The following is a 57193-nucleotide window of genomic DNA, read 5'->3' as shown; positions in this document are numbered from 1 at the left end:
ATCATCAGCAGTTCGATGAGCGTGCGAGTGGACAGGGTATGCGTGGCATGCTGACTCGCGGCAGCGCGCCGGCTGAGTGGTGTGGGACTGGGCGGCAGGTACTCGAATGCGCGTTGCACGTGAGCTTCCTCGAACTCACGTCGTAGCACCGACGCCTCAGCCGTGGCACCGGGAAGATGGTAGTGCAGCAGGCGTGACTCGTCGGGATGCGACTCGACCCATTTCCACACGGCGAGTATCACCGCCTCGAGCGACGGATCGTCGTCGCCCTCCTGGGCACGAACCTGGGCTACGACGGCGTCGACCATGTCGAGCACCTGCCGCATGGCCAGCTCGAACAGCTCGTCCTTGCCCGCGAAGTGGTAGTAGACGGCCGATGGAACGACGTCCGCTTCGATCGCGACGTCCTGAATACTCGCGTCCGAGAAGCTCTTTGCTGCGAAGACTTTGATTGCCGCCGACACGATCTCGTGCCGCCTCGATGGCCTGTGCGGTGATTTCTTGCCCATGCCGACGCCCGCCCCCTTCTCGCTCACCTGGAAGTCTCACCTCTCGTTCGCCGAAGCACTAGTGTTGCATGACCCCGTTACAGAGGAGATCGAATGTCGGCAACAGTCAAGCGGCCCGCTCACCGTCCGTCGCGGCGGGGCGTCATAGTCTCCACCGCTTTCGAACTGTTCGCCGCCCGACCCGCTGATTCGATCACTGTCGCCGACATCGCGGCCGCCGCCGACATGACATCTGCGGCCATCTACTACCACTACCCTTCGCGTGAGGAAATTCTCCTGGAGGGCCTGCGGGAGTTCGCCGCCGACTACGTGAACGAAGTGGAACGCATCGCAACGGAGGTCGTGATTCCCGAGCGGCAAATGGGAGCACTCGTCGCGCCGTTCGTGAAGTGGCTCGGCGACAACCGAACAGCCGCAACGGTGTATTTCGTCGCCTCCCGCGGCGCCAGCCAGCAAGTGGAGGCGATTCGGCGCGAGAACGCGCTCGTTCTGATTCCCGCCCTGGCGGCAGCCGCGAAGAAGGTCAGAGGGAAAGTGCCGGCTGCAGAAGCAGGAGTCATCGCGGTGGCGACGATCTCCGAGATCGAGATTTTCGCGTCGGCGTTCCTGTCCGACGACCGATCCTTCACGACGCTGGGGCGTCGCCGTTTCATCGAAGAGGGCGCGCGTCTGGCGGACCGCATCGCCGGAACAACGAAGCCGACGGACTGACGTCTAGGCCAGGACCACACTTTCGCGGGATTCTCGCCACCCGTACCTGCGATATTCGGTCGGCGTCATGCCCTGGGTCTCGTGGAACACCTTCGTGAAGCCCGACGAGTGCGCATACCCGAGCAGGCGTGCGATCTCGCCGGCGGTGCGGCCCTCACCGAGATATCGGCGCGCCAGAGTCATTCGAACGTGCGACCGCCAACGCGGAAAAGTCTGCCCGACGGTCTGCACGAAACAGTCATGTAATGCCCGTGCGTCGATGCCGGCATCCTGTGCCCACTCGCACAGGTGCTTGTCTTCGGACGGTTTCTCGTGCACGGAGGCGACGGTTCGTGTTCACCACGCCTCGAATCCGGTCCTGCGCGGCGCCCACGAGCGCGGGCTCTGCGGATCTGCACGCGAGATCGATCAGTCTGTGCTCGTCGTGCATGACGGGACGAACCCGGCTGTAGTTGGCCACGACTGTGTGGAGAAGGTAGCTCTCGGATTCGAGGGGAAAGTGCACAACAGCGTCGAATCGACGCCCTGCGTCCGGCACTCGGCTGTCCCTCGACCCGAGCGGAAGCACGAGCGAACCGGGTTCGGTGTCGATTCGGTTGCGCACACCTGCCGGCAGGACAATCGCGTCTCCTCGGCGCAGCGTGACCACCCTCCCCCCGACCGTGAAGCGCGCCCTCCCCCGGTACACCCAGACGAGAACGTGAAAGTCGTTGACCCGCGGCCACGTCTCACCGCCGGGTACGTCAGGGGCCGGAGACATGGTGACGTCGGTAGCGAGCGACGTCGAGCACAACTTTCCGTCCGTGGCCCGAGACCGGACGAACACGCTCGGAGCGAGACCGGTGTGACGCCGAAACGCCCGGGTGAACCCTCCAGCCGTCGCGAAGCCCACCCGATTCGCTACCCACCCGATGTCGCGCCCCGACGCGAGATGCTCGACCGACACGGCAATACGTGCCGCGGCTCGCCAGTGCGACAAGGACAACCCGGTTTCGTCGACGAATTGTCGTTGCAGCGTCCTGGTTCCGACGTGAACGGAGCGAGCCAGCTCGGCGAGGTCCGCGTCGTGTTCCGGTGAGTCGACGAATCGTTTCGCGACGGCGAATGCCTCAGCCGACGTCGGCATCGGTGGCGCGCCGACAGTGTTGGCGGCTTCGTGAGCGGAAGCGGCGCCCGAGAGAAGTTCCGTGAGGCCGTCGGGTGTCGTTCTCACACCTCGCATGTATCCGAGAGATCTCGCGAACCTGTGAACCAACCAGTCATGCCACGTCTCTCGGACACTCAGTCGAACCACGTTCTCGATGGCAGGCACCTCGTCACGCGGTACGGCAATCGGAAAGACGATCGAGTGTGCCCCCACGTCGAGCTTGAATCTGTGTCCAGGGGGGACCAGAACCGCCTCGGCCGCAGCGAGAGTCAGAACACGCCCTCCGACGTGCACGTCGGCCTCGCCCGACAGAACCCAGAAGAGAACGGCCTCGCGCGCAGTCGTGAAGACGTGGGTGACGACAGGCGGTATCGAGGCGTCGACGCGGATCACCGGGTAGTTCGTCAATGCCGCTCCTGTTGCTCCGGTGTCCGCCGAGTGCAAGAAATTGGCACTTCGCGGCGACTCGACCCGTGCGACCAAGGATAGCCTTACTCGCCTTGCTCTACGTCACCGACCCCACTGATCGAAAGAAGAACAATGTCGCGCTCACGCGCCCTACGCCATGGATCGACGGTGGCAGCCGTCGCGCTCGCCGCGATCATCGTGCTCACATCGTGTTCCGGCGGCACCCCCGATTCCGTTCCGGTCGGTCTGCCCGCGTCCATGCCTCCCGCCGAGGGACACACCCAGTACCCAGTCACTTTGGAATCCCCCTGGGGATCAACGATTCTCGAACACCGGCCCACCCGCATCGCTGCGGTCGTCCCGAATGCGATCGACGCGGAGCTACTACTCGCCCTCGGCGTGACCCCGGTCTTGGCGTCGTCGATGATCAGCGACTCGTCGGCATATCTCGACGCGTACGGCGCCACTGACCTGACGACATACCCTTTCACCGTCGGCGGTAGCCTCCCCGTCGAGGCCGTGGCTGCCTCCGAACCCGATCTGATCGTGACCGTGGGATGGAACGCGGGGCTGGGTGGCGCCGACTTGGCCGGCTACTACAACCAACTCTCGGAGATCGCACCCGTTCTCACGAACGCTGAAGCGTCGTCATCGGTGATGATTCCGTGGCAGGAATCCATCGTGGACCTCGGAGAGGCGTTGGATCTACCCGGTGCCGCCGCCGCGGTGATCGACGAGCACGAAGCACGCTTCGAGACCGTGCGCGAGCAGAATCCGCAGTTCGCGGGACGGACTGCGACGTGGGCAATCTGGTACGGCACAGGAACCGGTCTGCAGTACTTCTCGCAACCGGAGTCTGCGCCCGAATCCTTCTTGCTCGAGCTCGGTTTCGCACCCAATCCGCTGGCCAAGCCTTTCGAGGCAGTCCGACAAGTCAGCGACGAACTGATGAGCTCGATCGACGCGGACGTCTTGATCCTCGGCCGCAGCAGCGCGAGTTCTGACGCCGAATACCAGCAGTTGGTCGAGAGTCCGCTGTTCAACACGCTGCAGTCGGTGTCGACTGGTCACTTCGCCCAGGTACCACCGCTCACTCCGGACGGTGGCGATGTGTTGTGGGCAGTGACGAGCGGCGGACCCATCGGGAACGCATGGGCCGCAGACCACATACTCCCGCTGGTGTCCGCCGCAGTCTGACTCGAAATCTTCTATCGGCCTGACGCGGAGGCCGTCTCCTCACCGCTCCGCGTCAGGTCGACCACCGCGTCGGGTCGCCATATACGGCTGCTTCCGTGCGTTACGACAACGAGACTGCACCTTTTTGCGATCAACGCATCTGCCACTGCGGCCTCTGTCGCGCCGTCCAGCGCGGACGTCGCCTCGTCGAGGACGAGCACGTCGGCATCCGCGAGCAACGCTCGCGCGATGTCGACACGCTGTCGCTCCCCACCCGACAACGCGCCGCCTGCGTTCCCGACGAATTGATGAATTCCGTTGTCACACCGGTCTATCACGTCCGACAACATCGCCATTCGTGCTGCGCGTTCCACTTCGGCATCCGACGCCTCGGGTCGAGCGAGACGAATGTTCGACGCCAACGTCCCGGTGAACACCACCGTGTTCTGCGACACGTAGGCGAACGACTGAGCAAGAGTGTGAAAAGCCATGTCCCCTAGATGCACGCCTCCGAGTGTGATCGAACCGGACCGCGGATCGTCGAAGCGCATCATCAGACCGAGCAGCGTGCTCTTGCCCGTTCCAGAACGGCCGCGCACCACGACACGAGTCCCCTCCGGTACCGACATGGTCACCGGATTCGTACCGGGTGCCACCGTCACGTTCACGATGTCCAACGAGTGACCGGTCGGACGCGGGTGGTCTGCCACGACCGGTTCCGGAAGCGAAGGTGCCGAGACCACCGATCGATAGTCAGCAACGGTGCTGCGTAGGTCACTTGTTCCGACACCCGCCGCCGCCAGTGAGTCGATCGGTGCGGACGCGCGGAGGGTCAACAGTATCGCTGCAAGAGATCCGACGGCCCCGGCGTCGACGACGACGAGGTACATCGCGACGCCGATCGTAGGCAACGCGGTAGCGAGCGCGGACACGAACGAGGCTCGTGCGGCTGCGGTCGTTGTCGCGTTCGTCGCGGTCTCCTGTTCGAGCCAGGACTGCTCGAGGCCGGCGACGGCACCCGTCGGGCCCGCAGTGGAGCGCAGAATCTCGAGATGATCGATCAGGGTCAGCACGGAAGCAGCGGCCGTGGAGTGCGCTCGATGCCGAACTGCATCGACGGCAGCGAGCCATCGCTGCGCAAACGCCTGCACCACGAACGCGACAGCCAACAAGCTGACGACGAACACCGCTGTCGTCCACCCGAGGACCACGCCGACGCCGAGCATCAGCAACGGTGGAACCAGCGGCGCGACGATGTAGGTCTGCATCTGATGTGCAGGGACGGCCATCAAAGTCGGGATAGATCGACTGGCGACCGTCGACACGAGCGCTCGGTTGCCGTCGGTGAACCAGGACAACTTCGCCCTGGCCAGAGCGGTACCCACACGGCTGTAGAGGTCGCCGGCGAGGCGCGCCCCGGTCAGATAACCCGCACGGGTCATGGCGATGGTGAGTGCGGTCGACGCCATTGCCGAGATGATCACCGTCCGAGGAGACCAGTCATGCACGATGGCCGCGGCCAGAAGGGAGTAGGCAGCGGCCTCGCCCACTGCGACGAGAATCCAGCCTCCACCGGCAGCGAGGAGGCGCCGTCTGATCGTCGGCGACGAGTCGGTTCTCATTCGGACACCACCTGTCGAGCACCGAGGTCGACGCGATCGTCGGCATGGTCGGCCAAGGCGAGGTCGTGCGTGACCAACACTATTGTTTTCCCTTCTCGGTGAGCCAGATTCCGAATGCTCGCGAACACCGCCCTGGCGGTCACCCCGTCGAGCGCACTGGTCGGTTCGTCCAACAGAATGACCTGGGCGCTGGTCAGGAACGCGTGTGCGAGACGAAGACGTTGCCGTTCACCGCCGGACAGTTCGTGCGCCGCGGTGTCGAGATCGACGTTCAACTGGGCGGACGCCAGAGCCCCGAGCAAGCACCCGTCCGGAGCGTCGGGGGCGGTCAGCCGCAGATCGGTGCGCACCGAGGTCTGCAGGACATCCGTGCCCTGCGGAACGTAGAAGACAGATCGGTGTCGGAACTGTTGAATCAACTTCCACACGTCGACTCCTCCAACAGTGACCGAGCCTGCATCCTGGACGTCGAACCCAGCGAGAACACGGAGCAGAGTCGATTTTCCCGAGCCGCTCGGACCGACTACGGCAGTCACAGCGGACTGCTCGAACGTGTGCGTCAGGCCGCCGAGGACGGCACGCTCCCCCGAGTTCACCGTGATTCCCTGCGCCCGTAGGGCTCCGCCGGTTCGCTGGTCGTCCCAGGTTGCACCGGATGGCAACGGGGTCTCGTCGAGGAGGTCTGCGAGCCGTCCACCGGCGGCTCGGCCGGCCCAGATGTAATCCAATCCGTGTTCGAGTCGCAGTGCCGGCGTCACGGCGGCAAGCCCGAAGAGGAGCAGCGCGGCCAACACTTCGGTGCCGCTGCCGAACCCGACTGCGTAGGCAACGGCATATGTCACTGTGGCCTGCAGGAGCGCTGACGCGAGCGCGGCCGGCGTCGCGACCTTGGACACCCATCCGACCATCCCGCGGGTGAATTGAACTGTAGCGACAGCGTATTCGGCGGCAGCACCGCCGCTGGCACCGTAGATGCGGTGCACGGAGATGCCGCGGGCGTAGTCGTCGACTGCGGTGGTTATCTGCGCCATGACACGCCCCTGCTCGGCGCTGTGGCGGTGGCCGAGCTTCGCGACCACGGTCGAATAGAAAAGCGCCGCAGCGACTCCGGGCAACAGCACCAGAACCGCTGTCGGCCCGGCGATGGATACGAGCGCGAAAACGGAGGCGACTGGAACCACGATCAGCGTCACTGTTTCGGACGGCGCATGCGCAACGAGGTGATGCAGTGCAGTGACATCGTCGGACACCAGTCGGCGGAGGCGATCTCCGTCGTATCGCGCAAGCGTTCGTGACGGTAACCGAACGAGATGCCGAGCGAGCCGTCGTCGCAAGGTTGCTGCGAATCTTGCCTCGGCGCAGTGCGAGAACCACGACGACGCTGCAGACAATCCCGCACCCGTCACGAGGAATGCGGCGACTACAGAGGCGCTCCACTGCGTCGGATTTCGGAGCAGCCAGACCATGCTCGTCAACGCAGCAACGGTCGCCAGACCCGCCGCGGCTGCACAGCCGACACCGAGCGTCGAATAGAGTGCCGACCGTCGCAACACCGATCCGACGGCTGGCGGAAGAAACCATTTCATGCACCAGAACGTTAGGAACTCGGACTGTCTCGTGGTTACCCGCGGAGGCCGACTGTTTGCACTGACCTTGCTGCTATCGCGACGAGCTTGCGTCGCCGAACCCAGACGATCGACGAATTGTGTGGTGGGCGCAGAGGGGTTCGAACCCCCGACCGCTGGTGTGTAAAACCAGAGCTCTACCGCTGAGCTATACGCCCGGATTCCGATGACCGAGCCACCGGAACACGGAGAAAAACTTATCCTGTCCGCCGGGAATCTACAATTCCGCAGGTCAGCCCACGTGAGTGGAAATGTCGGCTATCGCCTACATTTCCACTCACGTACGGACTGTGCCGAGGGCTGTCTCCCAAGCGGTCTGGTCACGCGCTTCGCCGGGCTCTTTCATCTCGGCGAAGCGAATGATGCCGTCGGTGTCGATGACGAAGGTTCCGCGGTTGGCGAAGCCTGCTTTGTCGTTGAACACCCCGTAGGCCTGTGCGACGGAACCGTGTGGCCAGAAGTCGGACAGCAGGGGAAATGTGTACCCCTGTTCTGCTGCCCAGATCTTGTGCGTCGGCGGTGGACCGACCGAGATGGCAAGGATCGCGGTGTCGTCGTTCTCGAACTTGGGCAGTTCGTCGCGAACCTTGCACAGCTCGCCCTGGCACGTGCCGGTGAAGGCGAGTGGATAGAACACGAGCAGCACGTTCTTGTCGCCTCGGTACGAGGACAACGTGACGTCCTGATTGTTCTGATCCTTGAGGGTGAAGTCCGGCGCCTCCGCGCCCACCTCGAGTGGCATGGAATCAAACTTCCTTGTCGACGGATCGTTAGCGCTTGACCGCGCGAGTCTTCGGCTGCACCAACCTGCTGCCGATCCAGTCACCGAGGTTGGCGGCCGACGTCTGAGTCAGTCCCGCCGTGGGGGCGGACTCGGCGATCTCGCTGGGCTCGACGTGGCCGGGGAGGCCGGTCTTGGGGCTGAGGACCCAGACGAATCCGTCGTCGGACAACGGACCGATGGCGTCCATCAGTGCATCGACCAGATCACCGTCGCCGTCGCGCCACCACAGCAGCACCACGTCGATGACTTCGTCGGAGTCCTCGTCGAGGGTTTCACCGCCGATGGTGTCCTCTACGTCGGCCCGCAGATCGTCGTCTGTGTCCTCGTCCCAGCCCAGCTCCTGAACGACCAAGTCGCGGGTGATTCCAAGTTTCTGAGCGTAGTTCTGAGCGTCCGCCGCGGCGACCACGGTGGTGACCTCCTTGCATAGTGGGTGAAGTAGTGCAAGCGAACAGTGTTTCTCCCGTTCGCGCAAGCTGACCGCGCCGAAATTGCGTACATAAATTTCTACTGGTGGGTATTGGGACTCCGTACTACGCCGGTGAAACATATGTAGGAGGATTGAGCAGAGTCACCGAGAAACCGAGAAGTAGCTCGCCGTCACAGAGCGCGAGTTGCATGGACCGGCCGCCGCACCGAGCGACCGCCACATGGAGGAGTACACACGTTGTCCGAGTTGAACCAGGACGATCGGCAGAGCACACAATCTGCAGGCAAGACGAGCGGGCCCACCGGCTCGGAGGGTCGGGTACGCGTCATCCGGGAGGGTGTCGCCTCGTATCTGCCCGACATCGACAATGACGAGACCAACGAATGGATCGAATCGTTCGACGGCCTCCTCGAACGGTCGGGACCGAACCGCGCGCGCTACCTGATGCTGCGGCTGCTCGAACGCGCAGGAGAACGCCGTGTTGCACTGCCGTCCTTGACTTCGACCGACTACGTCAACACCATCCCCACTGAGAACGAGCCATGGTTCCCCGGCGACGAAGAGGTCGAGCGCCGCTACCGCGCGTGGATCCGCTGGAACGCCGCGATCATGGTGCACCGCGCTCAGCGCCCCGGCGTCGGCGTCGGCGGCCACATCTCGACCTACGCGTCCTCGGCCGCCCTGTACGAGGTCGGCTTCAACCACTTCTTCCGCGGCAAGGACCACCCCGGCGGCGGCGACCACATCTTCATCCAGGGCCACGCCTCCCCCGGCATCTACGCCCGTGCGTTCCTCGAAGGTCGCATTCCGGCCGAGCGGATGGACGGATTTCGTCAGGAAGCAAGCCACGAGACGCAGGGCGGCGGCTTGCCGTCCTACCCGCATCCGCGTCTGATGCAGGACTTCTGGGAGTTCCCGACGGTGTCGATGGGCCTCGGTCCGATGAACGCCATCTACCAGGCGCGTTTCAACCACTACTTGAACGACCGCGGCATCAAGGACACCTCGGACCAGCACGTCTGGGCATTCCTGGGCGACGGCGAGATGGACGAGCCGGAATCGCGCGGCCTCGCTCACGTCGCCGCGACCGAGGGCTTGGACAACCTCACGTTCGTGGTCAACTGCAACCTGCAGCGCCTCGACGGCCCGGTCCGCGGTAACGGCAAGATCATCCAGGAACTGGAGTCGTTCTTCCGCGGCGCAGGCTGGAACGTCATCAAGGTCGTCTGGGGCCGCGAGTGGGATGCACTGCTGCACGCTGACCGCGACGGCGCCCTGGTCAACCTGATGAACACGACGCCGGACGGCGACTTCCAGACGTACAAGGCCAACGACGGTGGCTACGTGCGCGATCACTTCTTCGGCCGCGACCCGCGGACCAAGGAGCTCGTCAAGGACTTGTCCGACGGCGACATCTGGAACCTCAAGCGCGGTGGTCACGACTATCGCAAGGTCCACGCTGCGTACGCCGCTGCGATGGCACACAAGGGCCAGCCGACGGTCATCCTGGCGCACACCATCAAGGGCTACACGCTCGGCAAGCACTTCGAGGGTCGTAACGCCACGCACCAGATGAAGAAGCTGACGCTCGACGACCTCAAGACCTTCCGCGATCTGCAGCACATCCCGATCTCCGACGAGGAGCTCGAGAAGGATCCCTACATGCCGCCGTACTACCACCCCGGTGCGGATGCTCCCGAGATCCAGTACATGCTCGATCGCCGCAACAAGCTCGGCGGGTTCGTCCCGGAGCGTCGGGTCAGCCCCAAGCCGCTTCCGCAGCCGGGCGATGCCACCTACAAGACGCTGCTCAAGGGCTCCGGCAAGCAGGAAGTCGCCACCACGATGGCGCTCGTGCGCGTCATGAAGGAGCTACTGCGTGACAAGGAGATCGGCCACCGCATCGTGCCGATCATCCCGGACGAGGCGCGCACGTTCGGTATGGACTCCTGGTTCCCGTCGCTGAAGATCTACAACCGCAACGGCCAGCTGTACACGTCGGTCGACTCGGAACTGATGCTCGCCTACAAGGAGAGCTCGGTCGGTCAGATCCTGCACGAGGGCATCAACGAGGCCGGCTCGACGTCGTCGTTCACGGCAGTCGGAACGTCGTACGCGACGCACGGCGAGGTCATGATCCCGCTGTACATCTTCTACTCGATGTTCGGCTTCCAGCGGACCGGTGACGGCCTGTGGGCGGCGGCGGACCAGATGGCACGCGGCTTCGTCCTCGGCGCCACTGCAGGACGTACGACGCTCACCGGTGAGGGTCTGCAGCACGCGGACGGTCACTCGCTGCTGTTGGCTTCGACCAACCCGGCCGCGGTCGCCTACGATCCGGCGTTCTCCTTCGAGATCGCGCACATCGTCAAGGACGGTCTGCGACGGATGTACGGCGGCACCGAAGGTGTGGACGGCTTCGGCGGCGAGAACATCTTCTACTACATCACTCTGTACAACGAGCCGTACGTGCAGCCGGCCGAGCCGGAGAACCTCGACGTCGAGGGCCTCTTGAAGGGCATCTACCGGTTCGAGGCTCCGCAGGACGGCGACGGACCCGAGGCACAGCTCCTCGCGTCGGGCGTGGGTCTCGTGTCGGCGCGCAAGGCTCGTGAGCTTCTGCTCGACGAGTGGGGCGTCCGGTCGGCGGTCTGGTCGGTGACGTCGTGGGGCGAGCTCCGCCGCGACGGTGTCGAAGCCGAGCAGGAAGCACTTCGCAATCCCGGTGCGGACAAGCGCGTCCCGTTCGTGACGACAGCTCTGCAGAATGCTGCCGGACCGGTCGTCGCGGCGTCGGATTGGATGCGGGCCGTTCCGGATCAGATCCGCCAGTGGGTTCCGGGCGACTACGTCACCCTGGGCACCGACGGATTCGGATTTTCGGACACGCGTCCCGCGGCTCGACGGGTGTTCAACGTCGACGCCGAGTCCATCGTCGTTGCGACGTTGTCCGCCCTCGCGGCCTCGGGTGAGATCGACAAGTCCAAGGCTGTCGAGGCTGCAGAGAAGTACAAGATCGACGACGTGACGGCGGCTCCCACGTCGTTCGCGGACACCGGCTCGGCGTAACGACCGACCGGAGACCACCAGTGCGCCCGTCCATTCGTACCGCTTCCCCGCGGACGAGTGGACGGGCGTAGGTTTTTCCTGTGGTCGCAGACAGAACGCCGACCGGCGCCGGTGACACACCGCCCGGAGTCGGCGACAGAACGGCATCCGCCGCCGGGGAGGAATACATCACCGACAACGAGGTGCATCTGCCGGTGACGGCGTTGACGTCGGCCCGCCAGAAGCGCGACCCCCTTCCCGACGCGTTGCTGCGGCGCGTGAAGCAGTTCTCGGGACGGCTTTCCACCGAGGCCGTGACCGCGATGCAGGATCAGCTGCCGTTCTTCGGCGGTCTCGACGCTGCCCAGCGTGCGAGTGTGCAGCTGCTGATTCAGACGGCGGTGGACAACTTCCTGGAGTGGCTGAAGAATCCGCAGAGCGACATCCGCTTCAGTCTCGACGCGTTCCAGGTCATCCCGCAGGATCTGGCCCGACGGTTGACGCTTCGCCAGACGGTGGACATGGTGCGGGTCGCGATGGAGTTCTTCGAGCAGTGGCTTCCTGCGTTGGCTCGAAACGATCAGCAGCTCGTCGCGCTGACGGAGGCTGTCCTGCGGTACGGACGCGAGCTCGGTTTCGCCGCGGCGTCGGTGTATGCGAGCGCCGCCGAGTCCAGAGGCGCATGGGACACGCGCTTGGAAGCCCTCGTCGTCGACGCCGTGGTGCGGGGCGACACGGGCTCGGACATGCTCTCGCGTGCCGCGACGCTCAACTGGGACGCGACTGCTCCGGCGACGGTCCTGGTCGGTACTCCACCGGACGATCAAGGGGTGTCGGTCGTCGGCACCGTTCACGCCGTCGCGCAGAAGCACGGTCGTGCGGCGTTGGCGGTGGTGCAGGGCACTCGGTTGGTGATGGTGGTCAGCGGCCAGCTCGTGGACGACTCCGCGAGCGCGGCGTTTCTGGCGGACATGTTGGAGAACTTCTCCGACGGCCCGGTCGTCATCGGGCCCACGACGAGGACTCTGGGCGCCGCGCATTCCAGCGCGGTGGAGGCGTTCGCCGGCATGCAGGCGGTTGCGGGGTGGCGCGGTGCGCCCCGTCCGGTGCACGCGGGCGAGCTTCTGCCGGAGCGCGCACTGTTGGGTGACTCGGCTGCCATCAGCGCGCTGAACGACCTCATCGTGCACCCGCTGTCGAGCGCGGGCCCTGGCCTTGCCGACACATTGGACGCCTACCTCGACAGCGGGGGCGCTGTCGAGACTTGTGCACGTTTGCTGTTTGTTCATCCAAATACGGTGCGGTATCGCTTGAAGAAAATCACAGAAGTCACGGGCCGCGATCCCACGACTCCGAGGGATGCGTACGTGCTTCGAGTCGCGGCAACGGTGGGCAGACTGACTCAAACCCATCACGAACCGCACTATCCAGCCCCACAAATCCCACACGTCACATTCGGGGAAATCGTCACGTAACGCGAACACGGACCGTGGCGATGTCGCGACTCCGGCCGAGCATTTGTTGGGACCCTACAAATTGGGCGGTAAGAGTTCATCGAGAGCGACATCTCCCAAACGGGTAGTCACGGTGTTCTCTTAACGATGTGATTGCGTTGCTTGCGCCCGGTCAGGGCTCCCAGACACCCGGCATGCTTCTGCCATGGCTCGAACTACCCGGGGCCGCCGACCGCGTGGCCTTGTGGTCCAAGGCGTCCGGACTCGACCTGGCACGGCTCGGTACCACCGCGACGGCCGAGGAGATCACCGATACGTCGGTGACCCAGCCGCTCGTCGTCGCGGCTGCTCTTCTCGCGTTCGAGGAGATCGCCGGCCAGGACCTGCTCCCGCAGGACGCGCTCATCGCCGGACACTCCGTGGGTGAGCTCGCAGCCGCCGCCGTCGCCGGCGTCATCTCCGCCGACGAAGCCGTCACCCTCGCTGCCGTGCGTGGGTCCGAGATGGCCAAGGCGTGCGCTCTGGAGCCGACGGGCATGTCCGCTGTGCTCGGTGGAGACGAGGCCGCTGTGCTCGCTCGCCTGGAGGAGCTGGGACTCGAACCCGCCAACATCAATGCTGCCGGGCAGATCGTTGCAGCCGGGTTGCACAGCGCGCTGGAGGAATTGGCTGCCAATCCGCCGGAGAAGGCACGGGTCCGCTCGCTCCCCGTGGCCGGTGCTTTCCACACCCGCTTCATGGCGCCCGCGCAGGAAGCGGTCGCCGCTGCTGCTGCCGCGATCACCCCGTCCGACCCGGTCCGCACCCTGCTGTCGAATTCCGACGGCAAGGCGGTCACCAACGGTGCGGACGCACTCACCAAGCTCGCAGCACAGGTCACCAAGCCTGTGCGGTGGGACCTCTGCACCGCAACGATGCGTGACGCCGCCGTCACGGCTGTGGCAGAGTTGCCGCCGGCCGGAACGCTCGTCGGTATCGCCAAGCGCGAACTGAAGGGCACACCGAACCTGGGCCTCAAGACACCCGAGGACATCGCCAAACTGGCGGACCTGATCTGACCGCACCCGCGGCCGCCGATGACAGGCAGCCTCGCCGCGCACTCGCTCGATGAACGCACGAGTGCGCACCCATGACTTCGGTATGCCGATTCACGGCGTGCCGACCCGAAAAAGATAGACACCAACAAGAAGGGAGCCACTCAAGTGGCCAGCCAGGAAGACCTCATCGCCGGACTTGCAGAGATCATCGAGGAGGTCACGGGTATCGAGCCCTCCGAGGTGACCATCGACAAGTCCTTCGTGGACGACCTCGACATCGACTCCCTGTCCATGGTCGAGATCGCAGTGCAGACCGAGGACAAGTACGGCGTGAAGATCCCCGACGAGGACCTCGCCGGTCTTCGCACCGTCGGTGACGCAGTGTCGTACATCCAGAAGCTCGAAGCGGAGAACCCGGAAGCCGCAGAGGCAATCAAGGCCAAGCTCGACGACTCCGCGAGCGAGTGAGTCGGACCGTGACCAACCCATCCACCAACAACGGACGCTTCCCGAGTGTCGTCGTCACCAGCCTCGCTGCGACCACGTCCATCGCCGGTGATGTGGACGCAACGTGGAAGGGTCTACTGAACGGCGAGAGCGGAATCGGAGTGCTCGAAGACGATTTCGTCGCCGAGTACGACCTTCCCGTTCGCATCGGCGGACACCTCGCGGTGAACCCGGCGACGCTTCTGAGCCGAGTCGAATGCCGCAGGCTGAGCTACGTGGAGCAGTTGTCCACGGTTCTCGGTCGCGAGGTGTGGAAGAACGCCGGCAGCCCCGAGGTCGATCCGCTCCGTCTCGGAGTGTCGATCGGCACCGGTCTGGGCGGCGGTGACTCCCTCATCGACGCAAACGACAAGATGAAGTCGGGCGGCTACCGCAAGGTCTCTCCCCTCGCGGTTCAGATGGTCATGCCGAACGGACCCGCAGCGGTCGTCGGCCTGGAGCTGAAGGCACAGGCAGGCGTCATCACGCCTGTGTCGGCATGCTCCTCCGGATCGGAAGCCATCGCGCATGCGTGGCGGATGATCGTCATGGGTGACGCCGACATGGTGGTCACCGGTGGCGTCGAGGGATACATCGACGCGGTGCCGATCGCGAGTTTCTCCATGATGCGAGCGATGAGCACCAACAACGACAACCCCAAGGGCGCGTCGCGACCGTTCGACAAGGATCGCGACGGATTCGTCTTCGGCGAGGCAGGCGCACTCATGGTCATCGAGACCGAGGAGCACGCCAAGGCTCGTGGAGCGACGATTCACGCCCGGCTGCTCGGCGCAGGCATCACTTCGGACGGTTTCCACCTCGTGGCACCCGACCCGGAGGGCAAGGGTGCTGCTCGTGCCATGCAGCGGGCAATCGAGAACGCTGGTCTGCAGAAGTCCGACATCAAGCACGTGAACGCGCACGCAACGGCAACACCTATCGGTGACACCGCCGAAGCGCTCGCGATCAACAAGGCAGTCGGTACCCATGCAGCGGTGTACGCGCCGAAGTCCGCTCTCGGACACTCGATCGGCGCTGTCGGCGCCCTCGAATCGGTGCTGACCGTTCTCTCGGTCCGCGAGGGAATCATTCCTCCCACGCTGAACCTGGATAACCAGGATCCAGAAATCGATCTCGACGTGGTCAAGGGTGAAGCCCGCAGCGTCGAAATCGATTACGCGATCAACAACTCGTTCGGATTCGGTGGGCACAACGTCGCGCTCGCCTTCGGTCGGGCCTGAACCGGCTCGACACCGTCGTAGCACCCGGGCGGGAGCGGACTCTCGCTCCCGTCCGGGGATCGCCCCTTCGACCGTGCGAGGGGCATGTAGAAGGAGAACGCGATGACCATCCTGTCCCCCGCCACTCGCTCAGGTCAGTCCACCGACCCCCGCGATCCTGTTACCCGCCTCGAGAAGCTGTTCGACGCCGGGACGATGACTCCTCTGCACGATCGTGACAAGTCGGGTCTTCTCGCCGCTGCAGGCGATATCGACGGCGTCCACACGATCGCCTACTGCTCCGACGCCACGGTCATGGGTGGCGCTATGGGTGTCGACGGTTGCGCACACATCGTCGACGCCATCGACGTCGCCATCGAACGCCGCGCGCCGATCGTCGGAATCTGGCATTCCGGCGGTGCCCGCCTTGCCGAGGGCGTCGAAGCGCTGCACGCCGTCGGCCTCGTGTTCGAGGCGATGGTCCGCGCTTCCGGCCTCGTCCCACAGATTTCCGTCGTTCTCGGTTTCGCAGCCGGTGGCGCCGCGTACGGTCCAGCGTTGACCGACGTCGTCATCATGGCTCCCGAGGGACGCGTGTTCGTCACCGGTCCCGACGTCGTTCGCAGCGTCACCGGCGAGCAGGTCGACATGGCTTCGCTCGGCGGCCCGGATACCCACTTCAAGAAGTCGGGCGTGTGCCACATCGTCGCCGACGACGAACTGGATGCACTGACCCGCGCACGCCGGCTCGTATCGATGTTCAGTGAGCAGGGCACCTTCGACATCGCGGCAGCCGAACACGGTGACACCGATCTTCGCGCACTGATGCCCGAGTCGAATCGTCGTGCCTACGACGTACATCCGATCATCGACGAGCTTCTGGACAACGTCGAGGGTGAGTCGACCTTCGAGGAATTTCAAGGCGGATGGGCCCGCAGCATCGTCGTCGGCCTCGGTCGTCTCAGTGGACGTACCGTCGGCGTGATCGCCAACAACCCGATCCGGCTGGGCGGGTGCCTCAACTCCGAAAGCGCCGAGAAGGCAGCACGTTTCGTTCGCTTGTGCGACGCCTTCGGCATCCCGCTCGTCGTGATCGTCGACGTTCCCGGTTACCTGCCGGGTGTGAGCATGGAATGGGAAGGCGTCGTACGCCGGGGCGCGAAGCTTCTCCATGCCTTCGCCGAAGCGAAGGTCGCTCGGGTGACGCTGGTGACCCGCAAGATCTACGGCGGGGCCTACATCGCCATGAACGCACGAGCATTGGGTGCGACGGCGGTCTACGCGTGGCCCGGATCGGAGGTCGCGGTCATGGGCGCCAAGGCGGCCGTGGGCATTCTGCACAAGAAGGCGCTCGCGGCTGCGCCCGACACCGAGCGTGACGCGCTGCACGACCGTTTGACGGTCGAACACGAGGCCATTGCCGGCGGTGTCGATCGAGCGGTAGCCATCGGCGTCGTGGACGAGGTCATCGATCCCGCGAAGACACGCTCCATCGTCGCGAAGGCTCTGTCCTCGGCACCGGCACTACGCGGAGATCACAAGAACATTCCGCTCTGATCAGGGCGAACAGCACTGTGCCCCGGCAACTTCGGTCGCCGGGGCACAGTCTTTCGTTCGACCGACTCGGTCAGCCCTCGAGCCACTTGTGCGACTGCGCGATTCGCATGACGACCTGACGGACGTCGAGGATCTGTTCGGCAGTCAGTCCGCGGTTCGCACGCAACAGACCTTCGGTCAGTTCGGCCGAGAACTCCTGCAGCGACAGAACGTCGCACACGACGTCGTCGTACTCCGTCGTTTCCGCATTGGGGACAACCGCAGGAACCGCTGCACGAGTTACCGGCTTCGGCGAATCGATGATCTGAACCTGGGCGGCCTTCAGGCCGCGGTCGCCTTCCTCGACGACGTACTCGACGCGCACGCCGGGCGCCAGCAGGCGCTTGTCGAAATCCAGATCGTTGACGTGGATGAACACATCCTCGCCGCCCTCGTCCGGAGCAACGAATCCGTAACCCTTGAATTCGTCGAATCGGATGACCTTACCGGTCGACAACATCCCAACCACCCTGTCTCACTACTCAGCCACACGTACCAACCCACATGCCCACCTCGGACACGGTCGTCACGTTACCGGACGTGCGACGGCCGGTGCGGTGAGTCGGTCAGCCGGCGTTACGGCTCAACCAGGTCACTTCGGCGCCTGCGCCGCCCGTTCGATAGGGCTCGAGGGCCTCGTCCCAGCTGCTGCCGAGGGCGTGTTCGATTTCGGCAGCAAGGTTGCCGGAATTGCCGTCGATCATCGACTTGAGCCTCATCTCGCCGAGGATGACGTCGCCGTTGGCGCTCGTCGTCCCACGCCACAGCCCCAGTCCGGGAACGTGGGCGAATCGTTCACCGTCGACGCCGTCGCTCGGGTCCTCGGTCACCTCGAAGCGCAGCATCTGCCACGCACGAAGAATCCCCGCGAGTGAGGCGGCGGTACCGACCGGGCCGACCCAGTTGCTCGTCGCGCGCAGCTGTCCGTCCGAGGACGGCTGCGCGGACCACTTCAGGTTGGCCCTGCAGTTGAGGGCGTCGGACAGTGCCCATTCCACGTGCGGGCACAACGCGGCAGGCGACGAGTGGATGTACACGACACCCGACGTCGCATCCGCGAATTGGTTGGACTCGCGCATTAGAAACACCTCCAGCTTCGACGAGGGACGTCTTCCCCAACGACCTCGATCTGCTGCGATGTGTCTCGTACACGCGTGTGCATGTACCAGTGTGCCCCGAGTTACCCCTGTTGCGCCAGTGCACCGGCGTGTCGCGATGGACTAGCGGGGGTTGTTGTGCAGAATCTCGTCCGACAACTCCGGCCAGAGCGGCTTGGCCCACTCCCCGAACGCAAGGTCGGTGAGTACCACCGTTGCCAGACCTGCATCCGGGTCCACCCACAGGAACGTTCCGGACTGACCGAAGTGTCCGAACGTTCGTGGCGAGTTCGCAGCCCCGGTCCAGTGCGGCGTTTTGCCGTCCCGTAGCTCGAATCCGAGTCCCCAGTCGTTGGGTTTCTGATTGCCGTATCCCGGCAGGACTCCAGACAGCCCGTCGAACTGGACAGACGTTGCGGCGTCGAGCGTGCCCTCGGACACGAGCGTCGGCGCGAGCAGTTCGGTAGCGAACGCCTCGAGATCGTGCGCCGACGACCGAGCGCCGTGCCCGGGCGATCCCGGCAGCGTCGAATCGGTCATCCCCAGGGGCTGGAACACCGCCTCGTCCAGGTAGTCCGTGAACGCGATCGACGTCTCGGCCGCAATGGTGTCCGCGAGAACCTCGAAGCCCGCGCTGGAGTAGATCCGCTTGGTCCCCGGATCCGCTTGCACCTTCTCCTCGGCGAACGCGAGGCCGGAGGTGTGCGCGAGTAGATGGCGCACCGTCGAGCCAGTGGGACCGGCAGGCAAATCCAGCGAGATGGCCTCTTCTTCGAGGGCGATCAATGCCGCGTACGCCACCAGGAGCTTCGTCACCGACGCCAACTCGTAGACCCGGTTCTGGTCGCCGTAGTGTTCCCGAGGCCCTGCCGTGGACACCACCGTCGCCGACGCATTGTCCACTGGCCACCCTGCAATCAAGTCCAGACTCTGCACGGGGGCAACTCTAGTGTGCAGCCGGCCCGTCCCTGACTGCGCTCTCAGTACTGCGTGCAGGTGTCGAACACGGTGCGAACGAATCCCGAGCCCGGACCGCCGAAGAATGCGTTGACGCGATCGACCACGGCCGGCTGCGACGAGAGGAAGATCTGACGCTGCCACGGCGGCGCGGCCAGGAACGCGGCGAAGGACGACGAGAGCGGCGACGAAGCCAGGGCTGCGCCTTCTTCCGGGCTCACTGCGTACGTCGCGGCCACGATCTGCGAGAACGAGCACGGCGAGTTGACGATGGTGTCGGAGGGAGCAGCACTGGCCACCGAACCGAACACCAGCGATCCTGCGGCGACGGCGCCCAGGACTGCTGTACCTCTGATCGTTGCTGTGCGAAAGTCCATGAGGGTCCCCAGACGTGTAGTGCATGTGGTGGTCGACAGATCCGCCGACAGGACGAACGATACCGCCCGGTGGGGTATCGCGTTCAGGTTAAGCTCGGCCGGGGCAGGCTGACTGTTCTGGGCCTGACCGGGACGATGGGAGAACGAGATGACGGTCGAGTTCGGGACGTGCAATCTGTGCGAGGCGATGTGCGGTCTCGAGTTCACGGTCGAAGACAACGCCGTCACCTCGATTCGCGGTGACAAGAAGGACCCGTTGTCCCGCGGTCATATCTGCCCGAAGGCATTGTCGCTGATCGACCTGCATGCCGATCCCGACCGGTTGATCAAGCCGGTACGCCGCACCGATTCGGGGTGGCAGGAAATCGAATGGGACGAGGCCTACCGCATCGTCGTCGACGGCCTGGTGTCCACGCGCCGGGATCACGGCGCCAACGCGGTCGGGATCTACCAGGGCAATCCGAACGTGCACAGTCTCGGCGCGATGACCCACGGTATTCCGTTCACGTCGATGCTGCGGACCCGCAACAGGTACTCGGCGACGTCGCTGGATCAGCTCCCCCACCAATTGGTCAATCACCTCATGTACGGGCATCAACTCGTACTCCCCATCCCGGACATCGACCGGACGGATTTCTTTCTGGTTCTCGGGGGCAACCCGATGGCGTCGAACGGATCGATGATGACCGTTCCGGATTTCGCGCAGCGTGTTCGAGACTTGAAAGCCCGCGGGGGGACACTCGTCGTGGTCGATCCGCGTCGAACCGAAACTGCTGACGTCGCCGACGAGCATCATTTCGTACGTCCCGGCACCGACGCGTTGTTACTGCTCGCACTCGTCAACGTCGTTCTCGAGACAGGCGCGACCCGCGTTGCCGACTACGTCGACGGGGTGTCCGAGATCGCTTCTCTCGTACGAGATTTCACACCGGAAGCCGTCGCTCCCGTCGTCGGCATGGCGGCTGAGGCCATCAACGATCTGGCAAACCGTTTCGCCGGCGCCGAGTCTGCCGTCGCATACGGACGGATGGGCGTGTCCACGCAGAAGTTCGGGACCGTGTGTCAGTGGGCAATTCAGGTCCTCAACATCGTCACCGGCAACCTGGACCGCGTGGGCGGGGCGCTTCTGACGGATCCCGCAATCGATCTGGTGGAGCGAAAGATCGTGGGGCGCGGCCACTTCGACAAGTGGCGCTCACGGGTGCGTGACCTGCCCGAATTCGCAGGTGAGTTCCCCAGTTCCACACTTGTCGACGAGATGACGACTCCCGGAGACGGCCGTATCCGTGCAATGGCGGTGTTCTCCGGCAACCCGGTGCTGTCGATGCCCGGTGGCGACACTCTCGACCGGGCCTTCGCCGATCTGGACTTCATGGTGTCGTTCGATTTCTACATCAACGAGACCTCGCGTCACGCCGACGTGATCCTTCCTCCGACGATGTCGTTGGAACGCGATCACTACGATCTGATCTTCTCCACCTTCGCGGTACGCAACACGGCCAAGTTCATGCCCGCGGTGTTGCCGAAGAAACCCGGCGCGAAGGCGGACTGGGAGATTTTCCGCGACCTGGGCATCCGGTATCAAGCGGCGCTGGCACAGTCTCCGGTGGATCGTGTTCGACGACGCCTGTCTCCGAAATCGATTGTGGCCGAAGCACGTCTACGCCTCTCGCCGCGTCGAACGGTGGATGTACTGCTGCGCAGCGGAAGGAAGGGACTGTCGGTCCGGGCCTTGTCCAAGTCCCCTCACGGCACCGACCTCGGCCCGTTGAGGCCCGGGCTCCCGGCCAAACTGCGTACCCGCGACAAGCGCATTCAGCTGGTTCAGGATGTCGTCGTGGGCGATCTGCCTGCCGTGCACGACATGTTGACGACGGCGTCCGTGCCCGCGGACGGTCAGTTGCTCATGATCGGCCGACGGCACCTACGTAGCAACAATTCTTGGATGCACAACACCGCTCGACTGACGAAGGGCAAGCCACGGCACCAGCTGCTCGCCCATCCCGACGACCTGCACGCACGAGGGATCGACGACGGGGCGCTCGTGTCGGTCACATCCGCAGCAGGCTCGGTCAGCATCGAAGTGCTCGCATCGGATCGCATGATGCCCGGAGTGGTCAGCATGCCCCACGGCTTCGGCCACCAGCGCGCAGGAGTCGAACTGTCCGTGGCATCGACCGTGAAGGGTCCGAGCGTCAACGACATCACCGACCCCCAGCAGGTCGACGCGGTCTCGGCCAACGCAGTTCTGAACGGTATCCCGGTCACCATCGCAGCTGTGTGATTGTTGTAGCATTCGTAACCGCTCGCCTCGCGCGAGATGGGGCGGTAGCTCAGTCGGTTAGAGCCGTGGACTCATAATCCATTGGTCGCGGGTTCGAGCCCCGCCCGCCCCACACAATCACTTCACGGCACCACGGTCACCGGCCATCGCCCGGCTTTGACCAATCGCACGGCGACGGATCCGAACATTCGATGGCCTGCGTGCTCGGAGGCGCCGACGACGATGGCGTCGGCGCGTAATTCGTCGGCGACGGAGACGAGGCCGTTGAAGGGGTCACCGGTCGCGGTGCGGAACTCCCACCGGATCGAATCGGAGTCGCGGCTCGATTTCTGTATGTAGGCGAGAAGTTCGTCGGCGATCTCCTTCCCGGTTTCGACAAGGGAGATTCCCGCTTGACCCCATGCGGCGGTTGCGAGGGGTTGGACGTAGACCAGAACGAGCAGCGAGCCTTGCCTGCGCGAAAGTCCGGCGGCGTAGGCCGCGGCGCGCCAGGCTGAATCGGAGCCGTCGATCCCGGCAAGGATGACCTTGGGTCCGTCCACTCCGTACTCGAAGACAGAGGAATCGGGGGTATGTGCTGAGTCGTCCACTACTGCAGATTACTCAGCCTCACGATTTGTTCGGACACTCCTGCCGGCTCCGCTACCGGCCGCGGAAATCTTGATACCGACTCCGCGATCGACCTGCGTATCTACGCTGGGTGCGGGTCGGTCCTTCCACGAGAGGTGAACCACATGTCCGTGCTTTCTCGCTGTGCCGCGGTAGGCGTGTCCTGTGTCGCGTTCGCCGGCCTCTCCCCTGCTCTGGCCGGTGCGACACCTCCCTCAGGGGTCACGGCGGAAACTTTGGCTCATGTCTCGTTCCCGCTGATAGCCGGCAGCGCAGAGCTCGCAGGCACGGACTTCACGGCACGCAGAATAATCATCGCACCGGGCGGAACGACCGGATGGCATTATCACGACGGTCCGGTGTATGCGTACGTCGAATCCGGCGTTCTGACAAGGACTTTGCACGACTGCACGAGGGTGTCGACGCCAGCGGGGCAAGTTGTTGCCGAAGAGGTCGACGCAAGCCATGTCCACCAGGGCGCCAACCTTGGCGCCGTCCCGGTGGTTCTGTACGCTGCCTACATCGAGCCTCCGGGCAAACCGTTTGCCGAGGATGCGCCGGCGCCCCTGTGCGCCGGGTGATCGATCGACTCTGACCACTCGGTATCCTTGACGGTCGAATGCAGCTTCTCGAGTCCAGGGCAGCGACACCAGACCCTGTGCGATATCCGCACACCCCGATCGGAGTGTTCATGACCGGTGATTTACACGCCAACGGAATCGCGTCCACCGATCCGGCGACCGTGTTCGCGGCTCTCGCGGACATCGTGTATCGCGGTACCAGCGCCGACGAGGTGTATTCGGCCATCTGTGTTGCTGCGACGCTGTTGGTGGACGGGTGCGACCACGCGAGTTTGATGGTCGTTCAGCGGGGTCAGCCGATCACGGTGGGCGCCTCCGATCAGGTGGCGCGGACTGTGGACGACATCGAGCGCGCCACCGGCGAAGGTCCGTGCTTGGACGCGATCGAGCAGGAGTCCGCTCAGATCGAACCCGATTTCCTGTCGCCGACGCAGTGGCCCGCGCTCGCGCGAGGCGTGGTGACGCGCACTCCGGTCCGCGGAGCAATGGGTTTTCGATTGCTGCTCGGCACCAAGAAGGTGGGCGCGCTCAATCTGTTCAGTGACACCCCCGGCGCATTCGACGGTACGGTCGCGGATCGCGCCATCGTGATCTCGGCGTTCGCCGCGGTGACGGTGTCGGCGATCGCGAGCGGCGAGGAAGCGAGCACACTCCGTGCCGGGTTGGAGAGCAACCGTGAGATCGGCAAGGCGATCGGTCTTCTGATGGCGACGCACGACGTCAGCGACGATCAGGCGTTCGAGATGCTGCGCAAGACGTCGCAGGACATGAACGTGAAGATTGCTGCGCTTGCGCGATCGGTGATCGAATCGCACAAACGCAGCCTCCCCTAGTAGCGGTTACTCACTCCGGACGGGTGGCCCTGGCGCATCGACGCGCTTGGGTAGAGCGAAGACGAGCAGCAGTGCCGCGACACCGAACGCTGCACTGACGGCCATCGCGACGGACGCGGCGTGCATGAATCCGCTGGCCACAGTGTCGGGGCCGGTGATCGTCAGCGATCCGAAGAGCACACTGCCGATCACCGCGATGCCGACGGCACTGCCGATGCGCTGCATCGTCGAGATCACGCCGCTGGCCGCTCCCGCATCTTGACGGTCGACCGTCGCGACGATGAACTGCGCGTTCGGTGCGATGAAGGCGCCGTTGCCGAGTCCGCCGATGAGCAACGGAAGCAGCAGCTTCCAGTTGGTGAGGTCCGCCGCATCGGTTGTGGCGAGAACGATCCAGATCCAGATCAGACCGATGGCGACGAACGACGTCCCGAGCAGCAGCACCGTGCGCCCGAGGCGTTGTGTGAGCCTGTTGCTCTGCGACGACGCGATGATGCTTCCGATCGCGAACGGAAGCATGACTGCTCCCGACGACAGCGCGGAGTTGCCCAGACCTGTTTGCCAAAGCAGTGACAGTGTGAAGAAGATGCTGGTGAACGACGCGAAGTACACAAGTGCCAGGATGGTGCCACCGGTGAAAGCGGGGTGGGTGAAGAGTTTGGGCGGCACCAGCGGGTTGAGTCCGCGCCGTGTGTATCGGACTTCCCATACGGCGAACGCAGCGATCAACAGCGCGCCTGCGACGAGCGTCAGATACGTCCACAGTGGCCAGCCCTGGTCCTGGCCTTCGATCAGCGGTACGAGCAGCGCGACGAGACCAGCGGTGACGAGAACGAGGCCGACCCAGTCGATTCCGGATTGCGGCGTGGTCTCCGTATCGGATCGCTTCGGCAGCAGAACCGCGGCGGCGATCAGTCCGACGATGCCGATGGGCAGGTTGACCCAGAACACTCCGCGCCAACCGTTCTCGTTTCCGAACGCCTCGATGATGAGACCGCCCGCTATGGGACCGAGCGCGGTGGAGACGCCGATGACTGCGCCCATGATCGCAAATGCCTTGCCCCGCACCTGCCCTGGGAACAGCAGCTGGATGAACGCGGTCACGGCGGGGACGAAGATGCCACCCGCCAGTCCCTGGGCGATACGAGCAACGACGAGTTGAATGTCGTTCTGAGCCAACCCACATGCGAAGCTGGCCACGGTGAACAGTGCCAACCCGGCGAAGAACACCCATTTGTGACCGATTCGGTCGCCTACTTTTCCGGCCGGGATGAGCGCAAGCCCGAACGCCAAGGCGTACCCGGAGATGATCCAGGACAGCGTTGCTTCGGACGCGTCGAGGCTGGTTTCGATGGTCGGCAGTGCGACGTTGACGATGGTGGTGTCGAGCAGCGCCATGAACATTCCGAGCAGCAGCACCACCAGCGCCTGCCATGAGCGGCGTGGCACCACCGCGGCCGGTGCCGAGGCTCGTGAGTTGATTTCGGTCATGATGTGGAAGAGCCCTTCGATCGGTGTGATGGCGGTGGCTGGTGTGGGGGCGGAAAGTGTGTTCGTGCACGTTCCTCGGCGACGACGTCGGGCAAGGCGTCGACGAGGCTTTCGTGCCAGTCGATTTCGGCGTGCAGGCGCTTTTCGCGATGTTCCAGAGCGAACATCTCGGCCCGCGACAAGTACGGCCGCGCCCGTGCATTTGCTTCTCGGGCGGTGCGCAGCAGTTCTTTCAGCATCGCGATGCGGCTTGTGACGATGCGGGGAAGCTCGTCGAGACGATCGGGGTCGAGCCTGCTGAGGGCCAGGTCGAACGGATCGGGTCGCAGCACGTACTCGGTCAGTCCGTCGAGTCTGAGTTCACTCAGTGCGACGCGGCCGGCCTCGGTGATGCCGTACACCTGGCGAGCCGGAAAGTTGCCTTCCTGCTCGGTGCGCACATCGGAAATCAGCCCCTCGGCATGCAACCGCTTCAGCGCGCCGTACAGCCCGCCGACGGAGATGTCGGTCCACATGTGGACGTGTTCTTCTTCGGCGAGCAACTTGAGGTGGTGGCCGTGCATCTCACCTCGCTGGGCAAGGGACCCCAGAATGAACAGGCGGATGGACGACACAGAACTACTCTCGCAGGAGTACTCGTGCGTGTCAAAGCCGCTACCAGCGGAAATATCCCATTCGTCGGATTCGTTCGGATCCAATCCAGCCGACTTCACGTCGCGCACCGGGAAGCCGTGAGGACATCGTCACATCGGCCTAACCGTCAGGTCATCGATGGGAATCCTCGAACGATGATCGTGGGTTCGTGGCAACAGAAACAGTCGACGTCAGTGTGGACACCGTCAAGACGGTGTGCGCGTACTGCGGCGTCGGATGCGGAATGACGTTGCAGATCACCCGGGGACCCGACGGCCCGGCGACGGTCGAGAAGTCCGTCGGAGACAAGTCCCATCCGTCGAACTTCGGCCGACTCTGCACGAAGGGTTCGACGACGTCGGACATGCTGCTGGCTCCCGGGCGCCTCACCACCGCGCTGACCAGAGCCAGGCGTGGGGACGATCCGATGCCTGCGGACACACGTCGGACGATCGTGGAGACGGCGCGCAGGCTACGGGCGATCCTCGACGAACACGGACCCGACTCCGTTGCGATCTACGTGTCCGGGCAGATGTCCTTCGAGGCGCAGTATCTGTCGAACAAGTTGGCCAAGGGTTTCATCGGCACCAACCAGATCGAGTCCAACTCGAGGCTCTGCATGGCCAGCGCAGGTACCGGCTACAAGCAATCGTTGGGAGCGGACGGCCCTCCCGGCTCGTACGAGGATTTCGATCACGCGGACGTATTCTTCGTCACCGGGGCGAACATGGCCGACTGTCACCCCATCTTGTTCCTACGCATGATGGATCGGGTCAAGCAGGGCGCCAAGTTGATCGTGGTCGATCCTCGGCGCAACGCCACCGCGGACAAAGCTCACCTGCATCTGCAGATCACCCCCGGAACCGACCTGGACCTGTTGAACGGTCTCCTGCACCTTCTGGTCGCCGACGGTCACGTGGATCGCGAGTTCGTCGACGAGTTCACCGACGGCTGGGAAGCCATGGAGGGCTTCCTCGCCGAGTACACGCCGGCCGAGGTGAGCAGGAGAACCGGCATCGACGAGCAGGCACTGCGGACGGCCGCGACGTGGATCGGCGAGGCCGGTAACTGGATGAGCTGCTGGACAATGGGTTTGAACCAGTCGACGCATGGAACTTGGAACACCAACGCCGTGATCAATCTACATCTGGCGACCGGGGCGATCTGCCGTACCGGCAGTGGTCCGTTCTCTCTGACCGGTCAGCCGAACGCCATGGGCGGCCGCGAGATGGGGTACATGGGCCCCGGTCTACCGGGTCAGCGGTCCGTGTTGTCGGAGGAGGATCGGACGTTCGTGGAGAACCGGTGGGATCTTCCTCCCGGAACACTCCGCACCGAGGTCGGCGGCGGCACCATCGACATGTTCTCACGCATGGCCGACGGCGACATCAAGGCATGCTGGATCATCTGCACCAATCCTGTTGCCTCGGTGGCAAACAGGAAGACAGTCATTGCCGGACTCGAACGTGCCGAGTTGGTGATCACTCAGGATGTGTTCGCGGACAACGAGACCAACGGATACGCCGACGTCGTCCTTCCCGCCGCACTGTGGACGGAATCGGAGGGTGTCATGATCAACTCCGAACGCAACCTCACACTGTTCCAGAAGGCCGTCGACGCTCCGGGGCAGGCGTTGCCGGATTGGCAGATCATCGCAGCAATGGCCTGCGAGCTCGGATTCGCCGACGCTTTCACCTATTCGAGCGCCGAGGAGATCTTCGAGGAGATCAAACAATTCTCCAATCCGCGGACCGGGTACGACCTGCGCGGAGCGACGTACGACCGTCTGCGCGCCACCTCGTTGCAGTGGCCGTGCCCGCCGGACGACGACGCCGACCGGCATCCCATTCGCTATGTCAACGACGGAATCAGCCAGACCCGGCGCGTGCTGAGCGACGGATCGGTTCCGCGCCTGTCTTTTCCGACGCCGACCGGCCGAGCGCAGTTCTTCGCTCGACCGTCCATGGCACCGGCGGAGATGCCCGACGACGACTACCCGTTCCTGCTCAACACCGGCCGACTTCAGCACCAGTGGCACACCATGACGAAGACCGGAAAGGTGGCCAAACTGAACAAGCTGAACCCTGGTCCCTTCGTCGAACTTCATCCCCTCGATGCCGAACGGCTCGGCGCTGCGAACGGCGACCGGATCGAAGTAGCGTCCCGGCGTGGCCGAGCAGTGCTGCCTGCCGTGATCAGCGATCGCGTCCGACCGGGAGACTGTTTCGCGCCGTTCCACTGGAACGACTCCTTCGGTGAATACCTGTCCATCAACGCCGTGACCAACGACGCGATCGATCCGTTGTCCCAACAGCCTGAGTTCAAGGTGTGCGCCGTGACGTTGACCAAGGTTGCCGGGGCCGTCGAGAAAAGCGACCCCGTACCCGCTTCGGCTTCGCCTTCGGCAGTCGACGCGCTGGCCGGTCTGGTCGGCGATCACGCCGGACCGGCGCTACCACTCCCCGTGCACGAACAGCGTTACATCGCAGGCCTTCTCGCCGGTCTCCGCGCGGACGGTTCGTTGGCCGGCACTCCTATGTTGCCCGCCACTACTCCCCTCTCCCTCGAGACCCGAGCGTGGGTGGAAGGTCTGCTCGCAGGCCTGTTCTCGCGCCAGGACGTGGCCGCACTGGACACACAGGCGGGGAACGACCCGCTCGGGCAGGATGCATCGGACAAGTCAGCGGTGCTCGTCCTGTGGGCGTCGCAGACCGGCACAGCCGAGGAGTTCGCCTACTCCAGCGTGGATGCGCTGAGGAACGCCGGTATCGCGGTGACGGAGCACGTCATGGACGATTTTCCGGCCGCTCGTCTGTCGCAGTACACAGTCGTGCTGCTGATCAGCAGCACGACCGGTGACGGTGACGCACCCGACAACGGTGCGACGTTCCTCGACGGACTCAGCGGAGACGACGCCCCGGACCTGACCGGACACCGCTACTCGGTGCTTGCATTCGGAGACTCCAACTACGACGACTTCTGCGGCAACGGGCGTCGACTCGACAGCAGATTGGCCGATCTCGGCGGTGAACGCCTCGTGGGCCGAGTCGACTGCGAACCCGACCACGAGGAAGCGTCGGCGATGTGGCTCGAACGGGTGCTGGCCAAGCTGAACACGGCATCGCAGCCCGTCCCACCGGCCGTGATCGCTCCGACGTCAGCATCGGCCGCCGGGGCGCCGTCGTACGGCAAGAAGGCGCCGCTGCCCACCGCACTGGTGCGTAACACCCCACTGAGTGCGGCCGGGTCGAGCAAGGACGTCAGGCAGTTCGGATTCCACTTGCCGGAAGGCACGCTCACCTACTCGGCGGGTGACGCGCTCGGCGTCTGGCCGCGCAACAATGACGTACTGGTCGACGAGTGGCTGGGCGCAACGGGTCTGGACGGAGACACCGTCGTCGACCTCGCCGGGCACGAGTCGATGCCGCTTCGCATCGCTCTCCGCGACCGGCTCGAGATCGCTAAGGCCACACCGGATTTGCTGAAGTTCGTGCACTCCCGCACCAACGACGCCGATCTCGAACGAATGCTGATGCCGGAGAACAAGAGTGCGCTCGCGGACTGGATGTGGGGTCGGCAGTCCATCGACGTACTGGCCCACGCTCCGGTGACAGCGGACGTGGATCAGTGGCTGACGGTACTGAAGCCGCTGCAGCCGCGGCTCTACTCCATTTCGTCGAGTCCGAAGGAAAGCCCGAGCGAAGTGCAACTGACCGTGTCCACGGTACGGTTCAACGTGCACGGCATACCGCGTCGTGGTGTGTGTTCGACGTATCTCGCCGACCACGCCGAGGGTGAGGACGTGGGAATCTTCGTTCAGAAGTCGGCGCATTTCAAACCACCGGAGGACCCGACCGTACCGATGATCATGGTCGGACCTGGAACGGGCATCGCCCCCTTCCGCGCCTTCCTCCACGAAAGGCGCGCTCTCGGCCACACCGGCCCGAACTGGCTGTTCTTCGGTGAGCAACATGCCGCAACGGACTTCTACTACCGCGACGAGCTGACGACGATGCTCGACGACGGTTCCCTCACGCGCCTCGACGTCGCGTTCTCTCGGGATCAAGCGTCCAAGGTGTACGTGCAGGATCGGATGGTCGAGCACGGTCCGACGCTGTGGAAGTGGCTCCAGGAGGGCGCACACTTCTACGTCTGCGGCGACGCGTCACGAATGGCGAAGGACGTCGACAATGCACTCAAAGGCATTGTCGCTCAGCATGGTCGGCTCGCTCCAGCCAGCGCCGACGCCTACGTGAAGTCGTTGTCGGCCGAGAAGAGGTACGTCCGCGACGTGTACTGAGTATCGTCCTCGCTAGGCTCTGCCGAGGTACCGGGCTCGAGGAGGATACATGGACATGAAGTTGGAACTGATCCCTATCGCGGTGAGCGATGTCGATCGAGCCAAAGCGTTCTACGTGGACAAGCTCGGGTTCGTAGCCGACGTGGATGTGACTCCCGCAGAGGGTGTTCGCGTGGTTCAGCTGACCCCTCCCGGGTCGGCATGTTCGATCAGCATGGGAACCGGGCTCGGTGCGTACGCAATGCCTCCCGGTTCGACCAAAGGGCTGCATCTGGTCGTCGCGGACATCGAAGCATCGCGGGCCGAGTTGGAACACCGCGGCGTTCGGGTCGACGACGTCCAGGATGTGGGAGGCGGGGTGAAGTACGCGGCATTCGCCGATCCCGACGACAACACATGGACGCTGCAGGAGATGGCGTGGCGCACCAGGGATGCGTTCTAGTCGCCCGAGCCACGCCGGCGCGCCATCTCAGCCTGCGTAGTTGGAGATCTGAATCAGGTTGCCGCAGGTGTCGTCGAACGTCGCGACGGTGACCGGGCCCATGTCGGTGGGCTTCTGCGTGAACACGACGCCGAGGCCGATCAGACGCTCGTATTCGGCGCGGACGTCGTCGACAGCGAAAGACGTGGCAGGAATGCCGTCGGCCATCAGGGCGTCGCGGAATGGCTTCACCGCGGGGTGTTCCGCAGGTTCGAGGCCGAGTTCGGGCCCGTCTTCGTTGCCTGGACCGACCAAAGTCAGCCACTTGTGTTCGCCCAGCGGAATGGCGTGCTTGACGACGAATCCCAATATGTCGGTGTAGAACGCGAGCGCTTTGTCCTGGTCGGACACCATGAGGCTGGTGATGTAGATCTTCATGATTTCTCCTGTTCTCCGGCGACCGGCCATCGGTCGACTATCGAGCGAAGCGGTGACGTGTCGAGATAGTGAAACTTGTAGCGGCCCTTGCGTTCCGAGCGAATCAGTCCGGCGGCCTCCAACACGTCCAGATGCTGGGACACCGCCTGCCTGGACAACGAAAACCCGTGGATCGAGATGAGTCGGGTGCACAACTCGAACAGCGTCTGCTCGTCGCGGAGCACCAATTCGTCCAGAATCACTCGACGGGTGGCATCCGACAACGCCTTGAACAGTTCGGGAGTCCCCGAGTCGTCGGGCATGAGAAAACAATAGGCAAGTACGCGCTTGCATGTCAATGCGTACCGTCGACCTCATGCCCGATGGCCCCGAGCGCACCGAAGACGGTCGATATGTCGTGATCAACGGTCGCCGATGGAGGGCGACCGACCCGGCAATTCCGGAGGATCGAGCTGCGGAGCTACGGTCGATACTCATGGCATGGCGCCGCGACGTGAAGGCAACGGGCGGCGCCCCGGAGTCACGGGCAGGAGTTCAGGCCTCCAAGGTTGCGCTCGGCGAACGCGGCACACCCTGGTGGGACCAAACCGACGACGAGCGTCGCCGACGCTGGGAGACCCCAGTCCCCCGCCCCGGCGACGACGAATGATCACTCACTCCGTCGTGCGATAGACACGCCAGAACCACAGCGCCGCCAGCGCGAGCATCACTCCGCCGGAGCCATAGGCACCCACTACGAGCAGACAGGTGCCCACGCCTGCCAGCACGACGATCAAGGCCAGTTGTACCGCGTCCCGCCACTGCATCACTTGCGTCTCCAGGGTGTTGTGGTCGACAGGCAAGCCTCGCTCGCGATCGTCTCCGTCAATCGCTGATGTGCGACCTCATGCGATCGAACGCCTGTCCCAGTGACGCGACGTCTTCGGGTGTCAGGCGATCGAACATCAACTCTCGCACGGCAGCGACGTGTCCCGGGCTGGCGTCGGCGAGCTTTGCCAATCCCGCGTCGGTGAGTTCGGCCGACATCCCACGCTTGTCGTCGTCGCATTTGACTCGCTTCACCCAACCGGCGTCGACGAGCCTGGTGGTTGCGCGCGTGACGCCGCTGCGGGTGGTGGTCACGGCGTCGGCGAGTTCGCTCATGCGCAGCCTGCCATCAGGCGCCTCGGACAGCACGACCAGCAGTTCGTAGTCGGCGAACGAGATGCCCGAGTCACGAGTCAATTGCCCGTCGAGCGCGCGCACCAGCAGACGGGTCGCGTCGAGATAGGCACGCCATGTGTGCTGCTCGGAATTATCGAGCCACCGTGTCGACGTCATGCGGTGAGCTTACCTATTTGATTGATTTGGAAACTACTTACCGGTGCGTCGCAGGATTTCCCAAAAGTAGGACACGTGCCGTGCCATGTCGAGTTCCGGGTCGAACATCCAGTGCGTCTGCAGTCCGTCGATCATCGCGAACATCATGATCGCGATGCGCTCGGCATCGAGATCCGACGGTAGTTCACCGGACGCTTGCATGCGCTCGACCTCGGCAGCAAGCCCGGCGCGAGACGACCGATAGCGCTCACGGAAGAACTCGTGCGACGGGTGATCCTTCTCGGCCGCCTCGGAGGCGAATCGCGAGTACAGCTGCACCAGGCCCGGCACCTCTGCATTGTGCTCGACTAAGTCGACCAACGGATCCTCGCCGGGTTCACCGAGTGCACGGTCGACGTCCACTTCGTCGCGTCGTTGCAGAATCGCGGTGAACAGCACTTCCTTGGTACCGAAGTAGTGAAGCAATCCGGCCTGACTCAGTCCGACGGCGTCCGCAAGTTCACGCACGGTGGCCTTGCTGTAACCATCGCGCGCGACGATCTCGAGGGCCGTCGTCAGGATTTCCTCCCGCTTGGCCACCCCTTTCGAGTACGCACCTCGTCGAGCCACGAGGAGAACTGTACGGCGGGTCCGTTGCACACCAAAACCGAGCGACGTACTGTTTTGGCATCACTTCCTTTCGACGACGAGGGCGAGCCATGGACCAGAACACCGAGATCACCGACATGTCGCTTGCCGACAAGATTGCGCTGGGAAGCGGAGCGGACTTCTGGACCACCCGCGCTGCCGGATCCGTGCCGTCGCTGATGCTGACCGACGGCCCACACGGCGTCCGAAAGCAGACCGGGGCGACGGATCACCTCGGACTTGCCGGCAGCGCCCCTGCGACATGTTTTCCGCCCGCTGTGGGACTGGGCCAGTCCTGGGACCCCGACCTGGTCGGTCGCGTCGGTGAGGCGCTCGGCGTCGAAGCCCGCGCCCTCGATGTCGACGTGCTTCTCGGCCCCGGTGTGAACATCAAGCGAGACCCACGCTGCGGCAGAAACTTCGAGTACCTCTCCGAGGATCCCGTCGTGGCAGGTGTCCTGGGTGCGGCGTGGGTGAGCGGTCTGCAGAGAACCGGCGTCGGGGCGTCGCTGAAGCACTTCGCGCTGAACAACACCGAGCACGATCGAATGCGGTCGAGCTCGGACGTCGATGCGCGGCCGCTCCGCGAGATCTACCTGAACGCTTTCTCCCACATCGTGAGCACCGCGAACCCGTGGACGGTGATGTGCTCGTACAACAAGATCAACGGCGTCTACGCCTCCGAGAACACGTGGCTGCTGACGGACGTGCTGCGCGGTGAGTGGGGTTTCGACGGCGTCGTCGTCAGCGACTGGGGTGCCGTCGCCGACCGTCCGACATCGGTTGCGGCCGGTCTGGACCTCGAAATGCCCGGCCGCGGCGGCGCAACCGATGCACAGGTCGAGTCGGCCGTGAAGTCCGGCGCGGTTCCGATGGCTGCGGTGGACCGCGCAGCCGAGGCGGTCGCCCGACTCGCAAAACGCGTGCGCCGCAATGACGGAGCCACCGCGCCCGACCTCGATGCTCATCATGCCCTGGCACGCGAAGTAGCTGCTCGGAGCGTCGTTCTGCTGAAGAACGACGACGATGTTCTCCCTCTGCGAACCGATCGGCGGATAGCCGTGATCGGCGAGTTCGCACAGGAGCCGCGTTACCAAGGTGGTGGCAGCTCGCACGTCAATCCCACCCGGCTCGACGTGCCGCTCGACGAAATCCGTCGGCACGCTTCGTCCGTCACGTACCACCAGGGCTTCACGACGACCGACAACCCACCGCATGCCGGCGCTTCACTGCATGCCGACGCAGTCGCTGCTGCCGCCGAGGCGGACGTGGCCGTGGTGTTCGTCGGACTCGGCGCACGTCAGGAGTCCGAGGGATTCGACCGCGAAGACATCGACATTCCCGAGGATCAGCTGGACCTGATCACAGCCATCGCGCAGACGCAGCCGAGAACCGTCGTCGTACTGTCCCACGGCGGTGTTCTTCGCCTGCAGCCGATTTCGGCGATCGTCCCTGCGATCCTCGACGGCGCCCTACTCGGCCAGGCAGCAGGCGGCGCTCTCGCGGATGTTCTGTTCGGCGTCGTCAATCCGTCGGGCCGGTTGACCGAGACGGTCCCGGAGAGAATCCAGGACGTGCCGGCCTATCTGAACTTCCCGGGCGAGAATTCACACGTCCGCTACGGGGAAGGCATCTTCGTCGGGTATCGCTGGTACGACGCCCGCGAGATCGAGGTGACCTATCCGTTCGGACACGGATTGTCCTACACCGAGTTTCGATATTCCGATCTCGACGTGTCCGTGACCGACTCCGGCGTTGCCGTGTCGGTCACCGTCACGAACTCCGGTTCTCGGTCCGGCCGCGACGTCGTTCAGGTCTACGTGGGCAAGCCCGATTCGACGCTCGTTCGAGCGCCCCGCGAGCTGAAGGGGTTCGCCGTCACCTCCGAGCTGGATGCAGGTGCCGACGAGCGCGTCGAGGTTCACCTCGACAGATCCACGCTCGCCTACTGGGAAACTCGAACGGACCGATGGGCCGTCGAGGACGGTGACTACACCGTCGACGTCGGCGCGTCGAGTCGCGATATCCGCGCGTCGGCAACGGTGGCAATTTCCGGCGATTCCGTCGAGATCCCGCTGACCATGAACTCGACTCTCGGTGAGGCGCTCGCCGACCCGCGGACCGGTCCCGCCCTGGCCGACATGTTCCCGTCCGCACCATCGGGTTCCGACGACGCACTGGGCGTCGACATGGTGCGCATGATGGCCTCGATCCCGTTGAACCGACTCGTCGGATTCGGAATGGCACCGGAGGCATTGAACAATATTGTCGAATCGGACCGATGACGACGGACGCCACCCCTGCTGGCAGGTAGGGCGAACCCCCACCAGCGCGCAGGGTATCTGGCTGCCAGCCGCGACGACATCGTCGGCCCGGAAGACGAGAGTTCCGTGGAGAACACACCGTTCTCTCGTCTTCCGGAAGGCACCATCATGGCTAGCACTCCCACTCCCACGGTCGTACTGATTCACGGCGCTTTCGCAGATGCGGCAAGCTGGGCACCGGTGACACGACGGTTGATCGACAAGGGCCACCGCGTTCTCGTGCCCGCGGTCCCGAATCGCAGCCTCCTCGGCGACTCCGCGTACATCCGATCCATCGTCGAGACGATCGAGGGACCTGTCCTCCTGGCCGGGCACTCGTACGGCGGTGCGGTCATCACGGTGGCGGGCGCCGCAGACAACGTCGTCGGCCTGGTCTACGTGTCGGGTTATGCCCTCGAAGAGGGTGAATCTCTCGGTGAGCTGCAGGGGAGGTTCCCCGACTCAGATCTCGCAGCCAATCTCGTCTACACGCCCTTCCCCGTCGCGGGCTCCGAAGACGGTACCGACGTCTCGGTGAAGATCGACTCGTTCCACGCGGTCTTCGCCGCCGGTGTTCCGCCGGAGGCTGCCGAGGTACTCGCAGTGTCCCAACGGCCTTTGGCAGCAGCGGCGTTCGGGGAAGCGGCGCCCGTCGCAGCGTGGAAGACCAAGCCGGGCTGGGGAATCGTGAGTAGCAACGACCGCACCATCAACCCCGATGTGGAGCGTTTCGGCTACGAACGTGCGGGATTGCGCTCGGTCGTCGAAATCGATGCACCTCACCTGGTCATGATTGCCGAGCCGGCCGCGGTCGTGTCCGTCATCGAGGAGGCACTGGCCGCCGTCACTGCGCCTGTGGTCTGACCCCGGCTCGGTCACGACTCGTCGAGGCGCCCCAGCAGGTCGACGGCGGCGCGCGTGTACTCCCCTATCCACCGGTCCGAAATTCGCTTGATCGGCAGCGGCGCCAAGGAGAGGTGGCGCTCGCGGCCGATCTTGCGACCGGTCACGAGTTCGGCGGCTTCGAGAACGCGCAGGTGCTGCAACGCTGTCGTCCGGTCGATGTCGGGAAACAGCGCACACAGTTCACCCGTGCTGCGGGGCGCTTCTTTCAGGGCGTCCAGCATGCGTCGGCGTAGCGGTGATGCAAGCGCTTTGAACACGCGATCATCGTCGTCACCCTTGTGCCCGGAAGCTCTCATGTTGTAAAAATACAACATGTCCGAGAATCTGACCGAACTGTCCTTCACCGTGTCGGGACGAATTTCCCGACCCGTCGCCGATGTCTACGAGGCCGTCGCCGACCCCGAGCAGCTGTCGAAGTACTTCAGCACCGGAGGTGCACGCGGGCGCCTCGACGCAGGCGCCGAAGTGACCTGGGATTTCCACGACTTTCCCGGCGCGTTTCCCGTTCAGGTGATCGACGCCGATCCACCCAATCGGATCGTGATCAGGTGGGACGGCGAAGGTACGTCCTCCGACGACGGGAGCACCACGACGACCTTCGAGTTCGAGCCACTCGACGACGACACCAGGACACTGGTGACGATCACGGAGTCCTCGTGGAGGCCGACGCCTGCCGGTGCGAAGAGCGCGTTCGGCAACTGCCAGGGCTGGACGGGAATGCTCGCTGCCCTCAAAGTGTGGGTGGAGCACGGAATCAACCTGCGCGACGGGTTCTACAAGTAGAGCAGCATAATTGGGCCCCATGAGCCAAAGACAGAACATCTCGTCCGGGTCCGAGTGGGAACCCAAGATCGGGTACAGCCGCGCAGTCCGGATCGGCAACCACATCGCGGTGTCCGGCACCACCGGTCAGGGAGCGACCGCGGGTGAGCAGGCCCGAGCCGCACTCGAGACCATCGAACGCGCGCTGGTGGAGGCGGGTGGTTCGCTGCAGGACGTCATCCGTACCCGCATCTACCTGACCGATGTGTCGCTGTGGCAGGAAGTCGCCGCAGTCCACGGCGAGATCTTTGCCTCGACCCGTCCGGCGTCGACGCTTCTCGGAGTCGGCGCACTCATCGACGAAGCACTGTTCGTCGAGATCGAAGCCGACGCGATCGTGTCCTGACACCACCCCCGACTCCGCGCAGGGTGCCCCGGTAGAAGTCCGGGGCACCCTGACGTGCATCCGGGCCTTCCGAATCACTGCCGCTCGGCGGACATGTCGCCTGTCTGCGGCGTGCCGTCGAGACGCCCGTACTGGAGGTAGGTGACGCCGTTGTCCGTGGCCTCCGGCGGAGCCAGCAGCTCGAGGTTGGTGGGGACCGAACCACCGTCGAACACCTTCTTGCCCACTCCGAGAACTATGGGATACAGCCACAGATCGATGCGGTCGAAGAGCTTCTCGCGCACCAGCGTCTGCACTAAGTTCAGGCTCCCGACGACCTTGATGTCCTCGTGCCGATTCCTGATCTCCCCTATCGCCGACGCCAGGTCCGGGCCCAGGTGCGTGGCACCGTTCCACGACAGATCCGGCGTGCCGCGCGACGCCACGTACTTGGGGACGCGGTTGAACAGTGTCGCGATCGAATCGTCCTGACCACCTTCCTGGTGCGGCCAGTACGCGGCGAAGATGTCGTACGTTCGACGCCCGAGCAGTAACGCGTCGGTTCCCTCGTACGCAGCCTGTACCTGAGCTCCGGTGAGTTCGTGCATGAGAGGCGCTTGCCACCCTCCGTAGGGAAACCCGGTGGGATCCTCTTCGGGGCCTCCCGGCGCTTGAGCCACGAGGTCGAGCGTCGCGAACAGTTCCAGCCGTATCGTGCCCATGTTCTTTCTCCTTCGAGGTCGTCTGCAGTACCGACCGTCGTGTCGCTCGAAATTCATCGCTGCCGTCTTGTTCGCGTCAGAACTCGGTTCGGTCCCGTAAAGGATCCGTAAGGATCCGTTCCGCGTCGCACACACGGCAGTAGACATGCAGTCGACCGGCAGGCACTGGGCCGCCGGAACGCTACGAAAAAGAGGGCGAAGAAATTCATGGCTGATCTCGGCTACCTCGTGGTCATGGCCGGCGGATTCGGTGTGTGCGCGCTGATCCTGAAGGCCATCGCCTCGAACGGGGTGTCCAAATGACACTCGACGGCGCAATCAGCGTGATCCTGCTGGTGATCGCGGCCGCAACGATCGTGTACCTGTTCGTTGCACTCGTCGATCCCGAAAGGTTCTGACGGCGATGAACTCTGCTCTGGCTTCTGCCCTTCAGATCGGCGTCGTGGCAGTCGTACTCGCGGCCGCCTACGTCCCGCTGGGCGACTACATGGCGAAAGTGTTCGCGGACGACAGCGACCGAGAACCGGACGTCGCCTCCGCCTCGGGTGGGACGGCGACCGTGGTGCGGTCACCGGCGATGGCGGACCTCCGCGTCGAGACGTGGATCTACCGGTTGTGTCGGATAGATTCACGGTCGCAGCAGACCTGGATCGGGTACTCGTTGTCCGTTCTGGGATTCTCGGTTGCGAGTGCGTTCTTTCTCTATGTGCTGCAACGAGTTCAGGGCGTGCTCCCGCTGAACGGTGGCCTCCCCGGCGTCAGTCCCTCGGTTGCGTTCAACACGGCGATATCGTTCGTGGCCAACACGAACTGGCAGTCCTACGTGCCGGAGACGACGATGTCGAACTTCACTCAGCCCGTAGGACTTGCCGTGCAGAACTTCGTGTCGGCGGCCGTCGGGCTTTCGGTGGCCATCGCAGTTGTCCGTGGATTCGTCCGCGTACGGACCGGCGGTGAACTCGGCAACTTCTGGGTCGACCTCGTACGCGGTTCACTTCGCATCCTGCTCCCACTGTCCTTCGTCGTCGCCCTGATCCTGTTGACCCAGGGCGTCGTTCAGTCCTTCGCCAGCAGCTTCGCGTCCACCGGACTCGATGGGTCGACGGCCGGTAATGCGCTGGCTCCTGCCGCATCGCAGGAAGCCATCAAGGAACTCGGTACCAACGGTGGCGGCATCTTCGCCGCCAACTCGGCGCATCCGTTCGAGAATCCGACGCCGTTGTCCAACGTCGTACAGATCATCTCCATCCTGCTCGTCCCGGTGGCATTGACCCGGACGTTCGGAACCATGGTCGGCGACCGAAAGCAAGGCCTGACACTGCTCGCCGTGGTGACAGTACTGTTCGGCGCCCTGCTCGCGGTGACCGCTGCTGCAGAATCGGGCGCACGCGGTGTGGCGGCCCAAGCCGCCGGAGTGATGCTCGAAGGCAAGGAAGTTCGTTTCGGCATCCCTGGGTCCACGTTGTTCGCCGTAGCGACCACCGGTACGTCCACCGGCGCGGTCAATTCCGCACACGACAGCATGTCCCCACTGGGCGGCGGTGCGGTGCTACTGAACATGTTGCTGGGTGAAATCGCCCCGGGCGGTGTGGGAACCGGCTTGTACGGCCTACTCGTCCTCGCCGTCATCGCAGTCTTCGTCGGCGGTCTGCTCGTCGGCCGCACACCCGAGTATCTCGGCAAGAAGATCGGCCAACGCCAGATCACGCTCGCCGCGCTGTCGGTGCTCGTCATGCCCGCGTTGGTTCTCACCGGTACGGCAATCACCGTGATCCTGTCGTCCACCACCGGTTTTCAGGGCAACGCCGGTGAACCGGGCACTCCCGGCTCCATCCACGGTTTCACGGAGGTGCTCTACGCGTTCGCCTCCGCTGCCAACAACAACGGCAGCGCTTTCGGTGGGCTCACCGTCACGAGCGACTGGTTCCAGACATCGCTCGGCGTCGCGATGCTGCTCGGCCGCTTCCTCCCGATCATCTTCGTCCTGGCACTCGCCGGCTCACTCGTCACCCAGCGGCGCAGCGCACCGAACCCTGGAACCCTGCCCACGACCGGTCCACTGTTCTCGGTCCTGGTACTGGGAACCGTGGTTCTCGTTGCAGCACTGACATTCTTCCCGGCCCTCGCTCTGGGCCCGATCGCAGAGGCATTGCAATGACCATCACCACCTCCCCGCTCCTCGCCGACGAATCCGACGTCGACGAGTCACCGTCACCGGTCAGGTCCGGATATTTCAGTCCACGTCAACTGTGGACTTCGCTGCCGAACGCCGCGGCCAAACTCGATCCTCGGCATCTCGCACGCAACCCCGTGATGTTCGTCGTCTTCGTCGGATCGGTGGTCTGCACGGTCCTCGCCGTGCTCTCCCCGTCGGTGTTCGCGTGGCTCGTCGCGGCATGGTTGTGGTTCACCCTCCTGTTCGCGAACCTCGCCGAGTCCGTCGCCGAGGGCCGCGGAAAAGCACAGGCCGCCAGTCTGAGAGCCGTCAAACGTGACACCGTCGCCAAGCGTCGGGCAACCGACGGAAGCATCGAGGAAGTTCCGGGTGCGGACCTGCGCGTCGGGGATCACGTGGTCGTCTCCGCAGGAGAGGTCATCCCAGGCGACGGCGACGTCATCGAGGGAATCGCGACGGTCGACGAGTCCGCCATCACCGGCGAATCCGCACCCGTAGTGCGTGAATCAGGCGGCGACCGCTCCGCGGTCACCGGTGGCACCACGGTTCTGTCGGATCGCATCGTCGTCGAGATCACGTCCGCGCAGGGCGAGACGTTCGTGGATCGGATGATCGCTCTCGTCGAGGGCGCCTCGAGGCAGAAGACCCCGAACGAGATCGCGCTCGACATCCTGCTGGCGTCCCTGACGATCATCTTCCTTCTCGCCGTTGTCGCGATCGGTCCCATGGGCGCGTATGCGGGCGAGGCGCAGGATCCCGTCAAACTGATTGCGCTGCTCGTCTGCTTGATTCCGACGACCATCGGCGCCCTGCTGTCGGCAATCGGGATTGCTGGGATGGACCGGTTGGTCCAGCGCAACGTGCTGGCCATGTCCGGGCGCGCTGTCGAGGCAGCAGGCGACATAGACACGCTGTTGATGGACAAGACCGGCACGATCACGTACGGAAACCGCCGCGCCACCGGGCTCCATCCGATTCCAGGCGTCACGGCCGACGAATTGGCGGCGGCCGCCAGGTTGTCGTCACTCGCGGACGGAACGCCGGAGGGGCGCAGCATCGTGGATCTGTGCGCGCTCGATTTCGGATTGCCCCTGCACCCGACCGAATCGGAGAAGTCAGCGGAGTTCGTCCCGTTCACCGCACAGACGCGAATGAGCGGAATCGACCTGGACGGCACTCGAATCCGCAAGGGGGCAGCGGATTCCGTCCTCGCGTGGGTCGACTCCCACCTGCGTGGAGATGTAGGCCCTAGCCTACATTTCCACGCACAGGAGACCGTCACCTCGATCGCGGAGATGGGCGGCACTCCCCTGGTCGTCGCCTCCGCCGGACAGGACGACTCGGCGCGTGTCCTCGGCGTGATCGAGTTGTCGGACGTGGTCAAGCCTCGAATCGCGGAACGTTTCGCGCAACTACGCGCAATGGGAATCCGCACGGTCATGGTCACCGGCGACAACCCGAAGACCGCCAAAGCAATTGCCGCACAGGCCGGGGTGGACGACTTCCTGGCCGAGGCCACCCCCGAGGACAAGCTGGAACTGATTCGCCGAGAACAGCAGGGTGGTCGTCTCGTGGCCATGACGGGTGACGGGACCAACGACGCTCCTGCCTTGGCGCAGGCGGACGTCGGCGTCGCCATGAACACCGGCACATCGGCCGCCAAAGAAGCCGGCAACATGGTCGATCTCGACTCCGATCCCACGAAACTCATCGAGGTCGTCGAGATCGGAAAACAGCTGCTGATCACGCGGGGAGCGTTGACGACCTTTTCGCTCGCCAACGATCTCGCGAAGTACTTCGCCATCCTGCCGGCACTGTTCAGCGTGGTGTATCCGCAACTCGGCACGTTGAACATCATGGGGCTGGCAACGCCGGAATCGGCCATTCTGTCGGCGGTGATCTTCAATGCACTCGTCATCATCGGGTTGATCCCCCTGTCGCTGAAAGGCGTTCGTTACGTGCCGTCCAACGCGGGGACGTTGCTTCGGCGGAACCTTCTCGTCTATGGAGTCGGTGGTGTGATCACCCCGTTCATCGGTATCTGGCTCATCGATCTCGTCGTTCGTTTCATCCCAGGGATAGGCTGACATGCGCTTCGTTCAAAGGTTCTTCGGTCAGATCGTCGCCGGACTCGCCGTCCTGCTGACGCTCACGGTGATTCTGGGAGTCGGGTACCCGGCCGCGGTGTGGGCGGTGAGCAGGCTCGGATCGGACTCCGCGGAAGGGTCGCCGTTGACCGACAGCGCCGGCTGCGTGGTCGGCAGCAGCTTGATCGGCGTGGATCCTCAGGTCGAGGACGGCATGCCGGATCCGTTCTTCCACACCCGGGTCACCGGATCGGTGGCCGACGAGGACCCGTTCGCACCGGGTGATCCCGCCGCCGCACTTCCCTCGAACCAGGGACCGAGCAGCGAGACGCTTGCCGATTTCGTCGAGCAGCGACGCGTGCAGGTCGCCGAACGTGAGAACGTCGACCCGGATCAGGTTCCGGCCGACGCAGTGACCGGATCCGGATCGGGCATCGATCCACACATCAGCCCCGCCTACGCGGCCATCCAGATCGCCCGAGTCGCGCAGGTGAACGGGCTGAGTCAGGACACGGTGAGGTCGCTCGTCGACGAGTACACCTCGGGACGCCAACTCGGTTTCCTCGGCAACGCGCGAGTCGACGTGCCGGAGCTCAACGTCGCGCTGGGTCTGACCGCCCCCGGCTGCAGCTGATGTCCCCCGACGCCCGCGGTGAACTGCGCATCTATCTGGGCGCCGCTCCTGGCGTCGGGAAGACCTTCGCGATGCTCGGCGAAGCGCATCGCAGGAAGGAACGCGGATGCGATGTCGTTGCGGCCGTGGTGGAAACCCACGGCCGCGCGCGCACCGCAGCCCTGCTCGAGGGAATCGAGATCGTCCCGATGCGAACCGTGGACTATCGCGGTAGCAAAGCGCTGGACATCGACGTCGACGCCGTCATCGCGCGTGGACCTGGCCTGGTCCTCGTCGACGAGCTCGCGCACACCAACACCCCCGGCAGCCGAAACGGCAAACGCTGGATGGATGTCGAGGACTTGCTTGCCGCCGGGATCGATGTGGTGTCGACTCTCAACGTCCAACATCTCGAGAGTCTCAACGACGTCGTCGAACACATCACCGGCGTCCCGCAGCGCGAGACCGTCCCCGATTCGGTGGTCCGAGCCGCGGATCAGATCGAACTGGTGGATGTCACTCCCGAAGCACTACGACGCCGCCTGTCGCACGGGAACATCTACGCCGCCGACAAGATCGACGCAGCACTGAGCAATTACTTTCGGCAGGGCAACCTCACTGCGCTGCGGGAACTCGCCCTTCTGTGGATCGCCGATCAGGTCGATGCGGCCCTGGCCAAATACCGAACGGCACACCAGATAACCGAGACGTGGGAGGCGCGCGAGCGGGTCGTCGTGTCGGTCACCGGTGGACCCGAATCGGAGACGCTGGTGCGTCGGGCGCGGCGTATCGCATCGAAGTCGTCCGCGGATCTGATGGTGCTGCACGTCATTCGAGGCGATGGGCTCAGCGGAGTGTCTGCGCCGCAGATGGGTAAGGTCCGCGCACTGGCCGAGCGTCTCGGAGCCAGCATGCACAGTGTCGTCGGCGACGATGTTCCTGTCACCCTGCTCGAGTTCGCCCGCGGCGTGAACGCAACCCAGTTGGTGATCGGGACGTCCAGACGCTCTCGGTGGGCCCGCATTCTCGACGAGGGTATCGGTGCTGCCGTGATTCAGAAGTCGGGGAAGATCGACGTCCACATGGTCACGCACGACGAGGTCAGCCGCGGGTGGCGTCTGTCCCGACTGATCAGACCCGATCCGACGCACCGGCGGATTCTCTCCTGGGCGGCAGCCGTCGTCGTCCCGTTCCTGTCGGCACTGGCGATGTTGCTCGTGGACCCCTATCTCGACCTCGGCGGCGAGAGTGCCTTGTTCTTCATGGTGGTTCTCGCAGTCGCCTTGCTCGGTGGTGTTGCCGCAGCGGCGCTGTCGGCACTGATAGCCGGGTTGCTTCTCAATTTCTTCTTCGCCGACCCCCGCTACAGTTTCACCATCGCCGAACCGGACAATTTCGTCACGACGGTGGTGCTGCTGATCATGGCCGTCGCTGTCGCCTTCCTGGTCGATGTCGCCGCTCGCCGTGCCGCGCGGGCGAAACGTGCATCTCAGGAGGCGGAGTTGCTCACACTGTTCGCAGGCACGGTTCTGCGCGGCGGCGACCTGCACACCTTGCTGGAGCGAGTCCGTGAAACCTATTCGCAGCGTGCAGTATCGATCGTTCGGCGATCGGGCGACGTCGTCGAATCCGTCGGTAGCGACGCGCCCATCGACGCCCCCTCGGCCGACACCGCGATCGAGACGCCGGACGGCGATTTCGCGTTGCTGTTGGCCGGATCGAAAACCGGTGCGCACGATCGACGAGTACTCGCAGCGGTCGCGAACCAGGCGGCGGGACTCATCCGTCAAGCCGAACTGGCCGAGGAGGCGAGCGCAGCATCGGTTGTGGCGGAGGGTGATCGCTTGCGGCGGGCCCTCCTGTCATCCGTCAGCCACGACCTTCGAACTCCCCTCGCCGCTGTCAAGGCGTCGGTCTCCAGCCTGCGCAGCACCGATGTCGAGTTCTCCGCCGACGACACCGCCGAGTTGCTCGCGACGATCGACGAGTCCACCGACACGTTGACCGCTCTCGTCGGGAACCTGCTCGATTCGTCTCGCCTCGCCGCCGGTGTCGTTCGGCCCACGCTGTCGACCGTTCGGGTCGAGGACACGGTGCGAGCAGCGTGCGACTCCACGACGCGAGGCGCACCCGACCTCGTCGTCGACGTCGGGGACACCACCGTCGCGGCCGACCCGATTCTGCTCGAGCGGGTACTGGCCAATCTCGTCGACAACGCAGCCAGGCACGCCGCCGACACCACGATCCGGATCGGCGCCGCTACCGTCGGCGACCGCACGATCATCACTGTCGCCGACAGTGGCCCGGGGATCACGCTCGGCTCGAAAGATGCTGTCTTCGAGCCGTTTCAGCGCCTCGGCGACACCGACAACACCACCGGCGTCGGCCTCGGACTGTCCGTGGTCCGCGGTTTCGTCGACGCGATGGGCGGATCGGTCTCGGTGTCGGACACCCCCGGCGACGGCGTCACGATGACGGTGGAGCTGGCGTCGTCCATCTCACCGACATCCGACACATGATCAACCCAGGAGGGAACGCAGCGCTGCCGCGAATTCGACGGGCCTGCCGGTCTGGCCGAACTCGCCGCCACAGAACCCCTGGTGTCCGCCGGGGAACACGACGGCATCGCGGCCCAGCAGCGCTGCAACGGCATGCCCTGCGCGACCGGCCATTTCACCGTCGACCGGACCGCCGGATTCCTCACCGACCGCGACGACGATGCGAGTACCGGATGCCTTCAACGCCTCTACGACAGGCGCAAAATCCACCCCGCCACCTCGCATGTTGGACATCAGCGGATCGTTGCGCGATCCATCGTCGTCCGTGGGCACGCCGAACTGCGACGGATCCGGCGCCGGTCGATCGAGGTAGTCGTGGTGGACCTCACCGCGATGCATCACCAGCATGATGAAATCGGCCATCGCGGGGCCGGAACCGTGCGCGTCGTAGATAGCGACCATGTCCTCGCAGACGGCGCGGATGCGGTCGCGGTCCGGCAGCGTCGCACCGGCCGGTGGTTCGTGCGTGACGAGCGTTCGGACGAGTCCGGGGTGGGCAGCCACGAACGCCAGTGCATTCACGGCTCCCCCACTGGTTGCGAAGACATCCACCGTGCCCGAGCCCAGTTCGGACAGGAGCGCGCGGAGATCGTCCGCGTGCTGAGCGGCTGTCACTGCGGCGGTGTCGTCCTCGCATGTACTGCGACCGGTGTTGCGGGGATCGTAGGTGACCACCACCCTGTCGGTGAAGTGCGACGCCAGGGTTCCGAATCCGCTTGCGTCCATAGGTGAACCGATCAACAGAAGCGGTACCGCGCCTTCGCTCGACGGACCGACGACGTCGTACGTCAGAGTTGCACCGGGCACGGTGAAAGTGTGAGTTGTCATGCTCGTGTCGACCGCGCTGGGCATGAAAATTCATCGCGGCGCCTCACGAGTCGGCTCCGAGCCTGCTGCCGACCATCTCGACGATCTCCGACGCCGCCGACCCCGTGTCGAAGGTGGGGTCCTCCAGGAATTCGTCGACGACCGCGTCGATCATCCCTCCCGCGAGGATCGCCAGTGTGCGCTCGTCCCGACCCGGTCCCCGGTCGTCACCCCTGGCCTCGGACAACAGTCCCGCAAGGGGACGCCAGCGCTCCTGCCTCTCGTGTCGGGACGCGCCGTTGTTCGCAGCTGCCAGTCCGGCCTGCACCATGGTTCGTGCGTGATCCGGATGATCCGCTAGGTATCCGATCATCGCGCGCACGTATGCCTCGGGGCGTTCCGGTGGCGGCGACGCGTCGACGTGCTCGCCGACGTGTGTGACCAGCGCGGTCAGAACATGCTGATATGCGGCCGTGAGCACCGCATCCTTGGTGGTGAAGTGGTACACCACCGTGCCCTTGACGACCCCCGCGGCATCGGCGATCCGCGCCAACGACGCGGCGGCATATCCGTGGTCGGCGACCAGTGAGACAGCTGCGGCGATGATCTGCGCACGCCGTTCGCGCTCGATTCTGGTCGGTCCATCGGCCCCTGACATACGCGCAGACATGACGTAAGGTTACCGACATCGACCAATTTTTGACCATAAGGTCAAGAAATGAGAGGTAGTCATGGACGATCCATCGCCAACCCGCCCCAGGAGAAGGCGTCGAGCATGGGTGATTGCGGCACTCGTCGTGGCGGTAACGGTGACCGCGGGCGCATTCGCCCTCCGCACCCCCAGCCCCGTCGGTCATTGGAACTCCAAGGACAAGCACGAGAAGTTCGTGGCCGATTACCAACGCGCCTGGGAGGACATGCCGACGCCTGACCGAACCCTGGACGTACGAACGGAATTCGGATTCGTTCGTGTCTACCGCTTCGACGGCACCGGACCGACCAGGACGGAGCACCCGTTCGTGCTACTGCCCGGCAGATCGTCACCCAGCCCTATCTGGGCCACGAACATGCCCTCGCTGCTCGCACTCGGTGACGTGTACGCACTGGACCTGCTGGGCGAACCGGGAATGAGTGTGCAAGAAGTCCCGATCGAGAACGACGACGACAACGCGGCCTGGCTCGACCAGACTCTCGAACAACTCCCCGAAGACGAATTCAACCTACTGGGCCTGTCCATCGGCGGATGGGCCGCGACCAACCTGGCAACCCACTACCCCGACCGTGTTGCCTCCCTGATGCTGATCGACCCGGCCTACACGTTCGCCACCATCCCGCTCGGGACGGCGGTTCGAGCCATCCCGGCATCCGTCTCGTGGCTACCCAAGTCCTGGCGGGATTCGTTCGCCTCGTACACAGCCGGCGGCGCACCGGTCGAGGACAACGCCGTGGCTCGGATGATCGAAACCGCCATGAGCGCCTACTCGATCAAGCTGCCGCAACCGTCGCTGATCCCCGAGAGCGACCTGGAAGGCCTCCGAATGCCTGTCCTCGCGGTACTCGCCGGACGATCGGTCATGCACTACGCGTCCGACGCCGAGGAGGTCGCTCGACGTGCACTCGGCAACGGCACCGTCGTCGTCTACCCGGAGGCGTCGCACGCCGTCGGCTCCGAGGAGGCCGACCGAATCGCCGACGAGATCAGCCGATTCCTCTCGTCCTGAACCTGTATCCGGCACTGCCTCAACAGGAGTCGACGTGCAGCCGGTGTGCACCGCAGGTCAAGCACTGGAACAGGTAGCCCGACAGATCACCTTCGACTTCCAGATCCTTCCGACGACGGGCTCGAAACCGGTTCCACCGTCGACATCGGCGGCGAAGTCCACGGAGTAGAACGAACCCTGGTACTCAGGGCACTCGGTCGACCGCACGCCCCCTGCCATCGACGCAGGAACACAACCCGCGACGAAATTCACCCACCTGTTGTGCGTTGTGCAGGTCTGCCTACGCACAACAGGTGGGTGAATGTGCGCCCTCGACAGCAGAAAACCCCAACCCAGGAACTGGATGGGGGTCTCAAGCTCCCCCGGCTGGACTCGAACCAGCAACCGTCCGATTAACAGTCGGAAGCTCTGCCAATTGAGCTACAGGGGATTACTCAGTGGCTTCGCACTCTCGTGCGGGCCGAGAGAAACAATAGCGCACACCCCCATGGGAGTACCAAATCGCCCTGCTCGGGCCCCGTCAGGCAGGATGGTGGGACGCGTGCACAACACTGATCTAAGGACTTGTGATGATTCGTTTGGTTCTGGCTGCTGGGGCGGCGTACGTGCTCGGAGCCAAGGCTGGTCGTGGTCGCTACGAGCAGATTCGTAAGACGGCTTCCGCCGTGGCGGGTAGCCCGGCGACCAAGAAGGTCATCGAGGTCAGTAGGCAGAAGCTGTCGGATTCGCTGAACACACAGCCAAAGCTCGAGCCGATGAAGCCCATCGACGACGAGACGCAGCTGTACATCCCGCAGGATCAGCTGCGTAAGCGTTAGCCGGCCGCGGAGTCGTCCTCGACGTTGCCGATGGCCTGTTCGAGCAGGCTTCGTCGGTACTGTTCGAGGGCGATGACGTCGCCGAGCAGCGCGTAGTACTCGTCCTGGTTGTCCTGCGGTGACATGCGCTGCATCTTGGATTTGAGCTCGGCGACCTGCTCCCCCACCCAGACTTCCTGTAGACGAGCCAGCACCCCGCCGATGTAGCGCGTGAGCGCGATGTCCGCCACCGGGATGTGTTCGACCGCGAGCTCCATCACGAGCGATTTCACGACCGGTGTTTCGGTCCGCTTGGCGACGGCGTCGACCCACTCCCCTCCGCCGAGGCCTGCGGCGGTCCCCCCTGCGGCGGTGACTGCTGCGCTGACGGCGGCGTAGGCGGGGTGAGTGAAGGTCTCGGGAGGCAGTGAGTCGAAGACCGACCCGGCGATCGCCGGGTTCTGCAGCGCGGACTTCAACGCCTCACGCTGAGGCCACAGGGACGGATCCTTGGGGTGTGGACGCGTCGGGCCGGCCGGCACCTCTGCCGGGGGCGCCTGGCGCTTGTCGAACGGTGTGCGTTTCTTCGTGTCTCCGCGTGCGCCCTTCTTGGCTTCGTCTCGAACCCGTGCGAGAACCATCGCGGTGTCGTCCCAACCGGTCCAGCCGGCGAGTTGGCGCGCGTATTCGTCGCGCAGCGATGCGTCCTTGATCCGCGCCACGACGGGGACGGTTCTGCGCAGCGCTTCGACCCGCCCTTCGGGTGTGTCCAGATCATGTTCACGCAGAAGCGATTTCACGACGAATGCGAACATCGGGGTGCGGCGTGCAACGAGGTCACGTACGGCGGGGTCGCCGGATTTCTGCCTCAGCTCGCAGGGATCCATGCCCTCGGGCGCGATGGCGACGAAGGTCTGTCCGGCGATCTTCTGATCACCCTCGAAAGCCTTCATCGCGGCCGCCTGGCCTGCGTCGTCGCCGTCGAAGGTGTAGATGACCTCGCCGCGGAAGTAGCTGTCGTCCATCATGAGTCGACGCAGCATCGCCAGATGGTCCTCACCGAACGCGGTACCGCACGACGCGACCGCGGTCTTGACGCCCGCGAGGTGCATCGCCATGACGTCGGTGTATCCCTCGACGATGACGGCCTGATGCGATTTGGCGATGTCCTTGCGTGCCATGTCGAGCCCGAACAGCACCTGAGACTTCTTGTACAGCATGGTTTCCGGCGTGTTGATGTACTTGCCGGGCATGGTGTCGTCGTCGAACAGTTTCCTGGCGCCGAAGCCGATGGTGTCGCCGCTCTGACTGCGAATCGGCCACACCAACCGTCGCCGGAACCTGTCGATTGGTGTTCCGCGCTTACCGGGTGTCGCCAGGCCCGCGTCGATGATCTCCTTGGCTTCGAAGCCGCTGGACAGCAGGTGTTTGGTCAGGGTGTCCCAGCCGTCGGGCGCGTATCCGCAGCCGTACGCCAGCGCGGCTTGGCCGTCGAAGTTGCGCTCGGTCAGGTAGTCCCGCGCGGCCTGGGCGTCGGGTTCACGCAGACGTGCGGCGTAGAACTCCTGGGCCGCCGAGTTGGCCGCGATCAGCCGTGCTCGGGTGCCCCGGTCACGTTGAACCGATGGCCCTCCGCCCTCGTAGGTGATCGAGTAGTTCAGCCGGTCGGCGAGTTGCTCGACGGCTTCGACGAAGGAGATGTGCTCGATCTTCTGGAGGAAGGAGTAGGCGTCACCTCCCTCACCGCAGCCGAAGCAGTGGAAATGCCCGTGGTTGGGTCGGACGTGGAACGACGGGGATTTCTCGTCGTGGAAGGGGCACAGGCCCTTCATCGAGTCGCCGCCCGCGCGCTTGAGAGAGACGTAGTCACCGACGACGTCTTCGATCCGTGTGCGTTCGCGAATGGCGGCGATGTCACGTTCAGGAATTCGGCCGGCCACGAAGGGCAGTCTAGTCCTGTCCCACGACTCCGACGAAGCGGATCAGCCCCAGCTGGCCTGAGCTCCGAGGCTGCGCTTGTCGATCAGTTCGAGGCGGCTTTCGGTGTACGACGCGATCTGGTCCACCACGACTCGGGTGCGCTCGGCATCGGACTGGGCGCGGTTCCAGGCGGGGACGAAAATGGGGTCCAGCTCACCCGGCCCGGATCGTTCGACCCATTCGGCGACGCGGTGAATGCGGTCGCGTTGGCGGGCCTGCCGCACCTTGTGGCTCGCGTCGGACATCACGTAGCGCAAAGCCATCGTCTTCAGCAGAGCGACTTCGGACGCAACGATCGGCGGGATCACCAAGTCCGCGTCGTACCGGGACAGGGGTTCGGTTCCCCATTTCTGACGGGTGGCGTCGATGGCTGCGGTGGCGAATCGCCCGACCAGCTCGCTGGTCAGATGCTTCAACGCGACCGACGCGGCGAGGGTGCCGTCGAATTCACCGACAGCGAGGACCACCGGCATGCGGGACAGGCGTTCGGCGGCTTCGACGAGCTCGTTCTGGTCGAGGCCGCGAAACTCGCGAACACCGAGTTGGGCGAGCTCTCGTTGCTCGGCCCGGTCGCCGAGTGACCGGAGTGCGATGCGGCCGTCGATGACGCCGTCTTCGACGTCGTGGACCGAGTAGGCGACGTCGTCGGCCCAGTCCATGGATTGAGCTTCGAGGCATTTGCGACGGTCGGGTGCGCCGTCGCGTACCCAGTCCAGGATTGCGGAATCGTCTTCGTAGGCACCGAATTTCGCGCCGGGCGACGGGCGCAACCAGGGATACTTGATGGCGGCGTCGAGCGATGCGCGGGTGAGATTGAGCCCGACGCTGGTGCCGTCGGAATCGAGGATCTTGGGTTCGATTCCGGTGAGGATGCGCAGGTTCTGCGCGTTGCCCTCGAACCCGCCGCAGTTCGCGGCGACCTCGTCGAGCGCTTTCTCGCCGTTGTGCCCGTAGGGCGGGTGCCCGATGTCGTGGGCGAGACCGGCGAGGTCGACGAGGTCGGGGTCTGCGCCGAGCCCTTCCCCGATGCTGCGACCGATCTGTGCGACCTCGAGCGAATGTGTGAGCCTGGTGCGCGGAGTGTCGCCGTCACGCGGCCCGGTCACCTGTGTCTTGTCGGCGAGCCTGCGCAATGCCGCGCAGTGCAGCACACGTGCTCGGTCGCGCGCGAACTGACTGCGATGCGACGCGTTTTCCTGCCCGCTGTCCAGCCCGGCGGTCTTGGGTGCTTCGGTGACGAATCGTTCGATGTCGTGGTCGCTGTAGTCGCTCACTGTCATTGCCCTGCCGTGTAGGAGAAGTCCGCGGTGAAGTGCGTCAGCTGATACCACAGCAACGCACCGGTCTCACGCGCGATTCCGTGGGCCTGGGACTCGCGGGTGTACACAGCCGGCCCGGTGCGGGTGGGCGATGTCCACGCTTCGAGTCCAGCGTCTCGGGCCATGGTGCGCGTGCGCAGCGAATGCCACGGATCGCTCACCAGCACGACTGATGACTTGCCCTGCGCGCGAAGCGTTTCGCTGACCGCCTCGATGCTTTCCAGCGTGTCCGAGCCCTGTTCGACGGCAATGATCTTGTCCGCCGGCACTCCCTGATCGATGAGGTAGTTACGGCCGGACGCAGCCTCCGTGTAGAGGTCGCCTTCCTGCTTCCCGCCGACGGTCACTATTTCCGGTGCGACCCCTTCTTCGTACAGCGCAGCTGCCTGTGACAATCGCGCTTCGAACACGCTCGACGGCGTGCCCGAGTACTGCGCCGCGCCCAGCACGACGATTGCCTGCGCAGGCGTGTGGTCGTCGATCCGGGCCACCTGCCAGACACGCACCGCGGTGCCGCCGACGACGACGAGTCCCATCAGAACTACTCCGACGACAAGCCTCGTCGTCCAGCGACCGAGCGTGCCGAAGAACCCGAGCCGCGCGGGTTCGGGCTCGGTGTATTCGTACGTCTCCCCGTAGGGATCACCGTACGGATCGCGGTCGACAGTCGAGTTCACCCCTCGAGTTTGCCAGCCCGACCCTCGAGAAGGCGCCTGGGCACGCGGGGCGACCTACAACCATCCCCGTTCCCGCGCGACTCGGATTGCCTCGGCTCGCGTCGTCGTACCCGTTTTTCCGATTGCCGCGGACAGGTGATTCCGTACCGTCCCTTCCGACAGATGGAGCGCAGCGGCAACTCGACCTGCAGTTCCTCCCTCGGCAGCAGCACGGAGAACTTCCTGCTCACGTGCCGTCAGCGGGGACACTCCGTCGGTCAACGTCTCGGTTGCGAGAGTGGGATCGACCACCCGCAGGCCCATGTGAACGCGCCGGACGGCGTCGGCGAGTTGGCGCGCCGGGGTGTCCTTGACGACGAATCCATCGGCACCCGCGTCGATGGCACGTCGCAGATATCCAGGCCGGCCGAAGGTGGTGACGATCATCACTCGGCAACTGGGGTAGTGCCTTCTCAGTTCCGCAGTCGCTTCGATGCCGTCGAGGCCCGGCATCTCGACGTCCAGCAGTGCGACATCCGGGCGATGCTCCACCGCCGCCGCAACCACCTCGTCGCCGCGCCCGACTTCCGCGACGACCTCGAGATCGGATTCCAGGTCCAACAACGCCGCCAGTGCGCCCCGGACGAGAGCCTGATCGTCTGCCAACAGCAACCGGATACTCATGCCGACACCACTTCCACCCGAAATCCACCCGCAGCTGATTTCCCCACGCTCAACGAGCCGTTCGACGCCTTCACACGCTCGGCCAGCCCTCGCAGGCCGTGTCCGTCGTCCGAGATGCTTCCGGACGTGCCGACGCCGTCGTCGGAGATCTCGATGCGACCGGCTTCGACGACCACCGTGCACTGCCGGGCCCCACTGTGCCGGATCACGTTGGTGACCGCTTCACGCACTGTCCAACCGAACAGTTCACGGTTGCGGAGAGGGACCACGTCGGCATCGGCGGGAAACACGGCGTCGACCCCCGCCGCGTCGAGAGCCGACCGCGCCGACGCGAGTTCCGTTGCGACGTCGACCGTGCGCATGGCCCCGACGGTGGAACGGACGTCGCCGAGTGCTTCCCGAGCAAGAGCTTCCACCTCGGCGATCTCGACGGCCGCGCGGGCAGGATCGACCTGGACGAGCCGCCCGGCGAGTTCTGCTTTCACCGTGATGACGGTCAGCGAGTGCCCGAGAATGTCGTGGACATCGCGGCTCACTCGTTCACGCTCGGCGACGACGGCGAGGTCGGCGAGCTGTTGCCGTGCCTCGGCGAGTTCGTGGTTGCGCTTGAACACCTGAGTGATTCCCCAGGCCGCGACTGCGCTGATCACGAGCTGAAATGCGAAGAAAGAACCGGGATCCCAGGACGAGACGATGCGGGGCAGAAGTTCGACGACGGCGACCAGTGCGATGACGACCGTCCACGCCTGACGGGTGGACAACGTCATCATGGCGAGAACCGCCATGTAGATGGTCGCGCCGAACGCCTGGCTTCCAATCAAGACCGCGAGGAACATCGTCAGCGCCGCCATTGCGGCCAGACTCGCCCAGGCCCATCCCCTGGCGAGTTCGTGACCCGCCCGCCGAGCGTTGCGAAATCCCCAGAACGTGACGACGAACAACGCGCCGAAGGCCACAACGGCGGTGACCCCCGATACCTTCCCGACCACACTCGGCAGCGCCAGGGACTCCCCCAGCGGGTACGCGAGATAGAAAAGCCAGATCATGCCGAAAACCCAGCCGAAACGGAACGTCCGTCCGAGTCCCTCGGAGTCGTCCGTGTCGGCCCGGGTCATGGAGAACACGCTAGTACGTGCGTGGAAATGTGTCCCCGGGGACACATTTCCACGCACAGCGGATCGGTCAGACACGCTTGGTGTCTCGGCGGAACAACACGGCCGCGCCGAGAACGAACAGACCGGCCCAGACGGCCAGGTTGGCCGAAGCGACCACGAGCGTCCCCGTCGTCGGATCGGCGAACGGCGCGCGGGCAACCGTCGCCAGCCCGTAGAGCGGAGTGAACTTGGCAACGAAGGGGAACCATCCGCTGTCTGCGAGCGGTACGAACAGTCCGCCGGCGAATGCGAGGACGGCGAGGAGCGGACCGAGGACCTGCATCACGTTCTCGGACGGCAGCAGGTATCCCATGAACAGTCCGAAGGCTGCGAACACGCCGCTTCCGAGCCACGCGATGATCCCGCTGGTGATCCAGATCCAGATCGGCATGTCCGCGCCGACGAACGCGGCGACCACGAAGACCGCCACCACCGACGCGAGGCCCATCGTCATCGCGACCAGGATCTTGGTGACGATGTACGCGACCGGACGCAGCGGTGTCAGCCGGAGCTGTCTGCTCCAGCCCTGCGCCCGCTCGACGGACACCATCGCTCCACCGCTGGTTGCTCCCAGCATCGCACCGTAGACCGCCATGCTGATGGCGATGTACGCGGTGACGTTGCCGTGTGCGAAGGAGTAGTCGGACTTGAAATCCGACTGCGAACCGAAGATCACGAAGAACACCGGTGGCATGACGAGAGTGAAGGCAATGGTCCGCCGATTGCGGAACAACCTCTTGATCTCCAGTCCGAGAAACGTGGGGCTGAACCCTCCGAGAGCCAGGGTCGGGCGAGGAGCGGTTGCAGTGGTCATGCCGCACTTCCTACGAGGTCGGTTGTCAGAGCGAGGAATGCATCCTCGAGGTTCTTGGAGACGATTTCGATGTCGACGGCGTCGGTGCACGTCAGCAGATACCGGGCGACGGCATCGGAATCCTTGCCGTGGACTATCACTCGCTCGCCGCGCATCTCGACGTGGTCCACACCTGGAATACGCAGCAGCGCAGTCTGATCCAAACCTGGGGCCGTCGCCGTGACGGTTCGACCGGAGGCGAGGTTCTTGACCTCCGCGGCACTGCCGTCGGCGACGATCCTGCCGTGGCGCAGCAGAACGATCCGATCCGCGTACGCGTCGGCCTCGTCGAGGTAGTGCGTCGCGAACATGACCGTGCGGCCGCCGCGAGCATCGTGGCGGATCGCATTCCAGAAATCGCGCCGCCCTTCGACATCCATTCCGGTCGTGGGCTCGTCGAGAAGAATGAGATCGGGTTCAGGCAGCAGTGCGAGGGCAAAGCGAAGCCGCTGCTGCTCACCCCCGGAGCATTTCGCGACGCGCCGATCGGCGATCCCGGTGATCCCGGCACGCGCGAGAACGCTGTCGACCGGACTCGTGCGCGGAAACAGCGACGCGGTCAGCTGAATCGTTTCACGGACCGTCAGATCTCGGATGAGCCCGCCGCTTTGCATCACCGCCGACACCCGTCCGTCGGCGATCGCCTCGGCGGGTGGACGCCCGAACACCCGCACGCTGCCGGTATCGGGCTTCGCCAGCCCGAGCATCATGTCGATAGTCGTCGTCTTGCCCGCTCCGTTCGGACCGAGAAACGCGACTACTTCACCGGGCTCCACTCGCAAACTCACATCCGCGACAGCCTGGACTTTCCCGAAAGCTTTGCTCAGGTGCTCGAGATGCACCGCAGGTGTTGTTGTCATGAGAACTACCCTGCTCGCGTTCGGGCATCCATCCCTCGTCCGAGCGTCACGTTCTTGCCGTGACAACTGTCATGGGTGGTGCCGCGGTATCACCGCCGGACGGTAGATTCTGTTCCCATGACGCAGTTCACGGTCCGACGCTTTTTCGCAGTCACTGTTCTCACATCGATGCTCGGGTTGGCCGCCCTGATCGGAGCGACGGCCCCGGCCTCTGCGGAAGCGCCGTCGAGGCTTGCCGGCCAGATCACGGATTCGGTCGGGGCCCTCGACGAGTCGGAACTAGTGGACGTCCAGGCCGCGATCGACGATCTGTACAACTCGGCGCAACTACGGCTGTGGGTCACGTACGTCGCCGACTTCGATAACATGTCAGCCGAGCAATGGGCGCAGCAGACCTATCGGGCGAGCGACTTCGGGCAGCGCGACGTGCTGTTGGCCGTTGCCACCGTCGACCGGTCGTACTACCTCGCCGTCGACACGTCGTTGGATCGAATCACCACGAGCGAGCAGACGGACATTCGGACCGACGACGTCGAGCCCGCTCTGCGAGAACAGGATTGGTCCGGCGCAGCCATCGTTGCCGCAGGATCTCTCGGCGAAGCGTACGCGAGTTCCGGCAGCGGCGGGTC

General features: G+C 64.5%; 56 protein-coding genes, 3 tRNA genes and 1 pseudogene (2 of these 60 cut by a window edge). 27 read left to right on the top strand and 33 right to left on the bottom strand.

The annotated features are described in order from the left end of the window. Nucleotides 1-536: the 5' portion of a TetR/AcrR family transcriptional regulator gene (locus CH293_RS21220; RefSeq protein ID WP_094721405.1), read on the bottom strand. 124 nt of this gene lie to the left of the window's left edge; the window shows 536 of its 660 coding nt (coding positions 1-536); its start codon is at nt 534-536; the stop codon falls past the left edge of the window. 66 nt (nt 537-602) lie between these two features. On the opposite strand from CH293_RS21220, the gene CH293_RS21215 reads away from it, so the two are divergent. Then, complete coding sequence (locus tag CH293_RS21215) at nt 603-1220, top strand: TetR/AcrR family transcriptional regulator (protein ID WP_094721404.1); 618 nt, start codon at nt 603-605, stop codon at nt 1218-1220. A 3-nt stretch (nt 1221-1223) separates the two neighbouring features. Here CH293_RS21215 and CH293_RS21210 read toward each other — a convergent pair whose 3' ends face one another. Then, nucleotides 1224-1451, bottom strand: a complete 228-nt coding sequence (locus CH293_RS21210; RefSeq protein WP_255122944.1) for a helix-turn-helix domain-containing protein — start codon at nt 1449-1451, stop codon at nt 1224-1226. A gap of 7 nt (nt 1452-1458) precedes the next feature. Next, entirely contained in the window at nt 1459-2775 is a 1317-nt protein-coding gene (locus CH293_RS21205; protein WP_141217205.1) for a helix-turn-helix domain-containing protein, read from the bottom strand. 132 nt (nt 2776-2907) lie between these two features. On the opposite strand from CH293_RS21205, the gene CH293_RS21200 reads away from it, so the two are divergent. Next, a complete protein-coding gene (locus CH293_RS21200) occupies nt 2908-3972 on the top strand; it encodes an ABC transporter substrate-binding protein (protein WP_094721401.1) in 1065 nt (354 codons plus the stop codon). A gap of 11 nt (nt 3973-3983) precedes the next feature. Here CH293_RS21200 and CH293_RS21195 read toward each other — a convergent pair whose 3' ends face one another. From CH293_RS21195 to CH293_RS21175, 5 genes are all read right to left on the bottom strand, one after another. Beyond that, nucleotides 3984-5573 carry an ABC transporter ATP-binding protein gene (locus CH293_RS21195; protein WP_094721400.1) on the bottom strand — a complete coding sequence of 530 codons (1590 nt, stop codon included), beginning with the start codon at nt 5571-5573 and terminating at the stop codon, nt 3984-3986. Beyond that, complete coding sequence (locus CH293_RS21190; RefSeq protein WP_094721399.1) at nt 5570-7159, bottom strand: ABC transporter ATP-binding protein; 1590 nt, start codon at nt 7157-7159, stop codon at nt 5570-5572. Before CH293_RS21190 ends, CH293_RS21195 begins: the two co-directional genes overlap by 4 nt. A 122-nt stretch (nt 7160-7281) precedes the next feature. Then, nucleotides 7282-7356: transfer RNA gene (locus tag CH293_RS21185), tRNA-Val, on the bottom strand. Between the two features lie 119 nt (nt 7357-7475). Beyond that, the gene (locus CH293_RS21180) at nt 7476-7940 is read right to left on the bottom strand and encodes a peroxiredoxin (RefSeq protein ID WP_037110928.1); all 465 of its coding nucleotides are present in this window, start codon (nt 7938-7940) and stop codon (nt 7476-7478) included. 28 nt (nt 7941-7968) lie between these two features. Continuing rightward, complete coding sequence (locus CH293_RS21175; RefSeq protein ID WP_026348189.1) at nt 7969-8391, bottom strand: DUF3052 domain-containing protein; 423 nt, start codon at nt 8389-8391, stop codon at nt 7969-7971. A gap of 267 nt (nt 8392-8658) precedes the next feature. Between CH293_RS21175 and aceE the strand changes: the two genes are divergently transcribed. From aceE to CH293_RS21145, 6 genes are all read left to right on the top strand, one after another. Continuing rightward, nucleotides 8659-11481: a pyruvate dehydrogenase (acetyl-transferring), homodimeric type gene (aceE, locus tag CH293_RS21170; RefSeq protein WP_255122948.1), complete on the top strand. Its 2823-nt coding sequence runs from the start codon at nt 8659-8661 to the stop codon at nt 11479-11481. Between the two features lie 182 nt (nt 11482-11663). After that, nucleotides 11664-12935 carry a CdaR family transcriptional regulator gene (locus CH293_RS21165; protein WP_170945312.1) on the top strand — a complete coding sequence of 424 codons (1272 nt, stop codon included), beginning with the start codon at nt 11664-11666 and terminating at the stop codon, nt 12933-12935. A 128-nt stretch (nt 12936-13063) separates the two neighbouring features. Then, entirely contained in the window at nt 13064-13972 is a 909-nt protein-coding gene (locus CH293_RS21160; protein WP_020111582.1) for an ACP S-malonyltransferase, read from the top strand. Between the two features lie 144 nt (nt 13973-14116). Further along, complete coding sequence (gene acpM / locus CH293_RS21155) at nt 14117-14419, top strand: meromycolate extension acyl carrier protein AcpM (RefSeq protein ID WP_019667431.1); 303 nt, start codon at nt 14117-14119, stop codon at nt 14417-14419. 8 nt (nt 14420-14427) lie between these two features. Then, nucleotides 14428-15678: a KasA/KasB family beta-ketoacyl-ACP synthase gene (locus CH293_RS21150; RefSeq protein ID WP_094721425.1), complete on the top strand. Its 1251-nt coding sequence runs from the start codon at nt 14428-14430 to the stop codon at nt 15676-15678. Between the two features lie 102 nt (nt 15679-15780). Further along, on the top strand, nt 15781-17214 hold the full coding sequence (locus CH293_RS21145) for an acyl-CoA carboxylase subunit beta (RefSeq protein WP_037110925.1): 1434 nt from the start codon (nt 15781-15783) through the stop codon (nt 17212-17214). Between the two features lie 70 nt (nt 17215-17284). On the opposite strand, the gene CH293_RS21140 is transcribed toward CH293_RS21145, so the two are convergent. The 4 genes from CH293_RS21140 to CH293_RS21125 form a co-directional block, all read right to left on the bottom strand. Next, nucleotides 17285-17713, bottom strand: coding sequence for a cold-shock protein (locus CH293_RS21140; protein ID WP_019667434.1), 429 nt, complete (start codon nt 17711-17713; stop codon nt 17285-17287). Nucleotides 17714-17819: 106 nt separating this feature from the next. Continuing rightward, entirely contained in the window at nt 17820-18332 is a 513-nt protein-coding gene (locus tag CH293_RS21135; protein WP_019667435.1) for a DUF3145 domain-containing protein, read from the bottom strand. A 141-nt stretch (nt 18333-18473) separates the two neighbouring features. Next, nucleotides 18474-19286, bottom strand: coding sequence for a serine hydrolase (locus CH293_RS21130; RefSeq protein WP_037110922.1), 813 nt, complete (start codon nt 19284-19286; stop codon nt 18474-18476). A 44-nt stretch (nt 19287-19330) separates the two neighbouring features. Then, on the bottom strand, nt 19331-19684 hold the full coding sequence (locus tag CH293_RS21125) for a hemophore-related protein (RefSeq protein ID WP_019667437.1): 354 nt from the start codon (nt 19682-19684) through the stop codon (nt 19331-19333). 148 nt (nt 19685-19832) lie between these two features. Between CH293_RS21125 and CH293_RS21120 the strand changes: the two genes are divergently transcribed. Both CH293_RS21120 and CH293_RS21115 read left to right on the top strand, forming a co-directional pair. Next, complete coding sequence (locus tag CH293_RS21120) at nt 19833-21968, top strand: molybdopterin-dependent oxidoreductase (protein WP_094721397.1); 2136 nt, start codon at nt 19833-19835, stop codon at nt 21966-21968. A 38-nt stretch (nt 21969-22006) separates the two neighbouring features. Continuing rightward, nucleotides 22007-22080 (top strand) — tRNA-Ile (locus CH293_RS21115). Nucleotides 22081-22090: 10 nt separating this feature from the next. Here CH293_RS21115 and CH293_RS21110 read toward each other — a convergent pair. Next, nucleotides 22091-22558, bottom strand: a complete 468-nt coding sequence (locus CH293_RS21110; RefSeq protein ID WP_037110910.1) for a universal stress protein — start codon at nt 22556-22558, stop codon at nt 22091-22093. 144 nt (nt 22559-22702) lie between these two features. Between CH293_RS21110 and CH293_RS21105 the strand changes: the two genes are divergently transcribed. Continuing rightward, nucleotides 22703-23158: a cupin domain-containing protein gene (locus CH293_RS21105; protein WP_037110908.1), complete on the top strand. Its 456-nt coding sequence runs from the start codon at nt 22703-22705 to the stop codon at nt 23156-23158. A gap of 110 nt (nt 23159-23268) precedes the next feature. After that, on the top strand, nt 23269-23991 hold the full coding sequence (locus CH293_RS21100) for a GAF and ANTAR domain-containing protein (RefSeq protein ID WP_176460079.1): 723 nt from the start codon (nt 23269-23271) through the stop codon (nt 23989-23991). Nucleotides 23992-23997: 6 nt separating this feature from the next. Here the strand turns inward: CH293_RS21100 and CH293_RS21095 are convergent, their stop codons facing one another. Continuing rightward, nucleotides 23998-25482: a DHA2 family efflux MFS transporter permease subunit gene (locus tag CH293_RS21095; RefSeq protein WP_094721395.1), complete on the bottom strand. Its 1485-nt coding sequence runs from the start codon at nt 25480-25482 to the stop codon at nt 23998-24000. After that, entirely contained in the window at nt 25479-26096 is a 618-nt protein-coding gene (locus CH293_RS21090; RefSeq protein ID WP_255122943.1) for a PadR family transcriptional regulator, read from the bottom strand. The genes CH293_RS21095 and CH293_RS21090 overlap by 4 nt, the downstream gene beginning before the upstream one ends. Before the next feature lie 188 nt (nt 26097-26284). On the opposite strand from CH293_RS21090, the gene CH293_RS21085 reads away from it, so the two are divergent. Together CH293_RS21085 and CH293_RS21080 are read left to right on the top strand one after the other, a co-directional pair. Continuing rightward, nucleotides 26285-30415, top strand: a complete 4131-nt coding sequence (locus tag CH293_RS21085; protein WP_094721393.1) for a bifunctional nitrate reductase/sulfite reductase flavoprotein subunit alpha — start codon at nt 26285-26287, stop codon at nt 30413-30415. 49 nt (nt 30416-30464) lie between these two features. Further along, complete coding sequence (locus tag CH293_RS21080) at nt 30465-30857, top strand: VOC family protein (protein ID WP_094721392.1); 393 nt, start codon at nt 30465-30467, stop codon at nt 30855-30857. A 27-nt stretch (nt 30858-30884) separates the two neighbouring features. Here the strand turns inward: CH293_RS21080 and CH293_RS21075 are convergent, their stop codons facing one another. Both CH293_RS21075 and CH293_RS21070 read right to left on the bottom strand, forming a co-directional pair. Further along, nucleotides 30885-31274: a VOC family protein gene (locus tag CH293_RS21075; RefSeq protein ID WP_037110524.1), complete on the bottom strand. Its 390-nt coding sequence runs from the start codon at nt 31272-31274 to the stop codon at nt 30885-30887. After that, nucleotides 31271-31576 (bottom strand): helix-turn-helix transcriptional regulator, encoded by a 306-nt coding sequence (locus tag CH293_RS21070; protein WP_037110523.1) that lies wholly within the window; start codon nt 31574-31576, stop codon nt 31271-31273. Before CH293_RS21070 ends, CH293_RS21075 begins: the two co-directional genes overlap by 4 nt. 53 nt (nt 31577-31629) lie before the next feature. On the opposite strand from CH293_RS21070, the gene CH293_RS21065 reads away from it, so the two are divergent. Next, complete coding sequence (locus tag CH293_RS21065; protein WP_037110537.1) at nt 31630-31923, top strand: hypothetical protein; 294 nt, start codon at nt 31630-31632, stop codon at nt 31921-31923. 4 nt (nt 31924-31927) lie between these two features. On the opposite strand, the gene CH293_RS28265 is transcribed toward CH293_RS21065, so the two are convergent. The 3 genes from CH293_RS28265 to CH293_RS21050 are packed head-to-tail and all read right to left on the bottom strand — an operon-like array spanning nt 31928 to nt 33203. Continuing rightward, nucleotides 31928-32083, bottom strand: coding sequence for a hypothetical protein (locus tag CH293_RS28265; RefSeq protein ID WP_170945310.1), 156 nt, complete (start codon nt 32081-32083; stop codon nt 31928-31930). 55 nt (nt 32084-32138) lie between these two features. Next, the gene (locus CH293_RS21055; protein WP_037110522.1) at nt 32139-32594 is read right to left on the bottom strand and encodes a MarR family winged helix-turn-helix transcriptional regulator; all 456 of its coding nucleotides are present in this window, start codon (nt 32592-32594) and stop codon (nt 32139-32141) included. A gap of 33 nt (nt 32595-32627) precedes the next feature. After that, nucleotides 32628-33203, bottom strand: coding sequence for a TetR/AcrR family transcriptional regulator (locus CH293_RS21050; protein WP_241483783.1), 576 nt, complete (start codon nt 33201-33203; stop codon nt 32628-32630). 89 nt (nt 33204-33292) lie between these two features. Here CH293_RS21050 and CH293_RS21045 point away from each other — a divergent pair, with 89 nt between their 5' ends. Further along, nucleotides 33293-35506, top strand: coding sequence for a glycoside hydrolase family 3 C-terminal domain-containing protein (locus CH293_RS21045; protein WP_094721391.1), 2214 nt, complete (start codon nt 33293-33295; stop codon nt 35504-35506). Between the two features lie 147 nt (nt 35507-35653). After that, on the top strand, nt 35654-36388 hold the full coding sequence (locus tag CH293_RS21040; protein WP_176460078.1) for an alpha/beta fold hydrolase: 735 nt from the start codon (nt 35654-35656) through the stop codon (nt 36386-36388). 11 nt (nt 36389-36399) lie between these two features. On the opposite strand, the gene CH293_RS21035 is transcribed toward CH293_RS21040, so the two are convergent. Next, nucleotides 36400-36726 carry a helix-turn-helix transcriptional regulator gene (locus CH293_RS21035; RefSeq protein ID WP_255122941.1) on the bottom strand — a complete coding sequence of 109 codons (327 nt, stop codon included), beginning with the start codon at nt 36724-36726 and terminating at the stop codon, nt 36400-36402. 16 nt (nt 36727-36742) lie between these two features. Here CH293_RS21035 and CH293_RS21030 point away from each other — a divergent pair, with 16 nt between their 5' ends. Next, a complete protein-coding gene (locus tag CH293_RS21030; RefSeq protein WP_094721388.1) occupies nt 36743-37213 on the top strand; it encodes an SRPBCC family protein in 471 nt (156 codons plus the stop codon). Nucleotides 37214-37232: 19 nt separating this feature from the next. Further along, nucleotides 37233-37598: a RidA family protein gene (locus tag CH293_RS21025; RefSeq protein ID WP_094721387.1), complete on the top strand. Its 366-nt coding sequence runs from the start codon at nt 37233-37235 to the stop codon at nt 37596-37598. Between the two features lie 74 nt (nt 37599-37672). Here the strand turns inward: CH293_RS21025 and CH293_RS21020 are convergent, their stop codons facing one another. Further along, nucleotides 37673-38299, bottom strand: a complete 627-nt coding sequence (locus tag CH293_RS21020; protein WP_094721386.1) for a dihydrofolate reductase family protein — start codon at nt 38297-38299, stop codon at nt 37673-37675. A 299-nt stretch (nt 38300-38598) separates the two neighbouring features. Between CH293_RS21020 and CH293_RS21015 the strand changes: the two genes are divergently transcribed. The 5 genes from CH293_RS21015 to CH293_RS20995 are packed head-to-tail and all read left to right on the top strand — an operon-like array spanning nt 38599 to nt 45694. After that, the gene (locus CH293_RS21015) at nt 38599-38697 is read left to right on the top strand and encodes a potassium-transporting ATPase subunit F (RefSeq protein ID WP_019667462.1); all 99 of its coding nucleotides are present in this window, start codon (nt 38599-38601) and stop codon (nt 38695-38697) included. A 5-nt stretch (nt 38698-38702) separates the two neighbouring features. Next, entirely contained in the window at nt 38703-40457 is a 1755-nt protein-coding gene (kdpA, locus tag CH293_RS21010; protein ID WP_094721385.1) for a potassium-transporting ATPase subunit KdpA, read from the top strand. After that, on the top strand, nt 40454-42562 hold the full coding sequence (gene kdpB, locus CH293_RS21005) for a potassium-transporting ATPase subunit KdpB (protein ID WP_094721384.1): 2109 nt from the start codon (nt 40454-40456) through the stop codon (nt 42560-42562). Before kdpA ends, kdpB begins: the two co-directional genes overlap by 4 nt. Before the next feature lies 1 nt (nt 42563). Continuing rightward, nucleotides 42564-43196, top strand: a complete 633-nt coding sequence (locus CH293_RS21000) for a potassium-transporting ATPase subunit C (RefSeq protein ID WP_094721383.1) — start codon at nt 42564-42566, stop codon at nt 43194-43196. After that, entirely contained in the window at nt 43196-45694 is a 2499-nt protein-coding gene (locus CH293_RS20995) for a sensor histidine kinase KdpD (RefSeq protein ID WP_094721382.1), read from the top strand. Before CH293_RS21000 ends, CH293_RS20995 begins: the two co-directional genes overlap by 1 nt. Here the strand turns inward: CH293_RS20995 and CH293_RS20990 are convergent, their stop codons facing one another. Beyond that, nucleotides 45695-46561, bottom strand: coding sequence for an alpha/beta fold hydrolase (locus CH293_RS20990; protein ID WP_255122940.1), 867 nt, complete (start codon nt 46559-46561; stop codon nt 45695-45697). A 43-nt stretch (nt 46562-46604) separates the two neighbouring features. Continuing rightward, on the bottom strand, nt 46605-47210 hold the full coding sequence (locus CH293_RS20985) for a TetR/AcrR family transcriptional regulator (RefSeq protein WP_255122938.1): 606 nt from the start codon (nt 47208-47210) through the stop codon (nt 46605-46607). Between the two features lie 109 nt (nt 47211-47319). Here CH293_RS20985 and CH293_RS20980 point away from each other — a divergent pair, with 109 nt between their 5' ends. After that, nucleotides 47320-48261, top strand: a complete 942-nt coding sequence (locus tag CH293_RS20980) for an alpha/beta fold hydrolase (RefSeq protein ID WP_094721379.1) — start codon at nt 47320-47322, stop codon at nt 48259-48261. A 19-nt stretch (nt 48262-48280) separates the two neighbouring features. Here CH293_RS20980 and CH293_RS28820 read toward each other — a convergent pair. Together CH293_RS28820 and CH293_RS20975 are read right to left on the bottom strand one after the other, a co-directional pair. Further along, nucleotides 48281-48379, bottom strand: a pseudogene (locus CH293_RS28820) (CbrC family protein); the annotation flags it as partial. Nucleotides 48380-48618: 239 nt separating this feature from the next. Next, nucleotides 48619-48691, bottom strand: a tRNA-Asn gene (locus tag CH293_RS20975). Nucleotides 48692-48830: 139 nt separating this feature from the next. Here CH293_RS20975 and CH293_RS20970 point away from each other — a divergent pair. After that, complete coding sequence (locus tag CH293_RS20970; protein ID WP_020111626.1) at nt 48831-49079, top strand: hypothetical protein; 249 nt, start codon at nt 48831-48833, stop codon at nt 49077-49079. Here the strand turns inward: CH293_RS20970 and dnaG are convergent. The 7 genes from dnaG to CH293_RS20935 all read right to left on the bottom strand — a co-directional run bounded on the left by dnaG (nt 49076) and on the right by CH293_RS20935 (nt 56564). Then, complete coding sequence (gene dnaG / locus CH293_RS20965) at nt 49076-50998, bottom strand: DNA primase (RefSeq protein ID WP_037110506.1); 1923 nt, start codon at nt 50996-50998, stop codon at nt 49076-49078. The two genes, CH293_RS20970 and dnaG, sit on opposite strands and share 4 nt — an antisense overlap. 42 nt (nt 50999-51040) lie before the next feature. Next, nucleotides 51041-52318, bottom strand: a complete 1278-nt coding sequence (locus CH293_RS20960; protein WP_094721378.1) for a deoxyguanosinetriphosphate triphosphohydrolase — start codon at nt 52316-52318, stop codon at nt 51041-51043. Further along, entirely contained in the window at nt 52315-53034 is a 720-nt protein-coding gene (locus CH293_RS20955) for a YdcF family protein (protein ID WP_019667476.1), read from the bottom strand. Before CH293_RS20955 ends, CH293_RS20960 begins: the two co-directional genes overlap by 4 nt. A gap of 54 nt (nt 53035-53088) precedes the next feature. Continuing rightward, nucleotides 53089-53697 carry a response regulator transcription factor gene (locus tag CH293_RS20950; protein WP_037110503.1) on the bottom strand — a complete coding sequence of 203 codons (609 nt, stop codon included), beginning with the start codon at nt 53695-53697 and terminating at the stop codon, nt 53089-53091. Then, a complete protein-coding gene (locus CH293_RS20945; protein ID WP_255122937.1) occupies nt 53694-54812 on the bottom strand; it encodes a sensor histidine kinase in 1119 nt (372 codons plus the stop codon). The genes CH293_RS20950 and CH293_RS20945 overlap by 4 nt, the downstream gene beginning before the upstream one ends. A 67-nt stretch (nt 54813-54879) precedes the next feature. Continuing rightward, a complete protein-coding gene (locus tag CH293_RS20940) occupies nt 54880-55665 on the bottom strand; it encodes an ABC transporter permease (RefSeq protein ID WP_037109337.1) in 786 nt (261 codons plus the stop codon). After that, nucleotides 55662-56564: an ABC transporter ATP-binding protein gene (locus tag CH293_RS20935; RefSeq protein ID WP_094721376.1), complete on the bottom strand. Its 903-nt coding sequence runs from the start codon at nt 56562-56564 to the stop codon at nt 55662-55664. Before CH293_RS20935 ends, CH293_RS20940 begins: the two co-directional genes overlap by 4 nt. 117 nt (nt 56565-56681) lie before the next feature. On the opposite strand from CH293_RS20935, the gene CH293_RS20930 reads away from it, so the two are divergent. Further along, nucleotides 56682-57193, top strand: partial view of a TPM domain-containing protein gene (locus CH293_RS20930; RefSeq protein ID WP_094721375.1) — the start only. It continues 1480 nt past the right edge of the window; only the first 512 of its 1992 coding nucleotides appear in the window; it begins with the start codon at nt 56682-56684; its stop codon lies off the right edge, out of view.

It is taken from the genome of Rhodococcus sp. 14-2470-1b (assembly GCF_002259415.1).
In the GTDB taxonomy this organism is placed as follows: Bacteria; Actinomycetota; Actinomycetes; order Mycobacteriales; family Mycobacteriaceae; genus Rhodococcoides.
Note: the sequence above shows the minus strand (reverse complement) of the source record. Positions and strands in the feature narration are given on the sequence as shown.

Coding starts and splice junctions, on each gene's coding strand:
- CH293_RS20940 (WP_037109337.1), bottom strand. CDS start 55,665: ATGACCACTGCAACCGCTCCTCGCCCGACCCTGGCTCTCGGAGGGTTC.
- CH293_RS20935 (WP_094721376.1), bottom strand. CDS start 56,564: ATGACAACAACACCTGCGGTGCATCTCGAGCACCTGAGCAAAGCTTTC.
- CH293_RS21105 (WP_037110908.1), top strand. CDS start 22,703: ATGTCCGTGCTTTCTCGCTGTGCCGCGGTAGGCGTGTCCTGTGTCGCG.
- CH293_RS21200 (WP_094721401.1), top strand. CDS start 2,908: ATGTCGCGCTCACGCGCCCTACGCCATGGATCGACGGTGGCAGCCGTC.
- CH293_RS21145 (WP_037110925.1), top strand. CDS start 15,781: ATGACCATCCTGTCCCCCGCCACTCGCTCAGGTCAGTCCACCGACCCC.
- CH293_RS20995 (WP_094721382.1), top strand. CDS start 43,196: ATGTCCCCCGACGCCCGCGGTGAACTGCGCATCTATCTGGGCGCCGCT.
- CH293_RS20970 (WP_020111626.1), top strand. CDS start 48,831: ATGATTCGTTTGGTTCTGGCTGCTGGGGCGGCGTACGTGCTCGGAGCC.
- kdpB (WP_094721384.1), top strand. CDS start 40,454: ATGACCATCACCACCTCCCCGCTCCTCGCCGACGAATCCGACGTCGAC.
- CH293_RS21135 (WP_019667435.1), bottom strand. CDS start 18,332: ATGCGCGAGTCCAACCAATTCGCGGATGCGACGTCGGGTGTCGTGTAC.
- CH293_RS21100 (WP_176460079.1), top strand. CDS start 23,269: ATGACCGGTGATTTACACGCCAACGGAATCGCGTCCACCGATCCGGCG.
- CH293_RS21035 (WP_255122941.1), bottom strand. CDS start 36,726: ATGAGAGCTTCCGGGCACAAGGGTGACGACGATGATCGCGTGTTCAAA.
- CH293_RS21020 (WP_094721386.1), bottom strand. CDS start 38,299: ATGGGCACGATACGGCTGGAACTGTTCGCGACGCTCGACCTCGTGGCT.
- CH293_RS21075 (WP_037110524.1), bottom strand. CDS start 31,274: ATGAAGATCTACATCACCAGCCTCATGGTGTCCGACCAGGACAAAGCG.
- CH293_RS21065 (WP_037110537.1), top strand. CDS start 31,630: ATGCCCGATGGCCCCGAGCGCACCGAAGACGGTCGATATGTCGTGATC.
- CH293_RS20950 (WP_037110503.1), bottom strand. CDS start 53,697: ATGAGTATCCGGTTGCTGTTGGCAGACGATCAGGCTCTCGTCCGGGGC.
- CH293_RS20960 (WP_094721378.1), bottom strand. CDS start 52,318: ATGACAGTGAGCGACTACAGCGACCACGACATCGAACGATTCGTCACC.
- CH293_RS21080 (WP_094721392.1), top strand. CDS start 30,465: ATGGACATGAAGTTGGAACTGATCCCTATCGCGGTGAGCGATGTCGAT.
- CH293_RS21025 (WP_094721387.1), top strand. CDS start 37,233: ATGAGCCAAAGACAGAACATCTCGTCCGGGTCCGAGTGGGAACCCAAG.
- CH293_RS21045 (WP_094721391.1), top strand. CDS start 33,293: ATGGACCAGAACACCGAGATCACCGACATGTCGCTTGCCGACAAGATT.
- CH293_RS21055 (WP_037110522.1), bottom strand. CDS start 32,594: ATGACGTCGACACGGTGGCTCGATAATTCCGAGCAGCACACATGGCGT.
- CH293_RS21120 (WP_094721397.1), top strand. CDS start 19,833: ATGACGGTCGAGTTCGGGACGTGCAATCTGTGCGAGGCGATGTGCGGT.
- CH293_RS21125 (WP_019667437.1), bottom strand. CDS start 19,684: ATGGACTTTCGCACAGCAACGATCAGAGGTACAGCAGTCCTGGGCGCC.
- CH293_RS21015 (WP_019667462.1), top strand. CDS start 38,599: ATGACACTCGACGGCGCAATCAGCGTGATCCTGCTGGTGATCGCGGCC.
- CH293_RS21140 (WP_019667434.1), bottom strand. CDS start 17,713: ATGTTGTCGACCGGTAAGGTCATCCGATTCGACGAATTCAAGGGTTAC.
- CH293_RS20945 (WP_255122937.1), bottom strand. CDS start 54,812: ATGACCCGGGCCGACACGGACGACTCCGAGGGACTCGGACGGACGTTC.
- CH293_RS21190 (WP_094721399.1), bottom strand. CDS start 7,159: ATGAAATGGTTTCTTCCGCCAGCCGTCGGATCGGTGTTGCGACGGTCG.
- CH293_RS21040 (WP_176460078.1), top strand. CDS start 35,654: ATGGCTAGCACTCCCACTCCCACGGTCGTACTGATTCACGGCGCTTTC.
- CH293_RS21070 (WP_037110523.1), bottom strand. CDS start 31,576: ATGCCCGACGACTCGGGGACTCCCGAACTGTTCAAGGCGTTGTCGGAT.
- CH293_RS21195 (WP_094721400.1), bottom strand. CDS start 5,573: ATGAGAACCGACTCGTCGCCGACGATCAGACGGCGCCTCCTCGCTGCC.
- CH293_RS21000 (WP_094721383.1), top strand. CDS start 42,564: ATGCGCTTCGTTCAAAGGTTCTTCGGTCAGATCGTCGCCGGACTCGCC.
- CH293_RS21030 (WP_094721388.1), top strand. CDS start 36,743: ATGTCCGAGAATCTGACCGAACTGTCCTTCACCGTGTCGGGACGAATT.
- CH293_RS20990 (WP_255122940.1), bottom strand. CDS start 46,561: ATGACAACTCACACTTTCACCGTGCCCGGTGCAACTCTGACGTACGAC.
- kdpA (WP_094721385.1), top strand. CDS start 38,703: ATGAACTCTGCTCTGGCTTCTGCCCTTCAGATCGGCGTCGTGGCAGTC.
- CH293_RS21095 (WP_094721395.1), bottom strand. CDS start 25,482: ATGACCGAAATCAACTCACGAGCCTCGGCACCGGCCGCGGTGGTGCCA.
- CH293_RS21180 (WP_037110928.1), bottom strand. CDS start 7,940: ATGCCACTCGAGGTGGGCGCGGAGGCGCCGGACTTCACCCTCAAGGAT.
- CH293_RS21215 (WP_094721404.1), top strand. CDS start 603: ATGTCGGCAACAGTCAAGCGGCCCGCTCACCGTCCGTCGCGGCGGGGC.
- CH293_RS20985 (WP_255122938.1), bottom strand. CDS start 47,210: ATGTCTGCGCGTATGTCAGGGGCCGATGGACCGACCAGAATCGAGCGC.